Source organism: Escherichia sp. MOD1-EC7011, from assembly GCF_002965005.1.
GTDB classification, from domain to species: Bacteria; Pseudomonadota; Gammaproteobacteria; order Enterobacterales; family Enterobacteriaceae; genus Escherichia; species Escherichia ruysiae.
Map to the genome: position 1 here is coordinate 1 of NZ_PTRD01000025.1, position 57,671 is coordinate 57,671.

At 49.9% G+C, this 57,671-nt stretch carries 48 protein-coding genes and 3 pseudogenes (1 of these 51 running past the window's edge); 34 read left to right on the forward strand and 17 right to left on the reverse strand.

Going from position 1 to position 57,671, the window contains the following annotated elements; genetic code table 11:
- Positions 1 to 37 precede the first annotated feature (37 nt).
- Both A7098_RS13065 and A7098_RS13070 read left to right on the forward strand, forming a co-directional pair.
- A complete protein-coding gene (locus A7098_RS13065; protein WP_016245272.1) occupies positions 38 to 331 on the forward strand; it encodes a hypothetical protein in 294 nt (97 codons plus the stop codon).
- Positions 332 to 350: 19 nt separating this feature from the next.
- Positions 351 to 470 (forward strand): annotated as a pseudogene (locus tag A7098_RS13070) (tail fiber assembly protein); the annotation flags it as partial.
- A gap of 212 nt (positions 471 to 682) precedes the next feature.
- On the opposite strand, the gene sitD reads toward A7098_RS13070, so the two are convergent.
- From sitD to nifJ, 7 genes are all read right to left on the reverse strand, one after another.
- Positions 683 to 1,537: an iron/manganese ABC transporter permease subunit SitD gene (sitD, locus tag A7098_RS13080; protein ID WP_105280917.1), complete on the reverse strand. Its 855-nt coding sequence runs from the start codon at positions 1,535 to 1,537 to the stop codon at positions 683 to 685.
- Positions 1,534 to 2,391: an iron/manganese ABC transporter permease subunit SitC gene (gene sitC / locus A7098_RS13085; protein WP_001101728.1), complete on the reverse strand. Its 858-nt coding sequence runs from the start codon at positions 2,389 to 2,391 to the stop codon at positions 1,534 to 1,536. The genes sitD and sitC overlap by 4 nt, the downstream gene beginning before the upstream one ends.
- Positions 2,388 to 3,215, reverse strand: coding sequence for an iron/manganese ABC transporter ATP-binding protein SitB (sitB, locus tag A7098_RS13090; RefSeq protein ID WP_000983720.1), 828 nt, complete (start codon positions 3,213 to 3,215; stop codon positions 2,388 to 2,390). The genes sitC and sitB overlap by 4 nt, the downstream gene beginning before the upstream one ends.
- Positions 3,215 to 4,129 (reverse strand): iron/manganese ABC transporter substrate-binding protein SitA, encoded by a 915-nt coding sequence (gene sitA, locus A7098_RS13095; protein ID WP_000286867.1) that lies wholly within the window; start codon positions 4,127 to 4,129, stop codon positions 3,215 to 3,217. The genes sitB and sitA overlap by 1 nt, the downstream gene beginning before the upstream one ends.
- A 587-nt stretch (positions 4,130 to 4,716) precedes the next feature.
- Positions 4,717 to 5,151 carry a universal stress protein UspF gene (gene uspF / locus A7098_RS13100; RefSeq protein ID WP_001082294.1) on the reverse strand — a complete coding sequence of 145 codons (435 nt, stop codon included), beginning with the start codon at positions 5,149 to 5,151 and terminating at the stop codon, positions 4,717 to 4,719.
- A 140-nt stretch (positions 5,152 to 5,291) separates the two neighbouring features.
- Positions 5,292 to 6,425: a porin OmpN gene (gene ompN, locus A7098_RS13105; RefSeq protein WP_000836968.1), complete on the reverse strand. Its 1,134-nt coding sequence runs from the start codon at positions 6,423 to 6,425 to the stop codon at positions 5,292 to 5,294.
- A 366-nt stretch (positions 6,426 to 6,791) separates the two neighbouring features.
- Positions 6,792 to 10,316, reverse strand: a complete 3,525-nt coding sequence (nifJ, locus tag A7098_RS13110; RefSeq protein ID WP_105280918.1) for a pyruvate:ferredoxin (flavodoxin) oxidoreductase — start codon at positions 10,314 to 10,316, stop codon at positions 6,792 to 6,794.
- Positions 10,317 to 10,589: 273 nt separating this feature from the next.
- On the opposite strand from nifJ, the gene A7098_RS13115 reads away from it, so the two are divergent.
- Positions 10,590 to 10,856, forward strand: a complete 267-nt coding sequence (locus tag A7098_RS13115; RefSeq protein ID WP_001203005.1) for a DUF333 domain-containing protein — start codon at positions 10,590 to 10,592, stop codon at positions 10,854 to 10,856.
- Here the strand turns inward: A7098_RS13115 and hslJ are convergent.
- Both hslJ and ldhA read right to left on the reverse strand, forming a co-directional pair.
- Complete coding sequence (gene hslJ, locus A7098_RS13120; protein ID WP_010348254.1) at positions 10,853 to 11,275, reverse strand: heat shock protein HslJ; 423 nt, start codon at positions 11,273 to 11,275, stop codon at positions 10,853 to 10,855. The two genes, A7098_RS13115 and hslJ, sit on opposite strands and share 4 nt — an antisense overlap.
- Before the next feature lie 156 nt (positions 11,276 to 11,431).
- Positions 11,432 to 12,421 carry a D-lactate dehydrogenase gene (ldhA, locus tag A7098_RS13125; protein ID WP_000762235.1) on the reverse strand — a complete coding sequence of 330 codons (990 nt, stop codon included), beginning with the start codon at positions 12,419 to 12,421 and terminating at the stop codon, positions 11,432 to 11,434.
- A 207-nt stretch (positions 12,422 to 12,628) separates the two neighbouring features.
- Here ldhA and A7098_RS13130 point away from each other — a divergent pair, with 207 nt between their 5' ends.
- The 4 genes from A7098_RS13130 (at position 12,629) to A7098_RS23960 (ending at position 22,300) form a co-directional block, all read left to right on the forward strand.
- A complete protein-coding gene (locus tag A7098_RS13130) occupies positions 12,629 to 15,268 on the forward strand; it encodes a YdbH family protein (RefSeq protein WP_105280919.1) in 2,640 nt (879 codons plus the stop codon).
- Positions 15,265 to 15,450, forward strand: coding sequence for a YnbE family lipoprotein (locus A7098_RS13135; protein WP_000706311.1), 186 nt, complete (start codon positions 15,265 to 15,267; stop codon positions 15,448 to 15,450). The genes A7098_RS13130 and A7098_RS13135 overlap by 4 nt, the downstream gene beginning before the upstream one ends.
- A 7-nt stretch (positions 15,451 to 15,457) precedes the next feature.
- Positions 15,458 to 15,781, forward strand: a complete 324-nt coding sequence (locus A7098_RS13140) for a YdbL family protein (protein ID WP_123056758.1) — start codon at positions 15,458 to 15,460, stop codon at positions 15,779 to 15,781.
- Positions 15,782 to 16,186: 405 nt separating this feature from the next.
- Entirely contained in the window at positions 16,187 to 22,300 is a 6,114-nt protein-coding gene (locus tag A7098_RS23960) for an autotransporter domain-containing protein (RefSeq protein WP_198599195.1), read from the forward strand.
- A 139-nt stretch (positions 22,301 to 22,439) separates the two neighbouring features.
- Here the strand turns inward: A7098_RS23960 and azoR are convergent, their stop codons facing one another.
- Positions 22,440 to 23,045 carry an FMN-dependent NADH-azoreductase gene (gene azoR / locus A7098_RS13150; protein WP_032225131.1) on the reverse strand — a complete coding sequence of 202 codons (606 nt, stop codon included), beginning with the start codon at positions 23,043 to 23,045 and terminating at the stop codon, positions 22,440 to 22,442.
- 200 nt (positions 23,046 to 23,245) lie between these two features.
- Here azoR and hrpA point away from each other — a divergent pair, with 200 nt between their 5' ends.
- The 5 genes and pseudogenes from hrpA to A7098_RS13175 all read left to right on the forward strand — a co-directional run.
- Positions 23,246 to 27,148 (forward strand): ATP-dependent RNA helicase HrpA, encoded by a 3,903-nt coding sequence (gene hrpA / locus A7098_RS13155; RefSeq protein ID WP_105280921.1) that lies wholly within the window; start codon positions 23,246 to 23,248, stop codon positions 27,146 to 27,148.
- A 271-nt stretch (positions 27,149 to 27,419) separates the two neighbouring features.
- On the forward strand, positions 27,420 to 28,220 hold the full coding sequence (ydcF, locus tag A7098_RS13160) for a DUF218 domain-containing protein YdcF (RefSeq protein WP_105280922.1): 801 nt from the start codon (positions 27,420 to 27,422) through the stop codon (positions 28,218 to 28,220).
- 527 nt (positions 28,221 to 28,747) lie between these two features.
- Positions 28,748 to 30,436 carry a DUF2235 domain-containing protein gene (locus A7098_RS13165; RefSeq protein WP_105280923.1) on the forward strand — a complete coding sequence of 563 codons (1,689 nt, stop codon included), beginning with the start codon at positions 28,748 to 28,750 and terminating at the stop codon, positions 30,434 to 30,436.
- Between the two features lie 10 nt (positions 30,437 to 30,446).
- On the forward strand, positions 30,447 to 31,148 hold the full coding sequence (locus A7098_RS13170) for a DUF2931 family protein (protein ID WP_105280924.1): 702 nt from the start codon (positions 30,447 to 30,449) through the stop codon (positions 31,146 to 31,148).
- A gap of 87 nt (positions 31,149 to 31,235) precedes the next feature.
- Positions 31,236 to 31,458, forward strand: a pseudogene (locus A7098_RS13175) (aldehyde dehydrogenase family protein); the annotation flags it as partial.
- A gap of 95 nt (positions 31,459 to 31,553) precedes the next feature.
- On the opposite strand, the gene gap reads toward A7098_RS13175, so the two are convergent.
- Complete coding sequence (gene gap / locus A7098_RS13180; RefSeq protein ID WP_000048677.1) at positions 31,554 to 32,555, reverse strand: type I glyceraldehyde-3-phosphate dehydrogenase; 1,002 nt, start codon at positions 32,553 to 32,555, stop codon at positions 31,554 to 31,556.
- 188 nt (positions 32,556 to 32,743) lie between these two features.
- Here gap and cybB point away from each other — a divergent pair, with 188 nt between their 5' ends.
- Both cybB and A7098_RS13190 read left to right on the forward strand, forming a co-directional pair.
- Complete coding sequence (cybB, locus tag A7098_RS13185) at positions 32,744 to 33,274, forward strand: cytochrome b561 (protein WP_010347364.1); 531 nt, start codon at positions 32,744 to 32,746, stop codon at positions 33,272 to 33,274.
- Positions 33,275 to 33,547: 273 nt separating this feature from the next.
- A complete protein-coding gene (locus tag A7098_RS13190) occupies positions 33,548 to 33,721 on the forward strand; it encodes a hypothetical protein (RefSeq protein WP_000717309.1) in 174 nt (57 codons plus the stop codon).
- 66 nt (positions 33,722 to 33,787) lie between these two features.
- Here A7098_RS13190 and A7098_RS13195 read toward each other — a convergent pair.
- Positions 33,788 to 33,901 (reverse strand): annotated as a pseudogene (locus A7098_RS13195) (Hok/Gef family protein); the annotation flags it as partial.
- Positions 33,902 to 34,301: 400 nt separating this feature from the next.
- On the opposite strand from A7098_RS13195, the gene A7098_RS13200 reads away from it, so the two are divergent.
- A complete protein-coding gene (locus A7098_RS13200) occupies positions 34,302 to 35,798 on the forward strand; it encodes a methyl-accepting chemotaxis protein (protein ID WP_105280925.1) in 1,497 nt (498 codons plus the stop codon).
- Between the two features lie 37 nt (positions 35,799 to 35,835).
- Here the strand turns inward: A7098_RS13200 and A7098_RS13205 are convergent, their stop codons facing one another.
- Complete coding sequence (locus A7098_RS13205; protein ID WP_000414570.1) at positions 35,836 to 36,759, reverse strand: LysR substrate-binding domain-containing protein; 924 nt, start codon at positions 36,757 to 36,759, stop codon at positions 35,836 to 35,838.
- 216 nt (positions 36,760 to 36,975) lie between these two features.
- On the opposite strand from A7098_RS13205, the gene A7098_RS13210 reads away from it, so the two are divergent.
- The 4 genes from A7098_RS13210 (at position 36,976) to rimL (ending at position 41,166) form a co-directional block, all read left to right on the forward strand.
- Positions 36,976 to 38,319 carry a VOC family protein gene (locus A7098_RS13210; protein ID WP_000013827.1) on the forward strand — a complete coding sequence of 448 codons (1,344 nt, stop codon included), beginning with the start codon at positions 36,976 to 36,978 and terminating at the stop codon, positions 38,317 to 38,319.
- Positions 38,320 to 38,543: 224 nt separating this feature from the next.
- Complete coding sequence (gene opgD, locus A7098_RS13220) at positions 38,544 to 40,199, forward strand: glucan biosynthesis protein OpgD (protein WP_000375980.1); 1,656 nt, start codon at positions 38,544 to 38,546, stop codon at positions 40,197 to 40,199.
- 141 nt (positions 40,200 to 40,340) lie between these two features.
- Positions 40,341 to 40,565, forward strand: a complete 225-nt coding sequence (locus tag A7098_RS13225) for a YdcH family protein (protein WP_010351400.1) — start codon at positions 40,341 to 40,343, stop codon at positions 40,563 to 40,565.
- A 61-nt stretch (positions 40,566 to 40,626) separates the two neighbouring features.
- Positions 40,627 to 41,166 (forward strand): 50S ribosomal protein L7/L12-serine acetyltransferase, encoded by a 540-nt coding sequence (rimL, locus tag A7098_RS13230; RefSeq protein WP_000140870.1) that lies wholly within the window; start codon positions 40,627 to 40,629, stop codon positions 41,164 to 41,166.
- Here rimL and ydcK read toward each other — a convergent pair.
- Complete coding sequence (ydcK, locus tag A7098_RS13235) at positions 41,158 to 42,138, reverse strand: YdcK family protein (protein WP_105280926.1); 981 nt, start codon at positions 42,136 to 42,138, stop codon at positions 41,158 to 41,160. The two genes, rimL and ydcK, sit on opposite strands and share 9 nt — an antisense overlap.
- A gap of 123 nt (positions 42,139 to 42,261) precedes the next feature.
- Here ydcK and tehA point away from each other — a divergent pair, with 123 nt between their 5' ends.
- The 3 genes from tehA to A7098_RS13250 all read left to right on the forward strand — a co-directional run bounded on the left by tehA (position 42,262) and on the right by A7098_RS13250 (position 44,796).
- Positions 42,262 to 43,254, forward strand: coding sequence for a dicarboxylate transporter/tellurite-resistance protein TehA (gene tehA, locus A7098_RS13240; protein WP_105280927.1), 993 nt, complete (start codon positions 42,262 to 42,264; stop codon positions 43,252 to 43,254).
- On the forward strand, positions 43,251 to 43,844 hold the full coding sequence (gene tehB, locus A7098_RS13245; protein WP_000586748.1) for a tellurite resistance methyltransferase TehB: 594 nt from the start codon (positions 43,251 to 43,253) through the stop codon (positions 43,842 to 43,844). The genes tehA and tehB overlap by 4 nt, the downstream gene beginning before the upstream one ends.
- 283 nt (positions 43,845 to 44,127) lie before the next feature.
- On the forward strand, positions 44,128 to 44,796 hold the full coding sequence (locus tag A7098_RS13250; protein WP_001261028.1) for a DUF3313 domain-containing protein: 669 nt from the start codon (positions 44,128 to 44,130) through the stop codon (positions 44,794 to 44,796).
- 34 nt (positions 44,797 to 44,830) lie between these two features.
- Here the strand turns inward: A7098_RS13250 and ydcO are convergent, their stop codons facing one another.
- Entirely contained in the window at positions 44,831 to 46,042 is a 1,212-nt protein-coding gene (ydcO, locus tag A7098_RS13255) for a BenE family transporter YdcO (protein WP_105280945.1), read from the reverse strand.
- Between the two features lie 52 nt (positions 46,043 to 46,094).
- Between ydcO and A7098_RS13260 the strand changes: the two genes are divergently transcribed.
- Together A7098_RS13260 and rlhA are read left to right on the forward strand one after the other, a co-directional pair.
- A complete protein-coding gene (locus A7098_RS13260) occupies positions 46,095 to 46,631 on the forward strand; it encodes a helix-turn-helix domain-containing protein (RefSeq protein WP_032225153.1) in 537 nt (178 codons plus the stop codon).
- Positions 46,632 to 46,703: 72 nt separating this feature from the next.
- Positions 46,704 to 48,665, forward strand: a complete 1,962-nt coding sequence (gene rlhA / locus A7098_RS13265; RefSeq protein ID WP_105280928.1) for a 23S rRNA 5-hydroxycytidine C2501 synthase — start codon at positions 46,704 to 46,706, stop codon at positions 48,663 to 48,665.
- Between the two features lie 91 nt (positions 48,666 to 48,756).
- Here rlhA and A7098_RS13270 read toward each other — a convergent pair whose 3' ends face one another.
- Positions 48,757 to 48,987, reverse strand: a complete 231-nt coding sequence (locus A7098_RS13270; protein WP_000494236.1) for a DUF2554 family protein — start codon at positions 48,985 to 48,987, stop codon at positions 48,757 to 48,759.
- Positions 48,988 to 49,208: 221 nt separating this feature from the next.
- Between A7098_RS13270 and hicA the strand changes: the two genes are divergently transcribed.
- The 8 genes from hicA (at position 49,209) to patD (ending at position 56,924) form a co-directional block, all read left to right on the forward strand.
- Positions 49,209 to 49,385 carry a type II toxin-antitoxin system mRNA interferase toxin HicA gene (gene hicA, locus A7098_RS13275; RefSeq protein ID WP_032225156.1) on the forward strand — a complete coding sequence of 59 codons (177 nt, stop codon included), beginning with the start codon at positions 49,209 to 49,211 and terminating at the stop codon, positions 49,383 to 49,385.
- Positions 49,386 to 49,429: 44 nt separating this feature from the next.
- Positions 49,430 to 49,846: a type II toxin-antitoxin system antitoxin HicB gene (hicB, locus tag A7098_RS13280; RefSeq protein ID WP_077699156.1), complete on the forward strand. Its 417-nt coding sequence runs from the start codon at positions 49,430 to 49,432 to the stop codon at positions 49,844 to 49,846.
- A gap of 78 nt (positions 49,847 to 49,924) precedes the next feature.
- Positions 49,925 to 51,334 carry a PLP-dependent aminotransferase family protein gene (locus A7098_RS13285; RefSeq protein WP_000760661.1) on the forward strand — a complete coding sequence of 470 codons (1,410 nt, stop codon included), beginning with the start codon at positions 49,925 to 49,927 and terminating at the stop codon, positions 51,332 to 51,334.
- A 241-nt stretch (positions 51,335 to 51,575) separates the two neighbouring features.
- On the forward strand, positions 51,576 to 52,721 hold the full coding sequence (ydcS, locus tag A7098_RS13290; protein WP_000047453.1) for a putative ABC transporter substrate-binding protein YdcS: 1,146 nt from the start codon (positions 51,576 to 51,578) through the stop codon (positions 52,719 to 52,721).
- 17 nt (positions 52,722 to 52,738) lie between these two features.
- Positions 52,739 to 53,752: an ABC transporter ATP-binding protein gene (locus A7098_RS13295; protein WP_000220384.1), complete on the forward strand. Its 1,014-nt coding sequence runs from the start codon at positions 52,739 to 52,741 to the stop codon at positions 53,750 to 53,752.
- Positions 53,753 to 54,694, forward strand: coding sequence for an ABC transporter permease (locus tag A7098_RS13300; protein ID WP_105280929.1), 942 nt, complete (start codon positions 53,753 to 53,755; stop codon positions 54,692 to 54,694).
- The gene (locus A7098_RS13305) at positions 54,684 to 55,478 is read left to right on the forward strand and encodes an ABC transporter permease (protein ID WP_105280930.1); all 795 of its coding nucleotides are present in this window, start codon (positions 54,684 to 54,686) and stop codon (positions 55,476 to 55,478) included. The genes A7098_RS13300 and A7098_RS13305 overlap by 11 nt, the downstream gene beginning before the upstream one ends.
- Positions 55,479 to 55,499: 21 nt before the next feature.
- Positions 55,500 to 56,924, forward strand: a complete 1,425-nt coding sequence (patD, locus tag A7098_RS13310) for an aminobutyraldehyde dehydrogenase (protein ID WP_105280931.1) — start codon at positions 55,500 to 55,502, stop codon at positions 56,922 to 56,924.
- 98 nt (positions 56,925 to 57,022) lie between these two features.
- Here the strand turns inward: patD and yncL are convergent, their stop codons facing one another.
- Positions 57,023 to 57,118, reverse strand: a complete 96-nt coding sequence (gene yncL, locus A7098_RS13315) for a stress response membrane protein YncL (protein WP_071598995.1) — start codon at positions 57,116 to 57,118, stop codon at positions 57,023 to 57,025.
- 193 nt (positions 57,119 to 57,311) lie between these two features.
- Here yncL and A7098_RS13325 point away from each other — a divergent pair, with 193 nt between their 5' ends.
- Positions 57,312 to 57,485 carry a GhoT/OrtT family toxin gene (locus A7098_RS13325; RefSeq protein ID WP_123056759.1) on the forward strand — a complete coding sequence of 58 codons (174 nt, stop codon included), beginning with the start codon at positions 57,312 to 57,314 and terminating at the stop codon, positions 57,483 to 57,485.
- Between the two features lie 85 nt (positions 57,486 to 57,570).
- On the forward strand, positions 57,571 to 57,671 hold the 5' portion of the coding sequence (gene ydcY, locus A7098_RS13330; protein ID WP_000018633.1) for a DUF2526 family protein YdcY. The gene runs 133 nt beyond the window's last position; the window shows 101 of its 234 coding nt (coding positions 1-101); the start codon lies at positions 57,571 to 57,573; its stop codon lies off the right edge, out of view.

Here is a 57,671-nt window from a genome sequence, read left to right on the forward strand (position 1 = left end):
TCCGTTTCCCGAAGCGATATCGGATAAAGGAGGAGTAATGGATATAACACCTTTCCTTCATGCACTTTGTGCTGTGGCTGCGCAGGTACTGATTGGCCTTTTTACCGGAAACTGGGTTTACGGTGCGATAGCTGGTTGTACGTTCTTCATTGCGCGGGAACACACCCAGGCAGAATATCGCTGGATTGAAATGTTCGGGCATGGCAAGCGTATGAATATGCCGTGGTGGGGCGGTTTTGATCCGCGTGCGTGGGATGTGGCAAGCCTGATGGATTTTGCTGTGCCGGTGGTGGCGTGTCTGCTGGTCTGGCTGTTGGTTAATCGTGGGTGAAAAAAGGTGAGCTGTATATGCAACGGAGGAAGAAACCTCGTTGCGGGAAGCCTTGAAGAAGTATCGGGTGTTGCTGAACCGTGTTGATACATCAACTGCACCTGATATTGAGTGGCCTACGAACCCTGTCAGGGAGTAATCATTGGGATTATGCCGCAGAAACGTTGTATGCAATAACGTTCTGCGGTTGGCTGATGCACTTTCGAGAGTGCATGTATTGAATTATTTCCAGCTATTATCGATTTTACGTATTTTTTGCATGAGAGAATTTGTACCTCCTCCCAACAACGACCTTCCATGACTTTCCGGACTTCTGTGGGCCAGCGGACGATGCTGCCCTCGGATGTTGTGCTAATTGGGTGATGACAAATCCTGTGTATGGGTGTTTCCCTTTGTGCGTGCGTTGATGCTGGTAACGGTGAACGTCATGATGAACACAACCGCGAATAAGACGACAATCGTCGGAGCTGGTGCACTGTCGATAAAAAAGGACAACCAGACACCAGTCATTGACACTATTACCGATATGCCAATCGCCAGTAGGAGCGCAATATGAAAGCGTTGTGTCAGGAGTACCGCAATGGCGCCAGGCGCAATGAGCAGAGAAATGGAGAGAATGATACCTACCGCTTTCAGCGTCGCCACAATGGTCAGAGAGACCATGCACAGCAGCCCATAATGCAGACATCTCGTATGCAAACCGCTTTGCGCCTGTTGATAATCAAAGCTGAACAGCAAAAAATCCCGCCATTTTACGCTAATAACAAGTGTAACCAGCCCGGCAATAATCACCGTCTGGATTATATCGCCGATGGTTACCCCGAGCATGTCGCCGAAAAGAATATGGTCAAGATGTACGTCTGGTTTGACTGCAATATACAAGATCAGACCTGCGGCAAACATGCCAGAAAAAACAATCCCCATCACTGTATCTTGCTTGATTCGGCTGTTGTCTTTCAGGTATCCCGTCGCCACCGCGCAGAATACTCCGGCGACGAATGCCCCTGTAGCCAGAGGTAACCCCAGAATCCAGGCAAGCACGATGCCAGGAAAAACCGCATGACTCATCGCGTCACCCATCAGTGCCCAACCTTTCAGGACCAGAAAGACCGACAGCAGCGCACAGGGTATGGAAACTACCAGTGAAATCAGCAGTGCGTGACTCATAAAGGTGAACTGCAGTGGCTCCAGTAATAATGCCATCATGAGCGATCCTCCAGCGCTTTATGCGCACGCCGACGATTTGCCAAAAGCCCATGGGTGGGCGCAAATACAAATGCTAAAAGAAACAGCAGTGTCTGCGCCACCACGATGATTCCACCTGTCGCGCCGTCCAGAAAGTAACTGACCCACGCGCCGAGGAAACTGGTTACACTGCCAATAGTTACAGCAATTATGAGCAGGCGGGGAAAACGATCGGTTAACAACCATGCTGTTGCACCGGGAGTCACCACCAGACAGATCACCAGAAAGGCACCAACCGTTTGCAGCGCCGCAACGGTCGAAACCGACAGCAGGGTGAAGAAGAGGATTTTTAATCTGCCCGGATGCAATCCAATAGCACGAGCGTGATTCTCGTCGAAAAAGGTCACCATAAGATCTTTCCATTTGAAAAAAAGCACGATGATCGAGAGAATGCCAATGATAGTGAGTTGCAGGATATCCGCCGGATCGATTGCCAGAATATTGCCCAGGACGATGGTCTGAATGTTCACGGATGTCGGGTTCAATGACACCATAAACAGCCCCAGGCCAAAAAAGGAGGAGAAGATCAGGCCGATGATGGCATCTTCTTTTAAGCGAGTGCGTTGGTTAAGAAACAGCATGCTGCCCGCTGCCAGTCCGCCGGAAAAGAAGGCTCCCAGAGAAAACGGAAGCCCCAGCATATATGCCCCCGCAACACCCGGGACAATAGAGTGCGACAGCGCATCGCCAATCAGCGACCAGCCTTTTAGCATCAGATAGCATGACAGGAAAGCGCAGAGACCGCCGACCATCGCCGAGACCCACATCGCATTGAGCATATATTCATAGCTGAAGGGTTCCAGTAGCACGTTCATCTTGCTTCCCCCTGCACCGCTGACGGTCGATGTGCCACAAAAGGGTGTTCATCGTCAGTAATAATGCTTTCTTCCGAGCCGTTAAGTGTGACATGGCGCAGTACGCCGCTAAAAGCCAGCTCCAGGTTCTCGGCTGTAAAAGTGGTGTCTGTCGGCCCGCTTGCCAGGACGGTGCCTTTGACCATGACCGTATAATCGCAAAATGTCGTGACTGAGCCGAGATTGTGCGTTGAGACAAGCATCGTCTTGCCTTCCGCGCGTAACTCCCTCAACAGGCTGATGATTTTCGCTTCGGTTTTCACATCAACGCCGGTAAAAGGTTCATCCAGCAGGATCACATCACCCTGCTGTGCAATCGCTCTCGCCAGAAAGACGCGTTTCTTTTGTCCACCGGAAAGCTCGCCGATTTGTCGATGGCGAAAATCCACCATATCGACACGTTCCAGCGCATCGGTGACAATCTGACGATCCCTCTTTTTGGCTATACGCAACATACCCATGTGCCCATAGCGGCCCATCATCACCACATCTTCCACTAGTACAGGAAATGACCAGTCAACCTCTTCTGACTGAGGGACGTAGGCAACCAGGTTTTTCTGTAGCGCCTGTCGCGTGGGAATACCCAGAACAGATATCTTTCCGCTGGTCAGACGCACAAATCCCATAATCGCTTTAAACAACGTCGATTTTCCGGAACCGTTTACCCCAACCAGAGCGGCAATAGATCCACTTGGTACTGTGAAGGATGCATCGCGCAGTGCTGTGTGCCCGTTACGCCAGGTGACAGTAACATCATTAACGACAATGCCCGCAGATTGCATCATTATTTCTCCCTTTTCCCGGCTTTAATTCCCTGTACCAGCGTACTGGTAGTAACCTTCAGAAGGTCGATATACGTAGGTACCGGGCCGTTTTCTGTGCTCAGGGAATCGACATAGAGTACACCGCCGTAGTGCGCGCCGGTTTCACGCGCAACCTGACGCGCTGGTTTATCGGAAATCGTACTCTCGCTAAAGACTGCCGGGATATGATTTTTCTTCACCATATCAACAACCTTACGTACCTGCTGCGGCGTGCCTTGTTGATCGGCATTAATCGGCCACAGATAAAGCTCTTTTAGCCCCAAATCGCGTGCGAGATAAGAAAAAGCCCCTTCACTGGTGACCATCCATCGCTGATTCTCAGGGAGTTCAGCAATCTGCTTACGCAGGGGGGCAAGGGTTTGGGTAATCTTGGCTTTATAAGTATCGGCATTACGTTGGTAGGTTTGTGCATTTGCCGGATCGTATTTTATCAACGCATCACGAATATTATCGACGTAAATCAGAGCATTATCTGGCGACATCCAGGCATGGGGGTTAGGTTTGCCCTCATAGGGGCCTTCAGTGATCCCTACTGGCGTCACACCCGAAGAGACAATTACTTCTGGAACCCCATTAAGATGCTGGTAAAAGCGTTGGAACCACAATTCCAGATTCATACCATTGGCGAGAATCAGTTGTGCCCCCTGCGCACGTTTAATATCGCCAGGGGTAGGCTGATACTCATGAATTTCTGCACCGGGCTTGGTTATGGATGAGACTTCTGCAGCATCTCCAGCCACGTTTTTGGCCATATCTGCGATGATGGTAAATGTTGTAATGACCTTGAATTTTTCAGTTGCACTCGCCTGAAATGCGATCGAGCAGGTGAGGGCGAGGCACCCCAAGAGCATGGTTACTTTTTTTATTGAGTACATAATTTAGTACCTATAGTGAGCAAAATTAGAACAAACATAGCAACGGCTATGTTTTATAGCACAACCTATACAAAATGAAAATGATTATCATTAGCAGCTTTGGGGCCCAAAACAGGGATTAGGTTGTTTCCTGCTGGCGACGCGTTATTGAGGAAAAAAGTAAGGCAGCTAGTAGGCTTTGAAATGACTTGATGAGGAAAATTGTTGATGGCAAAAATGGGGCAAAGCGCTGCAAAAGGGGCAAAAAAGGGGCAAAAAAAGAGTGGGTTATCGTAGCTTATTGTTGTCGCTGATGATATTTAACACATTGAAAAATAAGTAAAATACTTATGAGTCAGAGAGTTGTGATTTTTGCCCTTACTTGTTCAGGTTGTATTGTTCTTTCTTACTAATTTCTTGATTTTGCGACATTTAAAAGCGACTCAATTCGTTATATGGCATCAGAAGAGTATGCGTCATGCCGGAATGTCCAGCATAAGAAATCTGATATAAAAACTGTGGCGTGTATGGTACGGATTAGAGGGGAAAATGTCAGCACATTTGCGAAATGAATCAAAAAGCCCGCAGCGACGTGCGGGCGTTAGTTTTTAGCGCACGACCAGCACGGAGCACTCTGCATGACGCACGACGGCGGCGGCGTTAGAGCCGAGCAGGTAGGTGGTGATATCCGGTCGATGGGAGGCAATGATGATCATATGAGCAGGGATCTTTTTCGCCATTTCCAGAATGCGGTCTTTTGGCGAACCTTCTTCAACATGAACATGCACTCTGTCAGTCGGCAGTTTGAATTTTTTAATTATCTCTTCCAGTTGCGATTTAGCTTCCGCTTTCAGGTCATCCATTGCCGGCAATTCTGCGGAATACGCTAAACCCAGAGAGGCATAGTAGGGCAGCGAAGGTATTACCGTCAGGAAATGAACCTCTGCATCATCAATCTTTGCCTCGGCTTCAACGTGACTAATCACGCGTTGAGTTAATTCTGAATCGGAAATATCGATAGGGACAAGAATCGTTCTGTTCATAAAACCTCCTGTTTTAGTATCCGCATAAAGTGTAACGCCAGATGAGGTCTTTTGTATAATGACGGAGTTCACATTTTTAATTTAGATTAAGCAGGATTCAATAAGTAGAAAAAGCCCGCCAGAGAGGCGGGCAGGCAGGATTAGAACTGATAAACCAGACCTAAAGCGACAATATCATCGGTAGAGATACCGTTGGCAGCGTAGAAGCTGTCATCTTCATCCAACAAGTTAATTTTATAATCAACATAGGTAGACATATTTTTGTTGAAATAATATGTCGCGCCAACGTCGGCGTATTTGACCAGATCTTTATCGTCAACACCGGCCGGATTATCAGCACCACCGGCAGCATTCAGGTCACGCCCTTTAGACATCAGGAAAGACACTGCCGGACGCAGACCAAAGTCAAACTGATATTGGGCAGTGACTTCAAAGTTCTGGGTCTTGTTCGCAACGGCGTAATCGCTGTTGCCAAATGGTGTCATATTACGCGTTTCGGAATACATGGTTGCCAGATAAATGTTGTTAGCATCATATTTTAATCCGGCAGTCCAGGCATCGGCTTTATCGCCACCTGCCGCAGTATGGTTGACCTGATCATTGGTGCGGTCTGAGGAGGTGTATGCCGCGCCCGCGCTAAAGCCCATACCTAAATCGTAGGTTGTGGAAAGCCCCCAGCCGTCGCCGTTTTCATGACGAACATCACGTCCGTTGTTGGTGCCTTCCTGACCGTTGTTTGCACCTTCGTTATTACCCTGATACTGCACTGCGAAGTTCAGACCATTAACCAGGTCGAAGAAATCAGTATTACGATATGTCGCTACGCCATTAGCACGACCGGTCATAAAGTTGTCTGCATTGGTGTAGGAGTCACCGCCAAATTCTGGCAGCATATCGGTCCAGCCCTCTACGTCGTACATTACACCGTAATTACGTCCGTAATCGAAAGAACCGTAATTTGCAAACTTCAATCCGGCGAATGCCAGACGAGTCCAGGACTGGTTTTTTGAGGATTCAGTATTGTTTGCCTGAATATTGTATTCCCACTGACCATAGCCAGTGAGTTGATCGTTAATTTGTGTTTCGCCTTTAAATCCAAGACGTGCATAGCTCTGATCGCCATCTTTTGCAGAACTATCAGAAAAATAATGCAGGCCATCAACTTTGCCATAAAGATCTAATTTATTGCCGTCTTTATTATAAATTTCTGCTGCATGTACAGCACCTGCGGCGAGCAGGGCAGGGATTAAGAGTGCCAGTATTTTGCTTTTCATTGAAAAAATCCTTTAGTTATTTTATTTGCCTTTTTCTCCCCGTTTGGGAAGTGAAAACATCCTAAAGGAAAAGTTCCATTAGCCGATAAATGTCATTTGTTACGCCTTAAGTAAAACCTTAATCAAATAATTCCTGAGAAATGATGATTGGTTTGGTGAATGATTTGATGGTTATACATACAAAATAAAAATTATACTTTTAAAAAATGATGCGTTATTCTGCGTGGGTTATATGCCTTTATTGTCACAGATATTATTTGTTGTTGGGTCATTGCTATAGTTATTTCTTTCCCAACAAATAAAAAGACAAGCCCGAACTTTCATTCGGGCTTTTTTTTCGTTCTGGATAATCCTTATCCGACGACGCTACTCGGTGCCACTTTTATCCGTTTTTCCTGCCATTTGCGCGAGGAAGTCATAGCGTTTTTGCAGATCGGCTGCGGCATCTTTCCATAACTGTTCCGCCACTTCTGGCTGTTGCGAATTCAGACGGCGGAAACGTTGCTCATGGAGCAATGTCTCTTCCAGAGCCTCTGATGGCGGACGTGAATCCAGCGCCAGTGGCAGTTTGCCTTCATCAGCACGACGTGGATCAAAGCGATACAGCGGCCAGAAGCCGGTTGCGGTGAGTTGGCGCATCTGGTCGTGACTCAATGCCAGGTCATAACCGTGCTCTTCACATGGACTGTAAGCAATGATCAGCGACGGCCCAGGATAGGCTTCCGCTTCCTGAATTGCTTTTACCGTCTGGTTCATCTGCGCGCCGAGAGAAATCTGCGCCACATAAACATGACCGTACATCATCATACTGACGCCGAGGTCTTTACGCGCTTTGCGTTTACCGTGTTCGCCAAACTTAGTCACCGCGCCGAGCGGCGTGGCTTTTGACGCCTGACCACCGGTATTGGAATAGCATTGCGTGTCCAGCACCAGAATGTTGACGTTTTCCGTCAGGCTTAATACATGATCCAGACCTCCGAAGCCGATATCGTAAGCCCAGCCATCGCCACCTATCAGCCAGATTGATTTTTCCACCAGCGCATCAGCGTCGCGTAGTAGTTCATGAGCTTCACTCACATCTTTGAGATGCTGGCGCAGCGTGGCAACCTGTTCGCGACGAACGTCTGGCGTGGCATCTGATTTCAACGCTGCCAGTAACTCCGCAGGAATTTTATCAGCAAACTGATCCAGCAGACGCAACACGCGGACACGATGCTGATCGACCGTCAGGCGGAAGCCCAGGCCAAATTCGGCGTTATCTTCAAACAGTGAGTTCGCCCATGCTGGGCCTCGACCGTTGGCATCAGTGGTATACGGTGTGGACGGCAGATTACCGCCGTAAATTGACGAACAGCCCGTGGCGTTAGCGATTAACATCCGGTCGCCATAGAGTTGAGTCAGCAATTTGATATATGGCGTTTCGCCACAACCGGAACAAGCACCAGAATATTCAAACAGCGGTGTGATTAACTGCGAAGTCCGAATATCAATACGTTCCAGTTTGCTGCGGTCAATTTCCGGCAGGTTGAGGAAGAAGTCGTAATTGATTTTCTCTTCTTCCACATGTTCCAGACGCGACATCATATTGATGGCTTTGATCTCTGGATTCTGGCGGTCTTTCGCCGGGCAAACTTCAACACACAAATTACAGCCGGTGCAATCTTCCGGTGCGACCTGCAACACATATTTCTGCCCGCGCATATCGCGCGATTTTACATCCAGTGAATGCAGGCTGGCAGGGGCGTTTTCCATTGCTTCGGGCGGCACCACTTTTGCGCGAATAGCTGAATGTGGGCAAGCGGCGACGCAATGGTTACATTGGGTACAGAGTTCCTCTTTCCAGATAGGGATCTCTTCGGCGATATTGCGTTTTTCCCAGCGCGTGGTGCCCATCGGCCAGGTGCCGTCTGGCGGCAGCGCCGAAACGGGGAGGGCATCACCAAGCCCGGCGAGCATCGCAGCGGTTACGGTTTTCACGAAATCAGGGGCGGCATCGGAAACCACTGGCGGTCGATTGGCGCTGTGCGGATTTACCGGTTGCAACGGAACTTCTTCTACGGATTCACGCGCCAGCGCCAGAGCCTGCCAGTTGCGCTCCACCAGATCCTGACCTTTGCTACTGTAACTTTTGGCAATCGCCCCCTGCAACTCGGCCAGGGCGCTGTCGCCAGGCAGAATTTGCGTCAGGTGGAAAAACGCCATCTGCATTACGGTGTTAATACGAGCCGCCAGTCCACATTCACGCGCGATTTTCGCTGCGTTAATGACATAAAAGCGTGCTTTTTTCTGATTCAGTACTGCCTGCACTTCTTGCGGCAACCGCGACCAGACGTCATCGGCACTGTACGGGGTGTTAAGCAGGAAAATGCCGCCGGGTTTCAGACGTTCTGCCATCTGATATTTGTCGATAAACTGCAACTGGTGGCAGCCAACAAAATCAGCCTGGGGAATCAGATATGCAGAACGAATTGGATGTTCGCTCACGCGCAGGTGAGAAACTGTCAGACCACCGGCTTTTTTGGAGTCGTAAACAAAATAACCCTGTGCATACCACGGCGTGGAGTTACCAATAATCTTGATATTATTTTTGGTCGCGGAAACGCTGCCATCACTGCCCAGACCATAAAACAGGGCTTCCAGCTTCGCGGAGTTTGGCAGGGTATTTTCTGGCAATGGTAGCGACAGATTGGTTACATCATCGTAAATACCGACGGTAAAACGGGGTTTTGGTTTGGCTGTGTTAAGTTCGGCAAATACTGCCAGCACGCAATCCGGGCCAAACTCTTTGGACGATAAGCCATAGCGCCCGCCAATGATGCGTGGCAGTGTTTCACGCTCGCCATTATTAAAGGCTTCCGCCAGCGCGGTCATTACGTCCAGATACAGTGGTTCTGCCTGGGCGCCCGGTTCTTTGGTGCGATCCAGCACCGCGACAGTTCGCACAGAGTCTGGCAATGTTTGCAGTAAATGTTTGGCGGAGAACGGGCGGTATAGTCGAACTTTCAGCACCCCGACTTTTTCGCCACGGGTAAGTAACTCATCAACCACTTCTTCACAAGTACCGATGGCAGATCCCATCAGGATAATCACCCGTTCTGCTTGTGGATGCCCGTAGTATTCAAAAGGCTGATACTGACGACCCGTAGCGGCGGCGAAATCATTCATCGCCTGTTCAACATGGTCGTAAACTGCGTTGTACCACGGGTTAGTAGCTTCACGAGACTGGAAGTAAGTATCAGGATTGGCGGATGTACCGCGAATCACCGGATGTTCCGGGTTCAGCGCGCGGGCGCGGTGGGCATCAATTTCTGCCTGCGGCATCAGTTCAAGAATCGTGTCGTCAGCCAGTGGAACAATTTTGTTGATCTCGTGGGACGTGCGGAAACCATCAAAAAAATGAATAAACGGCACACGGCTTTTTAGTGTCGCGATATGCGAAATGAGGGCGAAGTCCTGCGCTTCCTGAACGTTTGCTGCACACAACATGGCGCAACCGGTTTGGCGCACGGCCATCACATCTGAATGATCGCCAAAAATAGAGAGTGCATGAGTAGCGACGGTACGCGCTGCTACATGCAGTACAAACGGCGTCAGTTCGCCCGCCAGTTTGTACAACGTCGGAATCATCAGCAGTAAACCCTGCGATGATGTAAACGATGTCGAGAGAGCACCCGTTTGCAACGCGCCGTGCACGGTCGCGATAGCACCAGCTTCTGACTGCATTTCAACCACACGAGGCGTATCTCCCCACACGTTTTTCAAGCCGTTTCCGGCCCAGGCATCGGCCTGTTCCGCCATCGTGGAACTTGGGGTAATAGGGTAGATGGCGATAACTTCACTGGTGCGAAATGCCACCGAAGCTACCGCGCCATTACCGTCAATTGTGATCATACGACACCCTTACATTGCGCAAATGAGGGGCACACGAAAAAGCTGCGCGCCCAGTAGTTATCTCTCAATTTTAGCAAATGGCCTTCTGTTGCATTTTCGCTTTTGTGTCCCTCATATCTGCGTAATGAATGTTTTGATCAAACAGTGGACAAAAAAATAGCGATAAAAAAGTAACAATGCGTTGCTACACACATAGTTGTTCTCGACGTAGTCGTCTGTGCTGCCTATTATTTACGGCGGTGTCGTTTGGTTTAAAGATTAGAGGAAGTAAAGATGCGAGCAGTGTTGTGGGTCGGGTGTGCCGCTTTATTGTTATCGGCGTGTAGTAGTGAACCAGTTCAGCAGGCAACTGCGGCGCATGTGGCGCCTGGTTTAAAAGCGTCCATGTCCAGTAGCGGTGAAGCGAATTGCGCGATGATTGGTGGTTCGCTATCCGTTGCCCGTCAACTTGACGGAACGGCTATTGGCATGTGTGCATTACCCAACGGCAAACGCTGTAGCGAACAGTCACTTGCCGCCGGAAGCTGTGGCAGCTATTAATTCATTAAATCCGCCAGCTTATAGGTTAATGTCTGTTTCGCGGTGGCCAGCGTTAACTGGTTCGCAGTCAGATCGACTTGCGCACCTTCTTTCAGCATTTCGCTGATGGTGTGATCGAGTTCATTAAGCTGAGGAGTGGCACACATCATGCGGGTCATTGCCAGCCCTTTAACTTTCAGTTCACCGCCAGAAAGTTTACCCTCGCCGCTAAAGCGGTTGCACATTTTGCCGGAAATCATCATCTTTTCACCAAAGCTGATTTCTGGCGGGTTTTTATCGCTGGTAACAGGTTGACCGTTGACACTTTCCAGCACAAAGCGGTGATGCTGTAATTGTTCTGGCGTCACAGCAATTTTGTCATTACTTACACATCCCGCCATCAGCAGGCTTAACGCAACAAGCGCGGCTACTTTCTTCATTTTGGTTCTCAACTTAAGGTATAAATCAGGTGCTGACTGCCGAATGCAACGCGACGCGTCTTATCCGTCCTGCAAAACATATTTTAAGAATAGAGGATGAAAGATCTTTGGGGATTATCTGAATAAGCTCCCCTGACTTGCAGGGGAGCAGCAAGATTAAACCAGTTCGTTCGGGCAGGGTTCGCCTTTTTCCAGATTGCTTAAGTTTTGCAGCGTGGTCTGGGAAATACTGGTCAGAGCTTCTGCCGTCAGGAATGCCTGGTGTCCGGTAAACAGCACGTTATGGCAGGCAGACAGACGACGGAATACGTCATCCTGGATCACGTCGTTGGATTTATCTTCAAAGAACAGATCGCGTTCGTTTTCATACACGTCCATCCCCAGCGAGCCAATTTTCTGGTTTTTCAGAGCTTCAATTGCCGCCTGAGAATCAATCAATGCGCCACGACTGGTGTTGACGATCATTACGCCGTTTTTCATCTGTTCAAACGCTGCCTCATTCAGCAGGTGGTAGTTCTCCGGCGTCAGTGGGCAGTGCAGGGAGATAACGTCTGATTCAGAGAACAGGGTCGGCAGATCAACATACTCCACACCAAGTTCCAGCGCCGCCGCACTTGGGTACGGATCGAACGCAAGCAGACGCATACCAAAACCTTTCAGAATGCGCAGCATAGCCACACCGATCTTACCGGTGCCGATAACGCCCGCTGTTTTGCCATACATGGTAAAGCCAGTCAGACCTTCCAGAGAAAAGTTGGCGTCACGGGTACGCTGATACGCGCGGTGAATACGGCGGTTCAGCGTCATCATCATACCGATAGCGTGTTCAGCGACGGCTTCCGGATCGTAGGCTGGAACACGGACTACTTTCAGCCCAAGTTCTTTTGCCGCATCAAGATCGACGTTATTGAAACCGGCACAGCGCAGGGCGATATATTTAACGCCGTGCTTTTTCAGCTCTTCCAGCACCGGGCGGCTGCCGTCATCATTTACGAAAATACATACCGCTTCGCAGCCATTGGCGGTTTTGGCGGTTTTTTCCGTCAGCAGAAAGTCAAAAAATTCCAGCTCAAAGCCAAAGGACTCGTTCACCTGTTGCAGGTACTTCTTGTCGTACTGTTTTGTGCTATAAACGGCGAGTTTCATAAGACTTTCTCCAGTGATGTTGAATCACATTTAAGCTACTAAAAATATTTTACAAAATTTCAAATATAATTGAAAGTCATGACCATATTGAAAAATTCATCAACAACTATGCTTAGTGTAGGCGCAACCTTCAACTGAACGGTTAAACATGCCACAATACCCGTATTGAATGCTTAATTTTTCGCTAAATCAGGATATTAACTACCCATGTTGGGTAAATATAAAGCTGTTCTCGCGCTGCTATTACTGATTATTCTTGTGCCGTTGACGTTGCTAATGACGCTCGGATTGTGGGTTCCCACGCTGGCGGGCATCTGGCTACCGCTCGGGACACGTATTGCATTAGATGAAAGCCCACGCATTACGCGTAAAGGTTTAATCATTCCCGATCTCCGTTATCTGGTGGGAGATTGTCAGCTTGCGCATATCACCAACGCCAGCCTTTCACATCCCAGCCGCTGGTTATTGAACGTTGGCACGGTAGAACTTGATTCTGCTTGCCTGGCGAAATTGCCGCAGACAGAGCAATCTCCAGCCGCCCCGAAAACCCTCGCGCAGTGGCAGGCCATGTTGCCTAACACCTGGATCAATATCGATAAACTGATTTTTTCTCCCTGGCAGGAATGGCAGGGAAAACTCTCTCTCGCATTAACCTCTGATATCCAGCAACTGCGTTATCAGGGCGAAAAAGTTAAATTTCAAGGCCTGCTTAAAGGGCAACAATTTACAGTCAGCGAACTGGATGTTGCCGCGTTTGAAAATCAGCCGCCGGTAAAACTGGTGGGGGAATTTACTCTGCCGCTAGTGCCGGATGGGCTTCCTGTAAGTGGTCATGCTACCGCGACGTTGAATTTGCCGCAGGAACCGTCGCTGGTGGATGCTGAACTCGAGTGGCAGGAAAATAGCGGGCAATTGATTGTGATGGCACGAGATACCGGCGATCCGTTGCTCGATTTACCGTGGGAAATTACCCGTCAGCAATTGACTGTCAGTGATGGTCGCTGGAGCTGGCCATATGAAGGTTTTCCCCTTAGTGGGCGATTGGGTGTCAAAGTCGATAACTGGCAGGCCGGGCTTGAGAACGCATGGGTTAGTGGTCGACTGAGTGTGCTGACCCAGGGGCAAGCAGGTAAGGGCAATGCGGTGCTTAATTTTGGCCCAGGAAAATTAAGCATGGATAACAGCCAGATGCCACTGCAACTGACCGGTGAAGCGAAACAGGCGGATCTTATTTTATATGCTCGCTTACCGGCGCAGCTAAGCGGAAGTCTGGCTGACCCAACGCTGGCCTTTGAACCTGGCGCGTTATTACGTTCAAAGGGAAGAGTCATCGATTCACTGGACATCGATGAAATTCGCTGGCCTTTAGCGGGAGTAAAAGTCACCCAACGTGGTATTGACGGGCGTTTACAGGCCATTTTGCAGGCACATGAAAATGAACTGGGCGACTTTGTGCTGCATATGGATGGTCAGGCGAATGATTTTCTCCCTGATGCAGGACGCTGGCAGTGGCGTTACTGGGGAAAAGGCAGTTTTACCCCGATGAATGCCACCTGGGATGTCGCAGGAAAAGGTGAGTGGCATGACAGCACGATTACGCTTACCGATCTTTCGACCGGTTTCGACCAGTTGCAATATGGCACGATGACGGTAGAAAAGCCGCGCTTAATTCTTGAGAAACCTGTTGTCTGGGTACGCGACACGCAGAATCCGTCTTTTAGTGGTGCGCTTTCGCTGGATGCAGGGCAAACGCTTTTCACGGGGGGCAGCGTGTTACCGCCATCAACCTTAAAATTTAGTGTTGAAGGGCGCGAACCAACTTATTTCCTCTTCAAAGGCGATTTACATGCTGGCGAGATTGGTCCGGTACGGGTAAATGGTCGCTGGGACGGTATTCGTCTGCGCGGTAACGCCTGGTGGCCTAAACAATCACTCACTGTATTTCAGCCGCTGGTGCCACCTGACTGGAAGATGAACCTACGCGATGGCGAGCTGTATGCTCAGGTAGCCTTTTCCGCTGCGCCTGATCAAGGCTTCCGTGCGGGTGGTCATGGCGTATTAAAAGGTGGCAGTGCCTGGATGCCAGACAACCAGGTCAACGGCGTCGACTTTGTACTACCGTTCCGTTTTGGCGACGGTGCGTGGCACCTGGGGACGCGGCGACCTGTATCATTACGTATTGCTGAAGTGGTTAACCTTGTGACAGCAAAAAATATCACAGCCGATCTTCAAGGGCGTTATCCGTGGACCGAAGACGAACCCTTGCTACTGACCAATGTGAGTGTTGATGTTTTAGGCGGTAACGTGCTGATGAAACAATTACGTATGCCGCAGCACGATCAGGCGCTATTGCGCCTGAATAATCTCTCATCCAGCGAACTGGTTAGCGCCGTCAATCCGAAACAATTCGCCATGTCCGGGGCATTTAGTGGTGCACTGCCGTTATGGCTAAACAATGAAAAATGGATAGTGAAAGACGGTTGGCTGGCAAATAGCGGGCCAATGACCTTACGTCTGGATAAAGACACTGCGGATGCAGTAGCAAAAGACAGTATGACCGCTGGAACCGCCATCAACTGGTTGCGCTATATGGAAATTAATCGATCATCGACAAAAATTAATTTAGATAATCTCGGTGTGTTAACCATGCAGGCAACGATTAGCGGTAATAGTCGGGTTGATGGCAAAACAGGCACTGTGAATCTTAATTACAGTCACGAAGAGAATATTTTTACGTTATGGCGCAGTTTACGCTTTGGCGATAATCTCCAGGCGTGGCTGGAACAGAATGCCCGTATCCCGGAAAATGACTGCCCGTCAGGAAAAGAATGTGAGGAAAAACAATGAAAATAGTGATAGCCGCGCTCGCGTCCTCTTTTATGTTGGTTGGTTGCACTCCGCGCATAGAGGTGGCTGCGCCGAAGGAGCCAATCACCATTAATATGAACGTTAAAATTGAGCATGAGATCATCATCAAAGCGGACAAAGATGTTGAAGACCTGCTTAAAACTCGTAGCGATCTTTTTTGAGGTCATGATGAAAAGAACATTACTCATAATAGTGTGGATTATTGGCCTGATGAGTAGCAGTGCGATGGCATTAACTCTGAATGAAGCCAGAAGTCAGGGGCGGGTCGGTGAAACGCTTAATGGTTACCTGGTGGTGCTGGAAACGGATGCTGAAACACAGGCATTGGTAAGAGATATTAATGAAGCTCGTAATCGTAGTTACCAGCAACTGGCAAAACAGAATAATGTATCCACAGATGAGATAGCGAAACTGGCAGGGCAAAAACTTGTCGCGCGTGCGAAGCCGGGTGAATATGTACAGGGGATTAATGGTATATGGTTGCGAAAATAAATTATATTTCACAACAACATGTTTATTACATATGTTTATATGATTCTTTGTGTTTTTAGCCAGGCAAGTCTTATTAACTGATCTGCTTATATATTCTCTTATTATCTCGTCTGTTAATTACAATTCATCATTTGTGTGGATGTGAGCCAATAATTTATTCATGATGTAAATGGATTATTAATGTCTTTTTCTCGCCTGTTTTTAATTATTGTTTGAAATGACTTGCTCGCAGAATATAATTTAATAAATGCTCTGATGTGGTTTTTAAACTGCTTCGCCTTAATATTCACCATACAAATAACATAACTATTATTTAATGAATGTTTCGTTGCAGGCATTTAGTGCTTTCTGTTTTTACGTTTTGCGTAGTTTGTTACGCGGGAACTATTTTTTAAGGAGTTATATATGCAAAGGAAAAAATTGTTGTCGGTATGTGTTGCGATGGCGTTAAGTAGCCAGACATGGGCTGCGGATACCACTACAACCGAGTCAGCAGACGAAACACGGAAATCCAGCAAAATATCATGTCCGGCAAATATTCAAATATTAAATAAAGAACAGCTTGAACATTTACCTGCAGAATGTAGAGATCTTAAAGACAGTGCCGTTTTACCCTGGGCCGCCGCTGGGCTGGCGGCGGTAGTAACTGGTGTCGCGGTCTATGCCCTACACGATGATAATAATCATCACGACGATCCGTCTCCGGTGCCGGACGATGGCGGTAATACGCCAGTACCACCGGATGATGGCGGAGACACACCAGTACCACCAGACGATGGCGGAGATACACCAGTACCGCCGGACGATGGTGACGACACACCAATACCGCCGGACGATGGCGGAGACACACCAGTACCGCCAGACGATGGCGGAGACACACCAGTACCGCCGGACGATGGCGGAGACACACCAGTACCGCCGGACGATGGCGGAGACACGCCAGTACCGCCGGACGATGGCGGAGACACGCCAGTACCGCCGGACGATGGCGGAGACACGCCAGTACCGCCGGATGACAAACCGGATCCGATCAAATACAACAACAACGTTACCTGGGATCAAGCTGAAAAAACGGTGCAGATCCGTAACGCTACCTTTACCTACACCGAGAATGCGGATGGCAGCTATACCCTGACGGCAAAAGATGGTCGCCAGACAATCGTTAAGCAGTGGAAAGTAAATGAAGACAGCAACACGGCAGTCTTCGAAGGCGTTAACAAAGTGGGCGGAATCATCTGGAGCTACGACGGCGAAGGCAAAATCCACATCACCAAAGAAGCCGGCGTGGTGGTTGATGGAACAACAGGCAACGATATCAAAGTGAGTGACGCCATTATTACCGACCTGGGCGGCAACACTGCGCTGAATAGCGGTACGGTAATGACCGTGGAAGGCGATAATATTGTTCTGAACAATGACGGGAAAACCACTGCGATTGGCGAAGGTTCCGTGGTGGGTATCCTGACTGGTGATGACATCACCATCAATAACAATGGCGAAACCGAAGTGGATGGCGGTACAGCCGTTATTGTTAACGGCAACAACTCGACGATTAATACCCAGGGCGACGCCATATTTACCAACGGCGGTACAGGTAGTCTGATTAACGGTGACGATGCCGCTATCGATAATAAAGGGAATATGACCGTCGATGGTGAAAACTCGGCGGCGACCAAAATTGTTGGTAATGACGCGCTTATCAGGCAGGAAGGCGATCTTTACGTCAGTGGCGCTGCACACGGTATTGACGTTACGGGGAATGGCACCATTGTCAGTAACAAAGGCAATATTACCGTGGTGGATGATAAATCCATCGGCGTATTGCTGGATGGCAGTGACGCCACGTTCATGAACATTGGTGATATTACTGTTGGTGATAAGGGGCACGAAGGTAATCCATTCGGTGTACTGATCGATGGCGATAATGCAACCTTTGTCAACGTGGGGGATATCACCACTAACAATAGCGGTACAGGGATTAAAGTTTCCGGTAACGAAGGCAGTGTTTCACTTTCAGGCAAGATGTCTGTTAACGACGCCACTACGGGTCTGGAAGTAAACGGCAACGATAACAGCATCACGCTGACAACGTATGAGCTGAGCATTACGGGCGAAAATGCGACGGGCGTAAATTTATCTGGCAACGGCAACAATCTTGAAATTTCCGGTGATATGTCCGTTGATGGGCTGAGCGCGGTGGGAACCAGGGTGACTGGTGATGATGCTCGCGTTCTTCAAAACGGCGACCTGTTTGTTAGCGGCGCGGCGCACGGCATTGATGTCAGTGGCGATCGCGCGAAAATCAGCAACACAGGCAAAATCACTGTAGTGGACAAGAATTCGAACGGCATCATGATAGACGGCGATGACGTACAGTTTACCAATGTTGGTGAAATCGATATCTCAAAAAATGGTACGGGTGTAGCTATTACGGGTGATCGCGAGCAGGTCGAGTTGCGGGGGGATATTAACGTTATCCAGGAAAAAGACGAGTCCGGATTATTTCAGGGCGCGACGGGTATTGAAATGGTGGGTAACAACAGCAGTATCACCCTGGAAGGGAATATCAACCTGATATCGGATATGGGGGCTGATATGACCATTGTACCGACTGCGCTGGATGGGGTGAATATTAGCGGTGAAAATAACACCGTTGATTTGAACGGCAGTATAAATTTCTCACTCAATGACGGTATGACCACGCTAGAAGCCAATATGCGGGGGATCAACGTCACCGGAACAGGCAATACGGTTAACCTTCAGGGCGGTATCAACGTTTCTGGAATAAGCGCAGAGCAGATTGTGACGGGTGTTAACGTTTCTGGCGCGAATGCTGTTAGCGTCAGTGGTCACTCCAATGTGGATGCCAGTACGTTACGTGGTCAGGTAACACTTGTTGCCGCTTCAGGTGGCGCAGCGGTCACGCTCAACAGTGATTCCGTTATTGACGTTATCGGTAATCTTATAAATATCCAATATTTTTTCCCCTACGCCGTTCTTATGGCAGATAATGCCGGAACGCATATTGATAACTATGGAACCATTAATGCGACTACTTCGCAGGAATTAATGCAGGCTCGCGGAGGCGCATCTGTCACTAATTTTGGCACCATAACGGCGTTGCCGGGAGAAAATCAGGCCAGCGACTCAAAAGTTGCGATGATTCACTCTAGCGGAGAGGGATCAAATGCGACAAATGCGGCTGGTGGTACGATTAGCGTAGTTTCTGTCACTACACCACAAGGAAGTTATGGCGAAGCGATTTATCCCCTTCCCTGGTATAGTGGAGTATCCTTTGTCTTAATGGCGGATAATTATGGGCAGGTCACTAATGAAGCTAACGCGCTGATTAATTTGCATGGCGCAGGAACCTATGGCGTTTCTTCAGCAAAAGGCACGGCTATCAATGCCGGAGAAATTAACGTCGATAGTTTTATCCCGACTCTGGATGAAAATGGCGATATAGCCAGCGAAGCTTATTGGCAGACGAATTCCCCGTATCTGATGGGCGGCGGTATGCTGGTGGGGTCGACCGATGCTGGTTGGGCTGATGCCACCGGGTTGAATACAGGCACTATCAACGTCAACAATGAAGGTTTTGGTATGCTGGCGCTGAACGGCGGTACAGCGGTAAACCAGGGTACTATCAATCTGACGGCGGATGAATACGTCACAAAAGAGCAAAATAACCAGTTATTTGCGATGGGCGCGATTGGCAGTGGCGTGGCGATTAACGACAAAACCGGCGTGATTAATATTAATACCGATGTCGGCCAGGCTTTTTATACCGATGGTTCAGGCACCATTATTAATTACGGTACCATTTGCACGCTGGGCGTTTGTGAAAATTCCAGTGAGTATAACCCGACCGATCCGGCAGTTAGCCTGGTCTACACCGGGGGAGACACGCTCAGCACCGAAGGGCAGTCAACGAATTTCGCTCAGTCTGTGGTGATTACTAACACCACGTCAGGCAGCGCCATCAACTCCGGTACGATTTCTGGCCCAGTGGTGACGGTGCTGAACGGTGAACTGGAAAATACCGCAACAGGAAATATCAACAACCAGATTAAACTGAACGAAGGCGGAGAGGTCGATAACGCGGGTACACTTAGCAATATCGATGTTGATGGCGGCACGCTGAATAACGATGGCACGGTTTCGGGCCAGGTAACAATGTATGCTGGCAAAAATACTTCGCAGGTGAACAACTCTGGCACGGTTAATAAACTGGTGCAGAAAGCGGGCGTCTTTAACAACAGCGGCACCGTCACCAGTCGCATCGACCAGCAGAACGGCATCTTCAATAACCAAAAAGACGGCATTGTAAAACATGGTTCTAAATTAACCAATAATGCAGTGGTGAATAACGACGGCACCTGGATTCTGGGCAACAGCAGCGAAGGCAGTAATGCCGGGATGCTGGAAATCGATAACAATGCCGTTTTTAACAACCACGGCGAATTTATTCTCGATAACAACAAAAACGCCGTTCACATCAACCAGTCTGGCACGCTCTACAACACCGGGCATATGTCACTGACGAACTCCTCCCACAACGGCGCAGTCAATATTTGGGGGGGGAACGGGCGCTTTATTAACAATGGTAAAGTGGATTCAACCGCCAAATCAGTCGTTGTCAGCGCCAGTAACGCCGCAGCTACGGACGCGTTCTTCTGGAACATGAGTGAAGGCGAGATTAATTTCGATCATGATAACGCCAGCGCCGTGAAATTCACGCACACCAACTATGTCGCGCAGAATGACGGCACCATGAACATCAGCGGCAATAATACCGTGGCGATGGAAGGGAATAATAACGCGCAACTGGTCAATAAGGGCATTATTAATCTGGGAACGGAAGGCACGACCGATACCGGCCTGATTGGTATGCAACTGGATGCCAATGCCACGGCGGACGCAGTTATTGAGAACAATGGCACCATTAATATCTATGCCAATGATTCTTATGCGTTCAGTGTGCTGGGGACGAATGGCCACGTAGTCAACAACGGTACGGTAGTGATCGCCGATGGCGTAACCGGGTCAGGCCTGATCAAACAGGGCGACAGCGTGAACGTGGAAGGTATTAACGGTAACAACGGTAACTCCACCGAAGTCCATTACGGCGATTACACGTTGCCGGATGTGCCGAACACCACGGTGACATCGTTTGTTGATAACACAACGGGCGAAGAGAGCGGCACCAACAGCCTCAACGGCTACGTTGTGGGAACCAACGCTGATGGCAGCGCCGGTAAGCTGAAAGTAAACAATGCCAGCATGAGCGGCGTGGAAATCAACACCGGCTTCGCCGCAGGCACAGCAGACACTACAGTCACCTTCGATAACGTGGTGCAGGGCAGTAACCTGACGGATGCTGATGCCATCACCTCCACCTCTGTGGTGTGGAATGCGCAGGGTAGCACCGATGCCAGTGGTAACGTTGACGTCACCATGAACAAAAACGCTTATACCGATGTGGCTACCGATGCCTCGGTGAATGATGTTGCGCAGGCGCTGGACGCGGGTTACACCAATAACGAGCTATACACCAGTCTGAACGTAGGCACCACGGCGGATCTTAACAGTGCGCTTAAGCAAATCAGCGGCAGTCAGGCGACCACCGTATTCCGTGAAGCACGGGTGTTAAGCAACCGCTTCAGTATGCTGGCGGATGCCGCACCGAAGGTGGGCAACGGTCTGGCGTTCAACGTGGTGGCAAAAGGCGATCCGCGCGCGGAACTGGGCAACGACACGCAATATGACATGTTGGCGCTGCGTAAAACTCTCGACCTGAGTGAAAGCCAGAGCCTGAGCCTGGAGTATGGGATCGCCCGTCTGGATGGTAACGGTTCTGACTCGGCAGGGGACAACGGCGTAACCGGCGGCTACAGCCAGTTCTTTGGACTGAAGCACCAGATGGCGTTCGAAAACGGGATGAGCTGGAATAACGCCCTGCGTTATGATGTTCATAACCTCGACAGCAGCCGTGCCGTAGCCTACGGCGACGTCAGTAAAACAGCCGATACCAACGTGAAACAGCAGTACCTGGAGTTCCGCAGCGAAGGGGCGAAAACCTTTGAACCACGCGAAGGGTTGAAAATAACGCCGTATGCCGGAGTGAAACTGCGCCACACGCTGGAAGGCGGTTATCAGGAACGCAACGCCGGTGACTTTAACCTGAATATGAACAGCGGCAGCGAAACGGCGGTGGACGGCATCGTTGGCCTGAAACTAGACTACGCAGGTAAAGACGGCTGGAGCGCGAACGCGACGCTGGAAGGTGGCCCAAACCTGAGTTATGCGAAGAGCCAGCGTACAGCAAGTCTTGCCGGAGCTGGCAGCCAGTACTTTAATGTTGACGACGGGCAGAAGGGCGGCGGTATCAATAGCCTGGCAAGCGTTGGCGTGAAGTACAGCAGCAAAGAAAGTTCGCTGCATCTGGACGCTTACCACTGGAAAGAGGACGGCATCAGCGATAAAGGCGTGATGCTGAACTTTAAGAAAACGTTCTGATTTTTAATCTGCGACACAAAAACCGCAACGCTGATACAGGTTGCGGTTTTTTTATTGTTATCCCTAAACAGCCTCCTCAAGAGGTCGTTCAGGGATAACAATAAAAAGCCTCCCACAGTTGCAGGAGGCCTCTTAAAACTTATGCTGTAACAACTTCGTCAATTGCTGCTTTGGCGTCTGCCTGCGCTTTCGCCGCCATTTCCGGACCGTAGGCAATACCTTCCGCAAAGACGAATTTCACATCGGTAATACCGATAAAGCCCAGGAATGTAGACAGATACGGCGTCACCAGATCCGTCGGCCCATCTTTATGGATACCGCCACGGCTGGTAATCACGATGGCTTTTTTACCGGTTACCAGACCTTCCGGACCGTTCTCGGTGTAGCGGAAAGTAACGCCTGCACGCGCAACCAGGTCAAAATAGTTTTTCAGTTGAGTCGAGATGTTGAAGTTGTACATCGGTGCCGCAATTACGATAACGTCATGGGCTTTCAGCTCGGCAATCAGCTCATCGGAAAGAGCCAGAGCTTCCTGCTGACGCGGGGTCAGCGGCGCATCGCTCGGACGCAGAGCGCCAACCAGTTCGCCATCCAGCACCGGTATCGGATTTGCAGCCAGATCACGCACGGTGATTTCATCAGCAGTGTGCTTTTCGCGCCATTGTTCAACAAAATAATCGGACAACAAATTAGACTGAGAGTACCCTGCCAGGATGCTGGATTTAAGAACTAATACCTTGCTCATGGTGTTTCCTTATAGATGTTTGAATGGGCGATGCCCCGTTGCTTGTTGACACTTTATTCACAATCCTGCCACAGAGATAGCGCAATAAATCGAAGTCTATGTTCGAATTTATTGAACAACGCATAAAAAACCGCGATGTGGTACTCTATATCTATCATTTAAAAGAAAATTAACCAGGCAGACTACTGCCCTCTAACGTTATGACAGAACAACAAAAATTGACCTTTAATGCCTTGCAGCAGCGGCTGGATTCGCTAATGCTGCGTGACAGAATGCGCTTTTCCCGCCGTCTGCATGGTGTGAAGAAGGTTAAAAATCCTGATGCACAACAGGCTATTTTCCAGGAAATGGCAAAAGAGATTGACCTGGCAGCAGGGAAAGTCCTGCTGCGTGAAGCGGCGCGTCCGGAGATTACTTATCCGGAAAATTTACCGGTTAGTCAGAAAAAACAGGACATTCTCGAAGCGATTCGCGATCACCAGGTCGTCATTGTCGCCGGTGAAACGGGTTCCGGTAAAACCACCCAGTTACCGAAAATCTGTATGGAGCTGGGGCGCGGGATTAAAGGGCTGATCGGCCATACCCAGCCGCGTCGCCTGGCGGCACGAACGGTAGCGAACCGTATTGCTGAAGAGTTGCAGACCGAGCCCGGTGGTTGTATCGGTTATAAGGTTCGTTTTAGCGATCACGTAAGCGACAATACGATGGTCAAACTGATGACTGACGGTATCTTGCTGGCGGAAATCCAGCAGGATCGCCTGCTGATGCAGTATGACACTATCATCATCGACGAAGCGCACGAGCGTAGCCTGAACATTGATTTTCTGCTCGGTTATCTGAAAGAGTTGCTGCCGCGTCGTCCAGATCTGAAAGTGATCATCACCTCGGCGACCATCGATCCTGAACGTTTCTCTCGCCACTTTAATAATGCGCCGATCATCGAAGTCTCCGGTCGCACTTATCCGGTGGAAGTGCGCTATCGCCCGATTGTTGAAGAAGCGGATGACACCGAACGAGACCAGTTGCAGGCCATTTTCGATGCCGTAGAAGAGCTAAGCCAGGAAAGCCCTGGTGATATCCTGATCTTTATGAGCGGCGAGCGGGAAATTCGCGATACCGCCGATGCGCTGAACAAGCTGAATCTGCGTCATACCGAAATCTTGCCGCTTTACGCACGACTATCTAACAGCGAACAAAACCGCGTCTTCCAGTCGCACAGCGGACGGCGCATTGTGCTGGCGACCAACGTCGCGGAAACGTCGCTGACCGTACCGGGTATTAAATACGTTATCGACCCCGGTACGGCGCGTATCAGCCGCTATAGCTATCGCACGAAAGTGCAGCGTTTGCCGATTGAGCCGATTTCGCAGGCTTCTGCTAATCAGCGTAAAGGTCGCTGCGGACGTGTGTCAGAAGGGATCTGTATTCGTCTCTATTCCGAAGACGATTTTCTCTCGCGCCCGGAGTTTACCGACCCGGAAATTCTGCGTACCAACCTGGCCTCGGTTATTTTGCAGATGACCGCGCTGGGGCTGGGCGATATCGCCGCGTTCCCGTTTGTCGAAGCACCGGATAAACGCAATATCCAGGATGGCGTGCGTCTGCTCGAAGAGCTGGGCGCGATCACCACTGATGAACAGGCCAGCGCCTATAAACTGACGCCGCTCGGTCGTCAGCTCTCGCAGTTGCCTGTCGACCCACGTCTGGCGCGTATGGTGCTGGAAGCGCAAAAACATGGCTGCGTGCGTGAGGCGATGATTATCACGTCCGCGCTCTCCATTCAGGATCCGCGTGAGCGACCAATGGACAAACAGCAGGCATCGGATGAGAAACATCGTCGTTTCCACGATAAAGAGTCCGACTTCCTCGCGTTTGTAAATCTGTGGAATTATCTTGGCGAGCAGCAAAAGGCGCTTTCTTCTAACGCCTTCCGTCGCCTGTGTCGTACCGATTATCTCAACTATCTGCGGGTGCGCGAATGGCAGGATATCTACACCCAGTTGCGCCAGGTAGTAAAAGAACTTGGCATTCCGGTTAACAGCGAACCGGCGGAGTATCGCGAAATTCATATCGCCTTACTGACCGGTTTGCTTTCGCATATCGGCATGAAAGATGCCGATAAACAGGAATATACCGGCGCACGTAACGCGCGTTTCTCCATCTTCCCCGGTTCTGGTTTATTCAAAAAGCCACCGAAATGGGTAATGGTGGCGGAACTGGTAGAAACCAGCCGTCTGTGGGGGCGTATTGCGGCACGCATCGATCCAGAATGGGTGGAACCCGTCGCTCAGCATTTGATTAAACGCACCTACAGCGAACCACACTGGGAACGGGCGCAGGGCGCGGTGATGGCAACGGAAAAAGTCACTGTTTATGGTTTGCCGATTGTTGCCGCGCGCAAGGTCAACTACAGCCAGATTGATCCGGCATTATGTCGTGAACTCTTTATTCGCCACGCGCTGGTGGAAGGTGACTGGCAGACGCGGCACGTATTCTTCGGCGAAAACCTGAAACTGCGGGCGGAAGTAGAAGAGCTGGAACACAAATCACGTCGGCGCGATATTCTGGTGGACGACGAAACGTTGTTTGAGTTTTACGACCAGCGCATCAGCCACGATGTGATCTCCGCACGTCACTTCGACAGCTGGTGGAAAAAAGTCAGCCGCGAAACGCCTGATTTGCTGAACTTTGAAAAGAGCATGTTGATCAAAGAAGGTGCGGAAAAAATCAGCAAGCTGGATTATCCAAACTTCTGGCATCAGGGCAATCTCAAGCTGCGTTTAAGTTATCAGTTTGAGCCGGGGGCGGATGCGGACGGCGTGACGGTACATATTCCGCTGCCGTTACTTAACCAGGTGGAAGAGAGCGGTTTTGAGTGGCAGATCCCCGGTCTGCGCCGCGAACTGGTGATTGCTCTGATTAAATCGTTGCCGAAACCGGTACGGCGTAATTTTGTACCCGCGCCAAACTACGCCGAAGCGTTCTTAGGCCGCGTCACGCCACTGGAGCTGCCGTTGCTCGACAGCCTTGAGCGCGAGCTGCGGCGGATGACCGGCGTTACCGTTGACCGCGAGGACTGGCACTGGGATCAGGTGCCCGATCACCTGAAAATCACCTTCCGCGTGGTGGATGACAAAAACAAGAAGCTAAAAGAAGGGCGCTCGCTACAAGATCTGAAAGACGCGCTGAAAGGCAAAGTGCAGGAAACGCTGTCTGCGGTGGCGGATGACGGTATCGAGCAGAGCGGACTGCATATCTGGAGCTTTGGGCAACTGCCGGAAAGCTACGAGCAGAAGCGCGGCAACTACAAAGTGAAGGCGTGGCCAGCGTTGGTGGATGAACGCGACAGCGTAGCGATCAAACTGTTTGATAATCCGCTGGAACAGAAGCAAGCGATGTGGAACGGTCTTCGCCGTTTGCTACTGCTGAATATTCCATCGCCGATCAAGTACTTGCATGAAAAGTTACCAAACAAAGCCAAGTTAGGGCTGTACTTTAACCCGTATGGCAAAGTGCTGGATCTGATCGACGACTGTATCTCCTGCGGTGTGGATAAATTGATCGATGCCAACGGTGGCCCTGTCTGGACGGAAGAAGGCTTTGCTGCGCTGCATGAAAAAGTGCGTGCCGAACTGAACGATACGGTGGTGGATATTGCGAAGCAGGTCGAGCAAATCCTCACAGCGGTGTTCAATATCAATAAACGCCTGAAAGGGCGCGTTGATATGACGATGGCGCTGGGACTTTCAGATATCAAAGCGCAGATGGGCGGGCTGGTATATCGCGGTTTTGTCACCGGTAACGGTTTCAAACGTCTGGGTGACACGCTGCGTTATTTGCAGGCGATTGAAAAACGACTGGAAAAACTGGCGGTTGACCCGCATCGTGACCGTGCTCAGATGCTGAAAGTCGAAAACGTCCAGCAGGCGTGGCAGCAGTGGATCAACAAACTGCCGCCAGCACGTCGTGAGGATGAAGACGTGAAAGAGATTCGCTGGATGATAGAGGAGTTGCGCGTCAGTTACTTCGCTCAACAACTTGGTACGCTTTATCCTATTTCTGACAAGCGTATTTTGCAGGCGATGGAGCAGATTAGCGGATAACGCTGCAATCTGGTTGATAAATCTAAAACCCGGTAAGCATTTAGCGCCGGGTTTTATATTAATTCTAAAAACGGTAAGGGCAAAATTCAGGAGTTCAGAAAAATACAATTCTCTGCTGCAAGATGAATAATGTTTATCTACAGCTTTTCTGTAAAACATATACCATGTTTGCGCAGAGGCGGTTAACGAAATACGACTTCCTCCTTTCAGAGTGCTCCGCTTCTCACTATTATCTCACGCAGTATTCTTAAGGGAACGATAAGGAGGAACCATGAACATTACCCCGTTTCCGACGCTTTCGCCGGCAACCATAGATGCCATAAACGTTATCGGTCGATGGCTGGCGCAGGATGATTTCTCCGGTGCTGCTCCGTATCAGGCTGATTGCGTGATCCTTGCAGGTAATGCGGTTATCCCTACTATCGACGCCGCTTGCAAGATTGCCCGAGATCAGCAAATTCCTTTACTGATCAGCGGTGGTATCGGTCACTCGACAACGTTTTTATACAGTGCCATCGCACAACATCCGCATTACAACACTATCCGCACCACTGGCAGAGCAGAAGCTACCATCCTGGCGGATATCGCTCATCAGTTCTGGCATATTCCGCATGAAAAAATCTGGATTGAAGACCAGTCAACAAACTGCGGTGAAAACGCACGCTTTAGCATCGCGCTATTGAATCAGGCCGTAGAACGAGTTCATACGGCTATCGTTGTTCAAGACCCCACCATGCAGCGGCGCACGATGGCGACGTTCCGCCGTATGACCGGGGACAACCCCGATGCACCACGCTGGTTAAGTTATCCGGGATTTATACCACAATTAGTGAATGACGCAGACAGTGTTGCATTTGCTAATCCACTGGAAGGATTATGGCCAGTTGAGCGTTATCTATCACTACTCACTGGCGAGCTGCCGCGTTTACGCGATGATAGCGATGGCTATGGGCCACGCGGGCGCGATTTTATCGTTCACGTTGACTTTCCCGCTGAAGTCACCCAGGCCTGGCAGACGCTGAAACACGACGCTGTGCTTATTGAAGCGATGGAAAGTCGTTCACTACGTTAAAAATTGCCCGTTTGTGAAATACCGTTGGCAAACGGGCATGACTCTTTACTTTTACTTCTGCCTTTTATTCCTTTCACACTTGTTTTTATGAAGCCCTTCACAGAATCGTTTTTCCACGATGCCGTCATCTACGATGATTGATGTTTACACAGGAACAGACTTTTTTGACCGGGACGAGTCGCGTTTGCTTACTGACGAGCTTTCCCTGCTAGCTGGAATGACCAATACAGGGCCATTATCCTGAATACACCTTCAGTTGTTGTGAATGCTATTGCTCAGCAGATCGGATGCACTCCGGTATCTCTTCCGCTTCAGGGACGGCAGGCTCCGCACCTTGTATCCTCCCGTTAAATCCGGGCGACAGAGCATATCAGTGGCTCCGTTGCTGTCAGTGAACAACCAGGAATTCATACATTTGAATATGGCAACTGCATCTTGTGCAGAAGATAGAGCGTTGATTTTATTTAAGAACTGAAGGGGGGAGTATGATGTGCCTGATTTAACCTTTCAGACAAAATGGATTTTTTATGGCAGCAGGCGAGAATACTGAGCCGGGTAATACCGGCTATCACCGGTATGAAACTACCGGGGAGAACACGCACTACACCGATGTTTTATGCAGTGGAAAAGTCATCCGGTGCCGGCGGGTGCCGGTCAGAGGGATCACGCTGACGGTGGGGGTGTTCTTTGATGGTACTGGGAATAACCGGGCAAACGCAGACGATCTGCGGCTGGCGTATGCCCACTGCGCCGGTTTGGTCGGTGAGGAACGAGCCAGGGCGTGCGCGAAGTATGAAGAACACGCCAGAGAGGGGGCAGGCAACGCCAGCTGGCAGGGCGGCATCACCAATATTTCCCGGCTCAATGACCTTTACAAATCTGATACTGCCCTTGGTGAAGATGAGATGGAGGCGCAGGTGAAAGCCTACGTCAGCGGCATCGGGACGGCAGATGGGAAAAGCGACTCGTTGCTGGGGATGGGGCTGGGCAGCAGCCTTATCCGGCAGTTTGAGGGAGTGGTAACTAAGACCGATGAAGCTCTTGAGGAAATAGCTTCTGCACTGAATATATTTAGCAGTCGTAACCGCGATAAAGTGGCGATCGCGAAGGTGCAGTTTGATGTGTTCGGGTTCAGTCGCGGTGCGGCAGCGGCACGGCACTTTGCCAACCGGGTTATGAACCAGGATACGGCGATAGTAGCTGCAATAGAGAACGGGCTGGATATGTCCAGATACCATGGAAAACCTGCGGGAGAGGTGCGCTTTCTGGGGCTGTTTGACACAGTGGCAGCCATCGGGAGTCTGCTGAATTTCTATGATATTAACGGACGCAGTAATCCTGGTGTCAACCTTGAGCTGCGTCCTTCTGTGGCGCAGAAGGTGTTTCAGATAAGCGCAATGCACGAGTGCCGTTATAACTTCAGTCTGAACAGCATCGTGGGGATGTGGCCGGAGCTGGCACTGCCGGGGGCGCATTCGGACATTGGCGGGGGCTACAACGCGGGCGAGGATGAGATTTCCCTGCTGACGATGCCGGACTTTGACGTGATACCGGAGAGCGCGGACGAGACGCAGACTGCGGTATACCGTCAGGCGGAGAAGATGCGTGAGGCGCTGTTTTCACTGCCGGCGCTGAAGTACCTGATGCCACACGGTAAGGTGGAGACAAAAATGATTTCGTGGCCGCTGGTTAACCTTGACAAGGCTCGGGCTTTTATTTTTGAGAAGAAAGCCGGCGCGGCGGTGTTTATGACGCGCAGGGCGGTGCCGAACGACTGGGAAAAGGTGTGTATGCGGGTGATGCTCGATGCGGCACAGGACGCCGGGGTTATGTTTGAACCGATACTCAGCAGTAACAAAGAGCTGGCGCTGCCATCAGAATTGCTTCCCTTGTGTGACAAAGCAACAGCCCAGGGGCGTGCGATCCGGCGCGGCGCAGAGCCGGAGGGCTTCACGGCGGAGGAGATGCGAACCATCGGGCGTTATCTGCACTGTTCGGCGAACTGGAACATCGATTCGGACCTGAGCCTGTGGGTGAGTCCGTCCTCGGGAGAGGTTTTTCTGCGAAACCACTATGCGCCGACTGACGACCGCTCGTTCGTGTGGCCGATGGCTCCGGGCAAAGGGTGGGTGCGGACGGTGTGGAGGATGGATGACCAGCAGCAGTGGGAAGACCGGGCGCGGGCGAACGTGGACGTGCTGGACGGACTGTTCTGAGGAGGAAGGGATGAGACGATTACCGTTGATGGTGGCCGTGCTGGGGGGCATTCTGCTTTCAGGCTGCCATGACCGCCGGGCAGGCGTGAAGACGCTGCTGGGAGACGGCGTGGAGCAGTGGGGAAAGAAGCTGCCTTACGATAACTGGAATTTTAGTTTTATATACCCGAAAAATCTGCCTGCACGGGTGACGATGGTGTACCTGGAGGACGGGGATATTCGGGAAAGTATCTTCCGTCGGTTAGATCCTATAGACATCAGTGATCTGAGTGTCGGGCGCTGGCATGATTTGATAGGGGGGTATGGCGGGTATTTTAACCGGGGAAAAGCACTGCCGGTACGAATGACGGTGTGCTGGGACTCGGTTATCGACAAGAAAGCGTATGAAACGGAGATCTGGTTCAGCCGGGAGACGTGGCAGCAGATGGCTACGGCATATCCTGATCCGTATCATCCAGGTAAACCTTACTACCGGAAGCGAATGGCTGTTGGTCTTGCTCCAGGCGGTACTGTACGGGTCTGGCTTGAGGATAACGGGAACCCATCCGTACTCCAGCAACCAGCCAGACAGTTTACCCTGACGGGGGATGATATGCTGATATGCAAAAACGTTCCCAACCAGATTGATTTCAGTTACATCAAGGCTAACGGTTACGCCCCCTTTATCCGCGATTTTATCAAGGGAAAGCACTATCCATATGGTAACTGGTAGGGCATAACGATTAGAAAACTCAAAAGGATCTTCTTGAGATCCTTTTGAGCATCAATCTGATTGTTTTAACGGGTTAAACTTCAATACCGCGAACGCGCCAGAGAAATCAGTACGCTGATTGTCGAGTAAGGGGGCAAGAGCCAGCAATTGGCTGAAATCGAAGTGGGCGTGGCGTTATGAGGGAAAAATTATTCAAAGCGATCATATTATTCTGTTTAAACGTGCTCTTGGCGTGACCACCGGTATTCTGCCGTGGAACTTCCCGTTCTTCCTTATTGCCCACAAAATGTCGCCTGCTCTAGTGACCGGTAAACATGGCTTGCATGAATACCTTCAAACCCAGGTAGTCTATTTACAGTCATAATGTGTAAAACAGGCGGAGGCATTTTTCTCCGCCTGTATCTGTCAGAGTTTGGCGAATTTTTCGAGAGTGCGAATAAGCTGGGTAACAAACCCATATTCGTTATCGTACCAGGCGACTGTTTTCACCAGTTGTAAATCGCCCACGGCGGTAATCTCCGTTTGCGTGGCATCAAACACCGAACCGAAATGGCTACCAATGATATCGGAAGAGACTATTTCTTCATCGGTATAACCAAATGACTCGTTATTGTTTGTCGCTTTTTTAAGCGCGTTGTTTACCTCTTCGGCAGTGACTTTTTTCCCGAGAATAGACACCAGTTCGGTGACCGAACCTGTTTTCACGGGTACACGCTGCGCATGGCCTTTCAGTTTGCCGCTCAGTTCCGGGATCACCAGGCCAATGGCTTTTGCCGCGCCAGTGGTGTGGGGAATGATATTTTCTGCCGCCGCACGTGAAGCGCGTAGATCTTTACCACGCGGACCATCCACCAGTGACTGGGTGCCGGTATAGGCATGAATAGTCGTCATCGTGCCGACTTCTATTCCGAAACTGTCGTGCAAGGCTTTGGCCATCGGCGCAAGACAGTTGGTGGTGCATGACGCCACGGAAACAATGGTGTCGTTGCCATCCAGAGTGTCGTCATTGACGTTATAAACGATAGTTTTCATCTCACCGGCAGGGGCGGAAATCAGTACCTTCCTGGCGCCAGCATCCAGATGCGCCTGTGATTTTTCTGCAGAGGTATAAAAGCCTGTACATTCGACAATGATTTCTGCGCCTTTCGCTTTCCACGGAATATTTTTCGCCTCTTTTTCGGCGTAAACCGCAATGCTTTTCCCATCGACGATAAGTGAGTCTTCTGTGAAATCAACGCTCCAGGGGAACGGGCCGTAGTTTGAATCGTGTTTCAGCAGATAGGCGAGAATTTTCGGTGATGTGAGATCATTAATAGCGACAACGTCTATGTTGCTTTTGACCTCAAGTAATCGACGCAACACCAGTCGACCGATACGACCAAAACCGTTAATGCCAACTTTACTCATGGTTTTCTCCTGTAAGGAACTCTTGGGTGAAAATTGATCCTTTCCAGGCTTAGACCAGGATGGCGGGATGAGCAATCTACATTCGTGCAGCGAAACGTAACGTACTGAAAAAGGGCGAACAATATTTAATGAAATTTTAAGAAAAGCTGGTTATGTTAACGGAAAATTGTTTTAAAGCGGGAAATGTTATGGAAAAGAAATATTCAAGGTTACAAATTGGCATTCACTGGCTGGTCTTTTTGCTGGTTATTGCAGCGTATTGCGCAATGGAGTTTCGTGGCTTTTTCCCGCGAGCCGATCGGCCGCTCATCAACATGATCCATGTTTCCTGCGGCATTTCGATTCTCGTACTAATGGTGCTTCGTCTTGTGCTAAGACTGAAATACCCAACCCCGCCAATTGTGCCTAAACCGAAACCGATGATGACGGGGCTTGCGCATCTTGGGCATCTGGTCATTTACCTGCTGTTTATCGCGTTGCCACTGATTGGTATCGTGATGATGTATAACCGTGGCAATCCCTGGTTTGCGTTCGGTGTAACGATGCCTTACACATCAGAGCCAAATTTCGATCTGGTGGATATTTTAAAGTCGTGGCATGAAACGCTGGCAAATTTGGGATATTTCGTTATCGGGCTACATGCTGCTGCTGCATTGGCACACCACTATTTCTGGAAGGACAACACGCTTCTGCGCATGATGCCGCGTAAGCGTTCCTGACGACAATAAAAGAAAGCGCCTGTACTAAACCAGACCCGTGGTACAGGCGAAGAATACGGGTCTACATCGGAAGCATCTATTATATTTATTTGTATGACAAATAAAACCATAATTAGCCTTTATGTGTTTATCTGGATTATATTTAACCAATTTATCTTTCAGTTAAGATTGAAATCCAATTTCCTCAATTTTTGATCTCTCTAAGTGAAATCAAATCCACCAAGCGTATAACTTTTATACCGAACATAAAATTTGGTAAACAATGGAGGTTATATGAAAAAAATTGCACTTATCTTGTTTGTGGGAATGCTTGTTTCGTTTTATGCCGATGCCGGGCGCAAGCCGTGTTCTGGTTCGAAAGGTGGGATATCCCACTGTACTGCTGGTGGCAAATTTGTTTGTAACGATGGATCTATCAGCGCATCGAAAAAGACATGTACTAACTGAAAGGAAAAAAGGGGTGCCATGAGAAAATGAACCTGCCAGCCAGATGCGCGGGGAAAACTCCCCGCGCTTATTACCGTCCCGGAACCGCAGTTCGTAGAGCGTTTGTCGGGTCAGAAGTGTGAATGCCAGTATTGTGAAACAAATAATGAGCAGACACACCACCAGAGGGTTGCGCTTCATAGCCTTTCTCCTTGCCGGATGGCGGGTAAGAGGCTAACATCTGAATTGTTGGGTTCATTCGTCGGCCTCGGTTGATAGAAATATCGGTCGGGGCCTTCGTCTTTCTGATTCCCGGTTAGCCTGAAAACAGAAAGTCTCAGGCACCCGCGATCATCCTATGCAGTTTCTCTTAGCAGGGAAATAATCACTTTACGGAATTGCGTAACGCTTTCCAGAATTTCACGCAATACACCTCACAAAGCATTCTTATTCGCCAGTTTATTCATTGCGGCGCCCGATGATCTCTTAACGCATAACATGTTGTAAAAATGTGAAGTGAAAACGTTTTTGGTCGTAAGTAATTACCACCGATTGCCGATGATTCTCTCTCGGGAGTAAATCTGGAAGAGAGACAACGGCCATGCATACAACACCCTCACACCGCTTAGGTTTTTTACATCACATCAGGTTAGTTCCGTTATTTGCCTTTATTCTGGGCGGCATATTACTTCTTTTTGCCCTGAGTTCAGCTCTGGCTGGGTATTTTCTCTGGCAGGCTGACCGCGATCAGCGTGACGCTACTGCGGAGATCCAGACTCGCACCGGTCTGGCAAATAGCTCTGATTATCTGCGTTCAGCCCGGATCAATATGATTCAGGCCGGGGCGGCGAGCCGTATCGCAGAAATGGAAGAGATGAAGCGAAATATCGCACAAGCGGAATTGCAGATTAAACAATCGCAGCAAGGTTATCGTACTTACCAGAATCGCCAGGTGAAAACGGCTGCAGATGAAGCTCTGAACGCTGAATTAAATCAACGTTTTCAGGCTTATATAACTGGCCTCCAGCCTATGCTGAAATATGCCAAAAATGGCATGTTTGAAGCGATTATTAATCATGAAAGTGAGCATATCCGAACGCTGGATAATACTTATACCCATATATTAAACAAAGCCGTTGAAATACGTAGCGCCAGAGCGAACCACCTGGCGGAGCAGGCGCATCAGCGCACTCGACTGGGTGTGATGTTTATGATAGGTGCGTTTATGCTTGCCCTGGTCATGACGCTGATGACCTTCATTGTTTTGCGTCGGATTGTGATTCGACCTCTGCAACATGCCGCGCACCGTATTGAACAAATCGCCAGTGGCGATCTGACAATGAACGACGAACCGACGGGGCGCAGTGAAATTGGACGTTTGAGCCGCCATCTACAGAAAATGCAGCATTCGCTGGTGATGACCGTCGGGACGGTACGCCAGGGGGCGGAGGAGATTTATCGCGGCACCAGCGAAATTTCCGCTGGCAATGCTGACCTTTCTTCACGCACTGAAGAACAGGCGGCGGCGATTGAACAAACCGCTGCCAGCATGGAGCAACTCACCGCGACGGTGAAACAGAATGCGGATAATGCACACCACGCGAGCCGTCTGGCACAAGAGGCTTCCGTTAAAGCCAGCGATGGCGGGAAGACAGTTTCCGGCGTGGTGAAAACGATGGGCGATATCTCCAGTAGCTCGAAAAAAATTTCCGAAATCACCGCCGTGATCAACAGTATTGCTTTCCAGACAAATATTCTGGCGCTCAATGCCGCCGTTGAAGCCGCGCGAGCTGGTGAGCAAGGTCGCGGATTTGCGGTTGTTGCCAGCGAAGTGCGTACATTTGCCAGTCGCAGCGCCCAGGCAGCGAAAGAAATTGAAGGCTTAATCAGCGAATCAGTTGAGTTGATTGGACAAGGGGCTGATGAAGTGGCAACAGCAGGTAAAACGATGAGTGCCATTGTGGATGCAGCGGCGGTGTCGCTTGAAGAGCAGGCGACACGATTAACTGAGGCTGTGGATGTATTCCGCCTGAAGAAACAATCGTTACCTGTGGATCAACGAGGGGCAGGCAACTCGGTTAGTTTGGCAACGGCGTGATAATGTCAAAGAAGGGATCGCAAGATCCCTTCACCTTTCAGAATGGCATTGATTTCCGAATTGCGTTAATCATTAGCTGACAGCCGGAAGAGAGCGTTGCATCTACGCGGGTCAGTATTCCAATCGGTTCGCCTGCGCCATGTCCAGGAACAGGCAGCGCCACCAGCGAGGCATGACGCAGGTCGTCTTTTACTGCGCCAGAAGGGACAAACCACACATAGTCATATTCAACCGTAAGCTGACGCGAAAGCGATGCTGAAAGCGTTTCAATACAACCCGAAGGAATTTTGCAGCCCTGGCTTTGTACTAACGCATCTGAATGTTGGCGGGGCGCAGTGCCTTCCGGCGATACGACAACCGGCCATTCCAGTACCCGGCTTAGCGTCACGTTTTCCTGAAGAAGCGGGTGATTAGGCCGGACAACCAGTTTCAGCGATTCGAGAAACAGCAATTCGTAATTAAGCCCGGTCATCAGTTCAGGATCTGACATCCGGCCAACACCGATATCAATTTCTCCCGTTTTTAAGCCTGCCAGAATCATGGTGTTACTCATGGTGGCAACTTGCAGAGTGGTCTCTTTTTGTTGCTGATGAAACTGACCAATAACGGAAGGCAAGATCCCCAGTGCAGCAGTGGGTAACGCACCAACCCTTACAACATCATTGTTAAGCCCTTCTTTACGATTAAGCGCCTGACCTGCGGTGTTGATGGCGTCAAGCACTCTGACTGCATGGGTTAAAAATTGCTCGCCAGGTAAGGTGAGCTGCGCGCCCTGACGTCCACGGTCAAATAAGCGGGTGCCTGTCAATTGTTCAAGTTCATTCAATGTCTTAGAGAGCGCAGGTTGACTCAAATTAAGGGTTTCAGCCGCGCGCCCCAAAGTTCCTTGTTGTGCGACAGCTACGAAAGTATGAAGGTGGCGCAAACGGATGCGCTGACTAAACAGACTATTTTTTTCCATAAGCGATGTTAAAAACGAAGCGGTGCCGCTGACAAGTGAAGTTGTTTGATTATGATAACTTGATTGCAAAATATTATTAACATATAAAGCAATTTTGTTACGTTTTCAGGCGTGGTTTTACTGATTTCGTGGGGAGATCACAGTTTGTAAATTCTTCCCACCAGAGTAAATGTGGTTACCTACACTCCAGATTACTGACCACTGGAGGCAGAGATTATGGCGAACAGCATCACGGCGGATGAGATTCGGGAACAGTTTTCGCAGGCTATGTCAGCCATGTATCAGCAAGAAGTTCCACAGTACGGTACACTGCTGGAACTGGTGGCTGACGTCAATCTGTCTGTGCTGGAAAACAATCCCCAATTGCATGAAAAAATGGTAAATGCGGACGAACTGGCGCGACTTAACGTTGAACGTCATGGGGCGATTCGCGTCGGCACCGCACAAGAGCTTGCCACTCTACGGCGGATATTTGCCATTATGGGGATGTATCCGGTCAGTTATTACGATCTCTCGCAGGCGGGCGTGCCGGTACATTCCACAGCATTTCGTCCTATCGATGATGCCTCGCTGGCGCGTAATCCTTTCCGGGTTTTTACCTCATTACTTCGCCTTGAGCTCATCGAAAACGAAACCTTGCGCCAGAAGGCGGCGGAGATTTTACATCAGCGCGATATCTTTACCCCGCGTTGTCGGCAACTGTTAGATGTATATGATCGGGAGGGCGGCTTTAGCAAAGCTCAGGCGCGGGAGTTTGTGCAGGAAGTCCTGGAGACGTTTCGCTGGCATCAGTCAGCAACAGTAGATGAAGAAACCTATCGCGCGTTGCACAACGAACATCGACTGATTGCTGATGTGGTCTGTTTTCCTGGCTGCCATATTAACCACCTGACGCCACGCACGCTCGACATTGACCGGGTGCAGTCGATGATGCCCGAATGCGGTATTGAACCCAAAATTCTGATCGAAGGGCCGCCGCGCCGCGAGGTGCCGATTTTACTGCGCCAGACCAGTTTTAAGGCGCTGGAAGAGACAGTGTTGTTTGCAGGGCAAAAGCAGGGAACACATACCGCACGCTTTGGTGAGATAGAGCAACGTGGTGTGGCATTAACGCCGAAAGGACGGCAACTGTATGATGAGCTTCTGCGTAACGCCGGAATCGGACAGGATAATCTCACTCACCAACTGCATTTGCAGGAAACCTTCAGCGCCTTCCCGGACAGTGAATTTCTGATGCGCCAGCAGGGATTGGCATGGTTTCGCTATCGCCTGACGCCATCGGGTGAGGCGCATCGTCAGGCGATCCATCCCGGAGACGATCCACAACCTTTGATCGAACGTGGTTGGGTAGTGGCGCAACCTATTACCTATGAGGATTTCCTGCCGGTTAGTGCTGCGGGGATCTTCCAGTCGAATCTGGGTAATGAAACGCAAATGCGCAGTCACGGTAATGCCAGCCGGGAGGCTTTTGAACTGGCGCTGGGGTGTCCGGTATTTGATGAGTTTCAGTTGTACCAGGAAGCGGAAGAACGCAGTAAACGCCGCTGTGGTTTGCTTTAAATTCTGTCCAACCGACTTTGCAAAAATTTGCCTGATTTTACAAACGAATCAGGCTCATCCCATCGACAGAAAAAAATTGCCGATTTATGCATATTCTCTGAGTTCAACAATTGGATTATTAATAAATATTGTCTAGAGTGAGCGGTCATTAATAAGCATTTTCTTGCCGCTGAATACGACCAGCGCGGGACCATTCACTACACCAGAAGGACTCACTTTCAGGTATGGATCGTAGACGATTTATTAAAGGTTCAATGGCTATGGCCGCCGTGTGCGGGACTAGCGGCATTGCTTCTCTTTTTTCTCAGGCTGCGTTCGCAGCAGAATCTGATATTGCCGACGGGCAAACCCAGCGTTTTGACTTCTCTATTTTACAGTCAATGGCGCACGACTTAGCGCAAACAGCGTGGCGTGGTGCGCCGCGTCCGTTACCCGATACGCTGGCGACGATGACGCCGCAGGCTTATAACAGCATTCAGTATGACGCCGAAAAATCACTCTGGCATAACGTTGAGAATCGCCAGCTGGACGCTCAGTTCTTCCATATGGGGATGGGATTCCGTCGCCGAGTTCGCATGTTCTCTGTTGATCCAGCAACACATCTGGCGCGCGAAATACACTTCCGTCCGGAGTTGTTCAAATACAACGATGCGGGTGTTGATACCAAACAATTAGAAGGGCAAAGCGATCTCGGTTTTGCGGGATTCCGTGTATTTAAAGCACCGGAGCTGGCGCGCCGCGACGTGGTTTCTTTCCTCGGTGCCAGTTATTTCCGTGCCGTTGATGACACTTATCAATATGGTTTGTCGGCGCGTGGTCTGGCGATCGACACTTACACCGACAGCAAAGAAGAGTTCCCCGACTTTACCGCCTTCTGGTTCGATACGGTAAAACCTGGCGCGACCACTTTTACCGTTTATGCGTTGCTCGATAGCGCCAGCATTACTGGTGCTTACAAGTTCACCATCCACTGTGAGAAGAACCAGGTGATTATGGATGTCGAAAATCACCTGTATGCGCGTAAAGACATTAAACAACTGGGCATCGCGCCGATGACCAGTATGTTCAGTTGCGGGACTAACGAACGTCGTATGTGCGACACCATTCATCCGCAAATCCATGATTCCGACCGTCTTTCCATGTGGCGGGGCAATGGCGAGTGGATCTGCCGTCCGCTGAATAATCCGCAGAAATTGCAGTTCAATGCCTATACCGATAACAATCCAAAAGGGTTTGGCTTGTTGCAGCTGGATCGTGATTTCTCCCATTATCAGGACATTATGGGCTGGTATAACAAACGCCCAAGTCTGTGGGTGGAACCGCGTAACAAGTGGGGTAAGGGCACTATCGGTTTGATGGAGATCCCGACGACGGGAGAAACGCTGGATAATATTGTCTGTTTCTGGCAACCAGAGAAAGCAATCAAAGCGGGCGACGAACTGGCGTTTCAGTATCGTCTTTACTGGAGTGCACAGCCTCCCGTTCATTGTCCATTAGCACGAGTTATGGCGACGCGTACCGGCATGGGAGGCTTCCCGGAAGGCTGGGCGCCAGGTGAACATTATCCGGAAAAATGGGCTCGTCGTTTTGCCGTCGATTTTGTCGGTGGTGATCTGAAAGCGGCTGCGCCGAAAGGGATTGAGCCTGTTATCACACTTTCCAGTGGTGAAGCGAAACAAATAGAAATTCTCTACATTGAGCCGATTGATGGTTACCGTATTCAGTTTGACTGGTATCCGACTTCGGACTCAACTGATCCGGTCGATATGCGTATGTATTTGCGCTGCCAGGGCGATGCCATCAGTGAAACATGGCTGTATCAGTATTTCCCTCCAGCACCGGATAAGCGCCAGTATGTTGACGATCGCGTGATGAACTAATCTTCATTTTTTAGGCACCTTCTTCCGGGAGGGTGCCGTCTGGTTAAACACGATCCCGCTCGCATTTTTCCTCAAGTTAAATGGGTAATCTGATGTTGTATATTCCATATACACGTTGTCAGCCACTAACAGGGAGTGCGTATGTTTCCAGAATATCGAGATTTAATATCCCGTCTGAAAAACGAAAATCCTCGCTTTATGTCCTTGTTTGATAAACATAATAAACTTGATCATGAAATTGCCAGAAAGGAAGGCTCTGACGGTCGAGGATACAATGCGGAAGTCGCTCGCATGAAAAAACAGAAATTACAAATGAAGGATGAGATGCTTAAAATCCTGCAACAGGAGAGCGTCAAAGAGGTGTAAACTTTCCTAAGCCGCCTGCCAGGCGGCTTTTTAACGACTGCAAAGAGTAACAGGAGATAAGATGACTGAAACGATAAAAGTAAGCGACTCACTTGAATTACATGCCGTTGCAGAAAGTCACGTCACACCTCTTTATCAGTTAACCTGCAAAAATAAAAACTGGTTACAGCAGTCGCTAAACTGGCCGCAGTTTGTTCACAGCGAAGAGGACACGCGAAAAACGGTGCAGGGTAATATGATGTTGCATCAACGCGGTTACGCCAAAATGTTCATGATCTTCAAAGAAAATGAACTCGTCGGCGTTATCTCTTTTAATCGAATTGAACCGCTAAATAAAACCGCCGAAATCGGCTACTGGCTGGACGAATCCCATCAGGGACAGGGGATCATTTCTCAGGCGCTACAGGCATTGATTCACCATTACGCCCAGTCTGGTGAACTTAGACGCTTTGTGATCAAATGTCGGGTGGATAACCCGCAAAGCAACCAGGTTGCCTTGCGCAATGGTTTTAGCCTGGAAGGTTGCCTGAAACAGGCTGAGTTCCTGAATGATGTCTATGATGATGTGAATTTATACGCGCGCATTATTGATTCACAATAACCCAGCCAGCGGCGTTCGCGTAATACGTTCCTCACTGTTAATGACTTTTGGACCACGGACATGAATGGTGTCGCCACCAAAGGCTTCAACGACGGCGTGGTCGGTTATCTCCACATGGTTTTCAATCATTACCGCACCTGTAATACGGCTCTTTCCTTGTATTATAACGTGATCGTCAAGCAGAACCGGACCGCCATGTACAACGGCATTTCCGCCAATCAGGACATGATGTTTTAACACGCAATTGCCTTCTACAATGGCATATTCCGCCACCTGAGAGCTGTAATGAATTGTTGGAATCGCATCTTCTTCAGTTCCGGCAATCACACGTGCGTGACCGTAGACTTTCGCACAGTCGCACAGCCAGACGTTGTTTTCTTCATTACCTTCAATACGCGCAAAATCAAAAACTTCGGCACGATGCTCAATAAAAGCATGGCGGACGACGGCATCGCCATAAATTTGCGCCTGATGGACAACGCGTGAGGCGCTGACGCTGGCGCGGTCATAAATTTGTAGCAGAAGATGGTGGTCGGGCGTTAAGCCTTGTGTGGCGACGATCATTGAATGTTGATCGATACAGACCTGACCAAAAATTCTGCACTGACCGCAAACTATTGAATCACGAATGGTGACACTGTCACTTACATGGACGCCCTGGCTGATTTCACTGTTATCGATCCAGGTGTTATCCGTCGTGCAAACCTCTCCCCATAGCACGCTGGCGCCGGTAATACGCGTATTACCGGAAATCACCGTTCCGCCGAACGCAAGAGCATTCTGGTCGTAAATCCAGCAATTACCTTCCTGCGCCAGCACAGTTTCGCTATCGATCCAACCACCAGCCGTCCCTGCTATCACATCATTAAAATCGGCTATGGCAATAATCTGCCGTAATAGCACACTTTTTTTGAAGCCATCTTCCTGATAACTAAAGGCTCGTTGCTCTTCACTTAGACGATATTTGCGCATAGTGTTTTCCCGCAGGTGACTTACTATAACCGTAGCAAATTCTGCGACTCTGGCTATGTTTGAGAAATTTCCATAAAATGCATTTCAAATATACTTTATAAATTAAACAAAATGAGTAACAAGATGCAGAGCGATAAAGTGCTCAATTTACCGGCAGGTTATTTTGGCATTGTGTTGGGGACGATAGGGATGGGATTTGCCTGGCGCTATGCCAGCCAGGTTTGGCAGGTTAGTCACTGGTTGGGGGATGGGCTGGTGATTCTGGCGATGATCATCTGGGGATTATTGACCACCGCATTCATTACCCGACTGATGCGCTTTCCGCAAAGCGTGCTGGCGGAAGTTCGCCATCCGGTGATGAGCAGTTTTGTGAGTTTGTTTCCGGCAACGACGATGCTGGTGGCGATTGGTTTTGTCCCGTGGTTTCGCACGCTGGCGGTGTGTCTGTTCAGCGTTGGGGTAGTGATTCAACTGGTTTACGCCGCCTGGCAAACTGCCGGATTATGGCGCGGTTCTCACCCAGAAGAAGCGACGACACCAGGGCTTTATTTGCCTACTGTTGCCAATAACTTTATCAGCGCGATGGCCTGCGGTGCGCTGGGTTATACCGATGCCGGACTGGTATTTTTAGGCGCTGGCGTCTTCTCCTGGTTAAGCCTTGAACCGGTGATCCTTCAACGACTGCGCAGCTCGGGAGAATTACCCACGGCGCTGCGGACATCGCTTGGCATTCAACTCGCTCCGGCTCTGGTGGCCTGTAGTGCCTGGTTAAGCGTCAACGGCGGCGAGGGGGACACGCTGGCGAAAATGCTCTTTGGCTATGGGCTGCTGCAATTACTGTTTATGCTGCGCCTAATGCCGTGGTATCTCTCACAGCCGTTTAATGCCTCATTCTGGAGTTTTTCGTTCGGTGTTTCCGCGCTGGCTACCACCGGTTTGCATCTGGGAAGCGGTAGCGATAATGGTTTTTTCCATACGCTGGCGGTGCCGTTGTTTATCTTTACCAATTTTATTATTGCATTACTGCTCATCCGTACTTTCGCGCTTCTGATGCAGGGAAAATTGTTAATCAGAACTGAGCGCGCCGTTTTAATGAAATCCGAGGACAAAGAATGATCATTCGTGACGAAAACTACTTTACTAACAAATACGAATTAACCCGTACACACTCCGAAGTTCTGGAAGCGGTGAAAATCGTTAAACCGGGGAAAACGCTGGACTTGGGCTGTGGCAATGGTCGTAACAGTCTTTACCTTGCAGCCAATGGTTATGATGTTGACGCATGGGATAAAAATGCCATGAGTATTGCCAACGTTGAGCGCATTAAAGCCATTGAAAATCTGGAAAATTTACGTACTCAGGTTGTCGATCTGAATAGCCTCACGTTTGATGGACAGTACGATTTTATTCTTTCTACTGTGGTGCTGATGTTCCTGGAGGCGAAAACCATCCCAGGGCTGATTGGCAATATGCAACGTTGCACTAAACCTGGCGGTTACAACCTGATTGTGGCTGCGATGGATACTACTGATTTTCCATGTACCGTCGGCTTTCCGTTTGCCTTCAAAGAGGGAGAGCTACGTCGTTATTATGAAGGCTGGGATTTATTGAAATACAATGAAGATGTCGGTGAATTACACCGCACCGATGCCAACGGTAATCGTATTAAACTGCGTTTCGCTACTATGCTGGCACGTAAAAAATGACCTGAAAAGGATCAACGTAAGAAGTTTGCCTGTTGATCTATTCGGTAAGCATATTTTTTAGCAGGATGATGTGAAATAAGTCACAGCGGATGTGCTTTTTTATCGCCTCAAGTCTCTGAAAATAAATCAATGATGATTGACTCAGCTCCTTTTTCAGCATTGACTATATTGTCGAAAAAGGGGTCGATAAATTTATTTCTGCCAACACTTTTTTTGCCACAACACGAAGCGGTGCTTTTTGCTATAACTTAAAAAGTAATATAATCATCTCAGGAAACTATTCATGCGTACCACATCAATTGCGAAAGTTGCAGCTTTATGCGGCTTGTTGGCTCTGTCCGGCTGTGCCTCTAAAATCACCCAGCCGGATAAATACTCTGGCTTTTTAAAGAATTACTCAGATCTTCAAGAAACAACATCGGCAACAGGTAAACCCGTTTTACGCTGGGTTTCCCCTGATTTCGACCAAAGTAAATATGACAGTATTGTCTGGAATCCAATCACTTATTATCCGGTGCCGAAACCTTCTACTCAGGTAGGGCAGAAAGTATTGGATAGAATTTTGAGTTATACCAATACCGAAATGAAAGAAGCGATTGCGCAGCGCAAACCACTGGTTACCACTGCTGGCCCGCGTAGTCTGATTTTCCGTGGTGCTATTACTGGTGTTGATACTAGCAAAGAAGGACTGCAATTCTATGAAGTGGTTCCTGTTGCATTAGTGGTAGCGGGAACACAAATGGCAACCGGTCACCGTACCATGGATACCCGCCTGTACTTTGAAGGTGAACTGATTGATGCGGCTACCAATAAACCTGTTATCAAAGTCGTTCGTCAGGGCGAAGGTAAAGACCTGAATAACGAAAGTACGCCAATGGCTTTCGAAAATATTAAGCAAGTTATTGATGACATGGCGACCGATGCCACCATGTTTGACGTTAACAAAAAGTAATGCCAGTTGCGCCATCGTAAGATGGCGCTTCTTATTATCGGTTTCTGTCAGCAATTAAATTCAACACCACGTAACAGACGCCGCCGGCAATTAATCCCCAAAACGCCGAACCAATCCCAACCAATGTCAGCCCGCTCGCTGTTACCAGAAATGCCACCACAGCAGCGTCGCGCTCATGCTCATTATGTAGCGCCTGATACAAACTACCGCCAATGGTGCTTAACAGCGCCAGACCAGCCAGCATCTGGATCCAGCTAACCGGTAGGGCTGCCATCATTCCGGTAATGGCGCTACCAAACAGACCCGCAAGCAAATAAAAGACGCCCGCAACGGCGGCAGCCAACCAACGCCTATCTTTGTCCGGATGCGCTTCCGGGCTTTGGCAAATAGCGGCAGTAATTGCCGCAATACCGACGGAATAAACCCCGAAAGGGGAAAAAATCAGCGCCAGCAAGCCAGTGAATACAATCAGTGGCGAAACCGGAGCCGAATACCCGGCCGCTTTCATTGCCGCAATACCCGGTGCGTTTTGCGATGCCATCGTCACCAGAAAAAGGGGGAGTGCAACGCTCAAACTGTGAGCAAACGAAAATTCAGGGGTAATATAAATGGGGAGAACGGGGTTAAAGACAACATCCGTTGTGACAACGTCACCTTGCGCGATAACGATCACGATCCCAATAATCATCGCGGCAATTACCGCATAGCGCGGTGCAACGGCCTTGGTTGCCAGCCATACCAGCAACATACTGCCACACAACGTAAACTGACCATCCAGACTGGCAAACGCCTGTAAACCAAAGCGTAATAAAATCCCGGCAAGCATTGCCGCCGCAAGCGAGTGCGGAATAATACGCATCAGACGAGCAAAGAGTCCCGTTATGCCGCAGAGGACAATTAATACGTTGGTGACTATAAAAACGCCGATGGCTTCGTTAAGTGTTAGCCCCTGTAAACCAGTGACCAACAGCGCCGCGCCAGGCGTTGACCATGCGGTGAGAACAGGCACGCGATACCATAATGTCAGCGCCAGCGTACTGACTCCCATTGCCAGTCCCAGCGCCGTCATCCAGCCGGAGATTTGTGCAGTGGTTGCTCCGGCGACAATCGCCGCTTGCCAGATTATTGCTGCTGAACTGGCGTAGCCAATCAATACCGCCAGAAACCCCGCCAGTAGCGTGGGGGGAGGAATAGAAAACAAACGCATAGTCACCTCGTGCGTTATAGCGTACAGGCACCGTAGCATTTGTCCGTTATAACGCACAAGTGATAAACTCCTGTTTTGCCGGAGGAGTCGCATGGAAAATCTCGCTCGCTTTTTATCCACTACGCTTAAACATCTTCGTCAGCAGCGAGGCTGGAGTCTTTCGCGACTGGCAGACGCCACGGGCGTTTCTAAAGCCATGTTAGGGCAGATTGAGCGCAATGAGTCCAGCCCGACGGTCGCGACACTCTGGAAAATTGCCACCGGGATGAACGTGCCATTTTCGACATTTATTTCGCCGCCGCAGACCATTACGCCATCAGTTTATGATCCACAACAGCAGGCAATGGTGATCACTTCGCTGTTTCCTTATGATCCGCAACTCTGCTTTGAACACTTCTCGATTCAGATGGCACCCGGTGCAATAAGCGAATCGACGCCGCACGAAAAAGGGGTAATTGAGCATGTTGTCGTCATTGATGGACAGCTTGATCTGTGCGCTGATGGTGAATGGCGTAGTCTTAATTGTGGAGAAGGTGTTCGTTTTGCTGCCGACGTCAGGCATGTCTACCGTAATTGTGGGGAGCAAACCGTACATTTTCATTCCCTCATCCATTACCCGCGTAGTTAAGCGGGAAAACTATTTCGCAACGTCGCGCTTGTGGCTAAAATAGCCGCCATTTTTCAGCTACTGGATAAGAAAGTGACCGTATCTTCTCATCGTCTTGAACTGTTAAGCCCGGCACGCGATGCCGCCATTGCCCGCGAAGCTATTTTGCACGGTGCCGATGCTGTTTATATCGGCGGACCTGGTTTTGGTGCCCGTCATAATGCCAGTAATAGCCTGAAAGATATTGCCGAGCTGGTGCCATTTGCCCATCGTTATGGTGCAAAAATTTTCGTCACGCTTAACACCATTTTGCATGACGATGAACTGGAACCGGCGCAGCGACTGATTACCGACCTCTACCAGACCGGCGTCGATGCGCTGATCGTTCAGGATATGGGGATTCTGGAACTTGATATTCCGCCGATTGAACTGCACGCCAGTACGCAGTGTGATATTCGCACTGTAGAGAAAGCGAAGTTTCTTTCGGACGTCGGTTTTACGCAGATTGTGCTGGCGCGAGAGCTGAATCTTGAGCAGATCCGTGCGATTCATCAGGCCACGGACGCGACCATTGAGTTCTTTATTCATGGTGCACTGTGCGTGGCATATTCCGGTCAGTGCTACATTTCCCATGCGCAAACAGGGCGTAGCGCCAACCGTGGCGATTGCTCGCAGGCGTGCCGTTTGCCATATACATTGAAAGACGATCAGGGGCGGGTGGTTTCCTATGAAAAACACCTGCTGTCGATGAAAGATAACGATCAGACTGCCAACCTGGGCGCTTTGATTGATGCAGGCGTGCGTTCCTTCAAGATTGAAGGGCGTTACAAAGATATGAGCTACGTGAAGAATATCACCGCCCATTATCGCCAGATGCTGGATGCCATTATTGAAGAACGTAGCGATTTGGCGCGAGCTTCATCCGGTCGTACTGAGCACTTCTTCGTACCGTCGACGGAAAAAACCTTCCATCGTGGCAGCACCGACTACTTTGTTAACGCGCGTAAAGGCGATATTGGCGCATTCGATTCACCGAAATTTATCGGCCTGCCGGTGGGTGAAGTATTGAAAGTGTCGAAAGATCATCTTGATGTTGAGGTTACCGAACCGCTGGCTAACGGCGATGGACTGAACGTAATGATTAAGCGTGAAGTCGTCGGCTTTCGTGCCAACACGGTAGAGAAAACTGGGGAAAATCAGTACCGCGTCTGGCCAAATGAGATGCCAGTGGAGCTGCACAAAATTCGCCCGCACCATCCACTTAATCGCAACCTCGACCATAACTGGCAGCAGGCGTTGACCAAAACCTCCAGCGAACGTCGGGTGGCGGTAGACATTGAACTGGGCGGCTGGCAGGAACAACTGATTCTGACTCTGACCAGCGAAGAGGGCGTCAGTATCACTCATACGCTGGACGGGCAGTTCGACGAAGCCAATAACGCCGAAAAAGCAATGAACAATCTGAAGGATGGTCTGGCAAAACTGGGGCAAACCCTCTATTACGCCCGCGATGTGCAAATTAATTTGCCGGGGGCGCTGTTTGTACCAAACAGTCTGTTAAACCAGTTCCGCCGTGAAGCTGCCGACATGCTGGATGCTGCACGTCTTGCCAGTTACCAGCGGGGCACCCGTAAACCGGTTGCTGATCCTGCGCCGGTTTATCCGCAAACGCATCTGAGTTTCCTCGCGAACGTATACAACCAGAAAGCGCGTGAATTTTATCATCGCTATGGTGTGCAGCTGATTGACGCGGCGTATGAGGCACATGAAGAGAAGGGCGAAGTCCCGGTGATGATCACCAAGCATTGTCTGCGCTTTGCCTTTAATCTGTGCCCGAAACAGGCGAAAGGCAATATCAAAAGCTGGAAGGCGACGCCAATGCAACTGGTTAACGGCGATGAAGTATTAACGCTAAAGTTTGATTGCCGCCCATGCGAGATGCACGTCATTGGCAAAATCAAAAATCACATACTGAAAATGCCGTTACCGGGAAGCGTAGTGGCATCCGTAAGTCCGGATGAGCTGCTGAAAACATTGCCGAAGCGAAAAGGGTAAAACGCCAGTTTTCTGGTTACTCACAACTCATTGAATCTGCATGATATTGCCTGCCGGGTAAGGCGTCACGCCGCATCCGGCAACAAACGACTCAACGCTGTCCCGCTTCTGGTTTGCGTGACTTTTGCCAGTAAAAATGCTCGCGCAAACCTTCTGCCGATTCTTCCGCAACGGCGCGCAATTCATCACTGTCCGCTTCATGACGCAGTTGATGATCCACATTTTTTACCCACAAAAATTCATGTCCTTTGTGTCCTGCCATCAACTGTCCAGAGAACAGCGCACACGTTAATAAGACAACCGCTAACGCCTTCGTAAACATCCCGACACCTTTTTCTTACCTTTTGCCGCTATGATGCCGATAGTTTCTTGAGGTTATTATTCAGTTTTGCAAATTAGCGCAAAGAAATTCTGGAATCAGCCTTCCTTATTTGGCATCGCATTCTGCCGTTGCGGCGATTAAGTGCTATTTTCGAGCAAATTACACACGGAGGTAAACAATAATGTTTACCTTGTTGATATACTCAGCGGCAGGGAGGCGATGTGAAACAAAGCGAGTTCAGACGTTGGCTCGACTCTCAGGGCGTCGATGTAGCGAATGGCAGCAACCATTTAAAACTCAGGTTTCACGGGAGGCGCAGTGTCATGCCGCGTCACCCCAGCGAAGAGATTAAAGAACCATTGCGTAAAGCAATTCTGAAACAACTCGGTTTGAGTTAATCGCCAATTAAAAGGTTAATGACATGCGAGAGACAGTCGAAATTATGCGTTATCCCGTCACTCTTACACCCGCGCCGGAAAGCGGTTATGTGGTTTCTTTTGTGGATATTCCTGAAGCGTTGACTCAGGGAGAAACAGTCGCTGAAGCGATGGAGGCAGCAAAAGATGCCTTAATCACCGCATTTGATTTTTATTTTGAAGACAACGAGCTTATCCCGTTACCTTCGCCATTAAATAGTCACGATCACTTTATTGAAGTGCCTTTGAGCGTTGCCTCTAAAGTATTGCTGTTAAATGCTTTTTTGCAGTCAGACATTACTCAGCAAGAGCTGGCGAAGCGAATTGGTAAACCTAAGCAGGAGATTACCCGCTTATTTGACTTGCACCATGCGACAAAAATCGACGCTGTCCAGCTTGCGGCTAAGGCGCTTGGCAAAGAGTTATCGCTGGTGATGGTTTAATTACAGTTAACGAAAAGTTGTCATTTTTAACAACTGATATAGACTGCCGGATCATCTGCACATAAAAACGATCCGATAATGAAAAAATACCAGCAACTGGCAGAACAATTACGCGAGCAGATTGCGTCGGGCATCTGGCAACCCGGCGATCGTTTGCCTTCGTTGCGTGAACAGGTGGCGCTTTCTGGTATGAGCTTTATGACCGTCAGCCATGCCTACCAGTTACTCGAAAGTCAGGGGCATATTATCGCGCGACCGCAGTCGGGTTATTACGTTGCACCACAGGCATTAAAAATGCCGAAAGCCCCAGTCGTTCCAGTCACACGTGATGAAACAGTCGATATCAATACTTATATTTTTGACATGTTGCAGGCCAGCCGCGATCCTTCAGTGGTGCCGTTTGCATCTGCTTTTCCCGATCCGCGCTTGTTTCCGCTTCAACAACTCAATCGTTCCCTGGCCCAGGTAAGCAAAACCGCAACGGCGATGAGCGTGATTGAAAACTTACCTCCAGGGAATGCTGAGCTTCGTCAGGCTATTGCTCGTCGCTATGCCTTACAGGGCATCACAATTTCGCCCGATGAAATCGTCATCACCGCCGGGGCGTTAGAGGCATTAAACCTCAGTTTGCAAGCGGTAACCGAGCCGGGTGATTGGGTGATAGTAGAGAATCCTTGTTTCTACGGCGCGTTGCAGGCGCTGGAGCGGTTACGGCTGAAGGCGTTATCGGTGGCGACGGATGTTAACGAAGGGATCGACCTTCAGGCGCTTGAACTGGCGTTACAAGAGTATCCGGTGAAAGCGTGCTGGTTAATGACCAACAGCCAGAACCCGCTCGGTTTTACCTTAACGCCACAGAAAAAAGCGCGGCTGGTAGAACTCCTTAGTCAGTACAACGTGATGCTGATTGAAGATGACGTCTACAGCGAACTTTACTTCGGACGGGAAAAACCGCTGCCCGCAAAAGCGTGGGATCGCCACGATGGCGTGCTGCATTGTTCATCATTCTCCAAATGCCTGGTGCCAGGTTTTCGCATCGGTTGGGTCGCCGCAGGAAAACATGCGCGTAAAATCCAACGATTGCAGTTGATGAGTACACTTTCCACCAGTTCACCGATGCAGCTTGCCCTGGTGGATTACCTTTCTACACGCCGCTACGATGCGCATCTGCGTCGTCTACGTCGTCAGCTTGCGGAACGCAAACAACGCGCCTGGCAGGCGCTGCTGCGTTACCTGCCTGCGGAGGTGAAAATACACCATAACGACAGTGGTTATTTTCTCTGGCTGGAACTTCCCGAACCGTTAGATGCAGGCGAATTAAGTCTGACGGCACTGGCGCATCACATCAGTATTGCGCCGGGTAAAATGTTTTCTACTGGCGAACGCTGGTCGCGTTTTTTCCGTTTTAATACCGCGTGGCAATGGGGAGAGCGCGAAGAACAGGCAGTAAAAGAATTAGGCAAACTTATTCAAGAACATCTGAAGTAACTTTCAATTTAATTCCTCTCAGGTTGGGTAATATGAATTTCGAATAGAAGCCATATTTCGTAACCCCTTGTCTATACTCCAGAAGATAGCTTCACAGACGGCATAATGCGCGGTAGCTCACAACCTGATTAAATTTTCTCAGGGGCGAAGGTGTGCCTGCAAGCCGCCGTCTATGGTTAAACAAGGAGATATTTTTACGGCACGGCGGCTGAACAATTAATTACGACAGGAGTAAGACCTTATGAGCAAGACATTTGCCCGCAGCAGCCTGTGTGCGCTCACCATGACTATAATGACCGCTCACGCCGCCGAACCGCCTACCAATTTAGATAAACCGGAAGGGCGACTGGATATTATTGCCTGGCCGGGATATATCGAACGCGGACAAACTGATAAACAATACGACTGGGTAACGCAATTCGAAAAAGAGACAGGTTGCGCGGTAAATGTGAAAACCGCCGCGACTTCCGATGAAATGGTCAGTCTGATGACCAAAGGGGGTTACGATCTGGTCACGGCGTCCGGCGATGCCTCGCTGCGTTTGATTATGGGTAAACGCGTGCAGCCGATTAATACCGCGCTAATTCCTAACTGGAAAACACTCGATCCGCGTGTAGTAAAAGGCGACTGGTTTAACGTTGGCGGTAAAGTATATGGTACGCCGTATCAGTGGGGGCCTAACCTGTTGATGTACAACGCCAAAACCTTCCCGACACCGCCGGATAGCTGGCAAGTGGTTTTTGTTGAGCAGAATCTGCCGGACGGCAAGAGTAATAAAGGTCGGGTACAGGCCTATGATGGCCCCATTTATATTGCCGATGCCGCGTTGTTCGTCAAAGCTACGCAGCCGCAGTTGGGCATCAGCGATCCGTACCAACTTACCGAAGAACAGTACCAGGCGGTGCTGAAAGTGCTGCGCGATCAACATAGTTTGATACATCGCTACTGGCATGACACCACCGTGCAAATGAGCGATTTCAAAAACGAGGGTGTGGTTGCTTCTAGTGCCTGGCCGTATCAGGCCAACGCGTTGAAAGCCGAAGGCCAACCAATCGCCACAGTATTCCCGAAAGAGGGGGTTACCGGCTGGGCTGATACCACCATGCTGCATAGCGAAGCGAAACATCCGGTTTGCGCCTACAAATGGATGAACTGGTCATTAACGCCAAAAGTGCAGGGTGATGTGGCAGCCTGGTTTGGCTCATTGCCGGTAGTGCCGGAAGGATGTAAAGCCAGTCCGTTATTAGGCGAAAAAGGCTGTGAGACCAACGGTTTTAACTATTTCGATAAAATTGCTTTCTGGAAAACGCCTATAGCAGAGGGGGGCAAGTTTGTTCCCTACAGTCGCTGGACGCAGGATTACATTGCCATTATGGGCGGTCGCTAACTTCGCTGAGGTGTTTTATGACGTACGCAGTGGAGTTTGACAACGTCTCGCGGTTGTACGGTGACGTGCGCGCGGTAGATGGCGTCAGTATTGCGATAAAAGATGGTGAGTTCTTTTCAATGCTGGGGCCATCCGGCTCCGGCAAAACCACCTGCCTGCGCCTGATTGCCGGATTTGAACAACTTTCAGGCGGGGCGATCGCTATCTTTGGTAAACCCGCCAGCAATCTGCCACCGTGGGAGCGGGATGTTAATACCGTTTTCCAGGACTATGCGCTGTTTCCCCATATGTCGATTCTCGATAACGTGGCCTACGGGTTAATGGTCAAAGGTGTGGAGAAAAAAAAGCGTTACATCATGGCGCAAGAGGCGCTGGAAAAAGTGGCGCTGGGTTTTGTTCAGCAACGTAAGCCGTCACAACTTTCTGGTGGTCAGCGCCAGCGGGTTGCTATCGCCAGAGCATTAGTAAATGAACCGCGCGTATTATTGCTGGATGAACCACTCGGCGCGCTGGATCTCAAGTTGCGTGAGCAGATGCAACTTGAGCTGAAAAAGCTGCAACAATCTCTCGGCATCACGTTTATCTTCGTCACCCACGATCAGGGGGAAGCATTATCAATGTCCGACCGTGTGGCGGTGTTCAACAACGGTCGCATTGAGCAGGTCGATTCACCACGTGATCTCTACATGCGCCCGCGCACGCCGTTTGTTGCCGGATTCGTCGGTACATCCAACGTTTTTGATGCGCTGATGGCAGAGAAACTTTGCGGAATGATGGGTAGCTTCGCATTGCGCCCGGAACATATTCGCCTCAATACACCTGGCGAAGTGCAGGCTAATGGCACGATCCAGGCGGTGCAGTATCAGGGCGCGGCGACCCGTTTTGAACTGACACTGAGCGGCGGTGAAAAACTGCTGGTAAGTCAGGCCAATATGACGGGGGAAGAACTCCCCGCTACGCTTACTCCAGGACAACAGGTGATGGTTTCCTGGGCGCGCGATGTGATGGTGCCGCTGGTTGAGGAGAGGTGAATGGCGATGAACGTATTGCAATCACCTTCACGTCCGGGTCTGGGCAAGGTGTCAGGTTTCTTCTGGCGGAATCCGGGGCTGGGGCTGTTTTTGCTGCTGCTTGGCCCGTTGATGTGGTTTGGCATCGTCTATTTCGGTTCGCTGCTGACGCTGTTATGGCAGGGCTTTTATACTTTTGATGATTTCACCATGTCGGTAACACCGGAACTGACACTGGCGAATATCCGCGCGCTGTTTAATCCGGCCAATTACGACATCATTCTGCGCACGTTAACCATGGCAGTTGCTGTGACCATCGCCAGTGCTTTTTTGGCCTTTCCGATGGCGTGGTATATGGCGCGCTATACCAGCGGTAAGATGAAAGCGTTTTTTTACATTGCAGTAATGTTGCCGATGTGGGCGAGCTATATCGTCAAAGCCTATGCCTGGACGTTATTGCTGGCGAAAGATGGCGTGGCGCAGTGGTTTTTACAGCATTTGGGGTTGGAACCGTTATTAACTGCGTTTCTCACGCTACCGGCGGTGGGCGGTAATACACTGTCAACTTCCGGACTGGGACGCTTTCTGGTGTTTCTCTACATCTGGCTGCCGTTCATGATTCTGCCGGTGCAGGCGGCGCTGGAGCGTTTGCCCTCGTCACTTTTGCAAGCCTCAGCGGATTTAGGCGCACGTCCACGGCAAACCTTCCGTTATGTGGTGTTACCGCTGGCGATCCCTGGCATTGCAGCCGGCTCTATTTTTACCTTCTCGCTAACGCTGGGCGATTTTATTGTCCCGCAGCTGGTTGGCCCGCCGGGGTATTTTATCGGCAACATGGTTTACTCGCAGCAAGGCGCGATTGGCAATATGCCGATCGCGGCGGCATTCACCCTGGTGCCGATTGTTCTCATCGCACTGTATCTGGCGTTCGTGAAACGTCTGGGAGCGTTCGATGCACTCTGAGCGCGCACCGTTTTTCCTCAAACTGGCGGCCTGGGGCGGCGTGGTTTTCCTCCATTTTCCCATCCTGATTATCGCGGCCTATGCTTTTAACACTGAAGATGCGGCGTTTAGTTTTCCACCGCAAGGTCTGACGCTGCACTGGTTTAGCGTGGCAGCACAGCGTAGTGACATTCTTGATTCCATGACACTGTCACTTAAAGTGGCGGCGCTGGCGACATTAATTGCGCTGGTATTAGGGACGCTGGCCGCCGCCGCGCTCTGGAGACGAGACTTTTTCGGCAAAAACGCCATTTCGCTGTTATTGCTGCTGCCCATTGCGCTGCCGGGCATTGTCACAGGCCTGGCGTTATTAACCGCGTTTAAAACTATCAATCTGGAGCCGGGGTTTTTCACCATCGTAGTCGGTCATGCGACTTTTTGTGTAGTGGTGGTGTTTAACAATGTCATCGCCCGTTTTCGCCGTACCTCATGGAGTCTGGTTGAGGCGTCAATGGATCTTGGGGCCAATGGCTGGCAAACCTTCCGCTACGTGGTGTTACCGAATCTCAGTTCGGCGCTACTGGCAGAAGGAATGCTGGCGTTTGCCTTGTCGTTCGATGAAATCATCGTTACGACCTTTACGGCAGGTCATGAACGAACGTTACCGTTGTGGTTGCTCAATCAGCTTGGGCGACCACGTGATGTACCGGTAACCAACGTGGTGGCACTGCTGGTTATGTTGGTAACAACCTTGCCGATCCTGGGAGCCTGGTGGCTAACCCGCGAAGGCGACAATGGTCAATAACCACTGATACAGGAATATGCTATGCAACATAAGTTACTGATTAACGGAGAACTGGTTAGCGGCGAAGGGGAAAAACAGCCTGTCTATAATCCGGCAACGGGGGAAGTATTACTGGAGATTGCCGAGGCCTCCGCAGAGCAGGTCGATGCTGCTGTGCGCGCGGCAGATGCAGCATTTGCTGAATGGGGGCAAACCACGCCGAAAGCGCGTGCGGAATGCCTGCTGAAACTGGCGGATGTTATCGAAGAAAATGGTCAGGTTTTTGCCGAACTGGAGTCTCGTAACTGTGGCAAACCGCAGCATAGTGCGTTCAATGATGAAATTCCAGCGATTGTCGATGTTTTTCGCTTTTTCGCCGGAGCGGCGCGCTGTCTGAATGGTCTGGCGGCAGGTGAATATCTTGAAGGTCATACTTCGATGATCCGTCGGGATCCGTTGGGGGTTGTGGCTTCTATCGCGCCGTGGAATTACCCGCTGATGATGGCAGCGTGGAAACTGGCTCCGGCGCTGGCGGCAGGGAACTGCGTGGTGCTTAAACCATCAGAAATCACCCCGCTAACAGCGTTGAAGCTGGCAGAACTGGCGAAAGATATCTTCCCGGCAGGCGTGATTAACGTGTTGTTTGGCAGAGGCAAAACGGTGGGTGATCCGCTGACCGGACATCCAAAAGTGCGCATGGTGTCGCTGACGGGGTCTATCGCCACTGGTGAGCACATCATCAGTCATACGGCACCGTCCATCAAGCGCACTCATATGGAACTTGGCGGTAAAGCGCCAGTGATTGTCTTTAATGATGCTGACGTTGAAGCGGTTGTCGAAGGTGTCCGTACATTTGGCTATTACAATGCCGGGCAAGATTGTACTGCTGCCTGCCGTATCTACGCGCAAAAAGGCATTTACGACGTGCTGGTAGAAAAACTCGGTGCCGCAGTGGCAACGTTGAAATCAGGCGCGCCGGATGATGAATCCACAGAGCTTGGCCCGTTAAGTTCACTGGCGCATCTCGAACGCGTCAGCCGGGCGGTGGAAGAGGCGAAGGCGACGGGACACATTAAGGTGATCACCGGCGGTGAAAAGCGGCAGGGTAATGGTTATTATTATGCGCCTACACTGCTGGCTGGTGCGTTACAAGAAGATGCTATCGTCCAAAGAGAGGTATTTGGGCCGGTAGTCAGCGTGACGGTCTTCGACAACGAAGAGCAAGTAGTTAACTGGGCGAATGACAGCCAGTATGGCTTAGCTTCTTCAGTATGGACGAAAGATGTGGGTAGAGCGCACCGCGTCAGCGCACGTCTGCAATATGGCTGCACCTGGGTTAATACCCATTTCATGCTGGTGAGTGAAATGCCGCACGGCGGGCAGAAACTTTCAGGTTATGGCAAAGATATGTCACTTTATGGGCTGGAAGATTACACCGTAGTACGCCACGTAATGGTTAAACATTAAGGATAATGTTGTAAATCTGGAGAGTGTGAGAAGATCTAACGCACTGTCAGAGAGTTGATTTTTCTCTGACAGTGCGTACTGCGTGCAATTTTGCTACATCAGATAAACCATCCAAATCTCATAGAGATAAGAGTAAACAACCCAACAGCAGCAAAGAGATTTATCAGCACTACAGTTCTACTGGAAACGTTCATTTTTGCCACCTTTTGTCATAGCCCTTATGTGTATAGTACGGGTTAAGAAAATCCGCAATCATACTTATTCTGAAGATGGACAAGAACATGCGGTAGGTTATTGAATTTATCTCAAATGGACTGAAAACTTGATACACATCAAGAAATGACGCATATTTGCGCGCGTTTTATTCATCTGGCTGGACGCCCATACATGTCTCTTTATCAATATATGCTTGTTTTTTATGCTGCCATGGCAGTAATCGCCTTTCTCATTACCTGGTTTCTTTCCCACGATAAGAAGAGCATTCGCTTTCTGAGCGCCTTTCTGGTGGGGATTACATGGCCAATGAGTTTTCCGGTGGCGCTACTGTTTTCACTATTTTAAATCTTACACGCTGGCTTGACGGCACAACGCAGACTTATATCATTTGAGTGAATCGATAAATTTCACAAGTGGCTGAGGAGAAAGTATGTCGCATCTGGATGAAGTCATCGCGCGCGTGGATGCCGCGATTGAGGAGAGCGTCATTGCCCATATGAACGAGTTGTTAATCGCCCTGAGTGATGACGC

What these genes read in the sequence shown, in the direction of transcription:
- A7098_RS13065 (WP_016245272.1), top strand. Translation starts at nt 38, where the DNA reads ATGGATATAACACCTTTCCTTCATGCACTTTGTGCTGTGGCTGCGCAG.
- sitD (WP_105280917.1), bottom strand. Translation starts at nt 1,537, where the DNA reads ATGATGGCATTATTACTGGAGCCACTGCAGTTCACCTTTATGAGTCAC.
- sitC (WP_001101728.1), bottom strand. Translation starts at nt 2,391, where the DNA reads ATGAACGTGCTACTGGAACCCTTCAGCTATGAATATATGCTCAATGCG.
- sitB (WP_000983720.1), bottom strand. Translation starts at nt 3,215, where the DNA reads ATGATGCAATCTGCGGGCATTGTCGTTAATGATGTTACTGTCACCTGG.
- sitA (WP_000286867.1), bottom strand. Translation starts at nt 4,129, where the DNA reads ATGTACTCAATAAAAAAAGTAACCATGCTCTTGGGGTGCCTCGCCCTC.
- uspF (WP_001082294.1), bottom strand. Translation starts at nt 5,151, where the DNA reads ATGAACAGAACGATTCTTGTCCCTATCGATATTTCCGATTCAGAATTA.
- ompN (WP_000836968.1), bottom strand. Translation starts at nt 6,425, where the DNA reads ATGAAAAGCAAAATACTGGCACTCTTAATCCCTGCCCTGCTCGCCGCA.
- nifJ (WP_105280918.1), bottom strand. Translation starts at nt 10,316, where the DNA reads ATGATCACAATTGACGGTAATGGCGCGGTAGCTTCGGTGGCATTTCGC.
- A7098_RS13115 (WP_001203005.1), top strand. Translation starts at nt 10,590, where the DNA reads ATGCGAGCAGTGTTGTGGGTCGGGTGTGCCGCTTTATTGTTATCGGCG.
- hslJ (WP_010348254.1), bottom strand. Translation starts at nt 11,275, where the DNA reads ATGAAGAAAGTAGCCGCGCTTGTTGCGTTAAGCCTGCTGATGGCGGGA.
- ldhA (WP_000762235.1), bottom strand. Translation starts at nt 12,421, where the DNA reads ATGAAACTCGCCGTTTATAGCACAAAACAGTACGACAAGAAGTACCTG.
- A7098_RS13130 (WP_105280919.1), top strand. Translation starts at nt 12,629, where the DNA reads ATGTTGGGTAAATATAAAGCTGTTCTCGCGCTGCTATTACTGATTATT.
- A7098_RS13135 (WP_000706311.1), top strand. Translation starts at nt 15,265, where the DNA reads ATGAAAATAGTGATAGCCGCGCTCGCGTCCTCTTTTATGTTGGTTGGT.
- A7098_RS13140 (WP_123056758.1), top strand. Translation starts at nt 15,458, where the DNA reads ATGAAAAGAACATTACTCATAATAGTGTGGATTATTGGCCTGATGAGT.
- A7098_RS23960 (WP_198599195.1), top strand. Translation starts at nt 16,187, where the DNA reads ATGCAAAGGAAAAAATTGTTGTCGGTATGTGTTGCGATGGCGTTAAGT.
- azoR (WP_032225131.1), bottom strand. Translation starts at nt 23,045, where the DNA reads ATGAGCAAGGTATTAGTTCTTAAATCCAGCATCCTGGCAGGGTACTCT.
- hrpA (WP_105280921.1), top strand. Translation starts at nt 23,246, where the DNA reads ATGACAGAACAACAAAAATTGACCTTTAATGCCTTGCAGCAGCGGCTG.
- ydcF (WP_105280922.1), top strand. Translation starts at nt 27,420, where the DNA reads ATGAACATTACCCCGTTTCCGACGCTTTCGCCGGCAACCATAGATGCC.
- A7098_RS13165 (WP_105280923.1), top strand. Translation starts at nt 28,748, where the DNA reads ATGGCAGCAGGCGAGAATACTGAGCCGGGTAATACCGGCTATCACCGG.
- A7098_RS13170 (WP_105280924.1), top strand. Translation starts at nt 30,447, where the DNA reads ATGAGACGATTACCGTTGATGGTGGCCGTGCTGGGGGGCATTCTGCTT.
- gap (WP_000048677.1), bottom strand. Translation starts at nt 32,555, where the DNA reads ATGAGTAAAGTTGGCATTAACGGTTTTGGTCGTATCGGTCGACTGGTG.
- cybB (WP_010347364.1), top strand. Translation starts at nt 32,744, where the DNA reads ATGGAAAAGAAATATTCAAGGTTACAAATTGGCATTCACTGGCTGGTC.
- A7098_RS13190 (WP_000717309.1), top strand. Translation starts at nt 33,548, where the DNA reads ATGAAAAAAATTGCACTTATCTTGTTTGTGGGAATGCTTGTTTCGTTT.
- A7098_RS13200 (WP_105280925.1), top strand. Translation starts at nt 34,302, where the DNA reads ATGCATACAACACCCTCACACCGCTTAGGTTTTTTACATCACATCAGG.
- A7098_RS13205 (WP_000414570.1), bottom strand. Translation starts at nt 36,759, where the DNA reads ATGGAAAAAAATAGTCTGTTTAGTCAGCGCATCCGTTTGCGCCACCTT.
- A7098_RS13210 (WP_000013827.1), top strand. Translation starts at nt 36,976, where the DNA reads ATGGCGAACAGCATCACGGCGGATGAGATTCGGGAACAGTTTTCGCAG.
- opgD (WP_000375980.1), top strand. Translation starts at nt 38,544, where the DNA reads ATGGATCGTAGACGATTTATTAAAGGTTCAATGGCTATGGCCGCCGTG.
- A7098_RS13225 (WP_010351400.1), top strand. Translation starts at nt 40,341, where the DNA reads ATGTTTCCAGAATATCGAGATTTAATATCCCGTCTGAAAAACGAAAAT.
- rimL (WP_000140870.1), top strand. Translation starts at nt 40,627, where the DNA reads ATGACTGAAACGATAAAAGTAAGCGACTCACTTGAATTACATGCCGTT.
- ydcK (WP_105280926.1), bottom strand. Translation starts at nt 42,138, where the DNA reads ATGCGCAAATATCGTCTAAGTGAAGAGCAACGAGCCTTTAGTTATCAG.
- tehA (WP_105280927.1), top strand. Translation starts at nt 42,262, where the DNA reads ATGCAGAGCGATAAAGTGCTCAATTTACCGGCAGGTTATTTTGGCATT.
- tehB (WP_000586748.1), top strand. Translation starts at nt 43,251, where the DNA reads ATGATCATTCGTGACGAAAACTACTTTACTAACAAATACGAATTAACC.
- A7098_RS13250 (WP_001261028.1), top strand. Translation starts at nt 44,128, where the DNA reads ATGCGTACCACATCAATTGCGAAAGTTGCAGCTTTATGCGGCTTGTTG.
- ydcO (WP_105280945.1), bottom strand. Translation starts at nt 46,042, where the DNA reads ATGCTACGGTGCCTGTACGCTATAACGCACGAGGTGACTATGCGTTTG.
- A7098_RS13260 (WP_032225153.1), top strand. Translation starts at nt 46,095, where the DNA reads ATGGAAAATCTCGCTCGCTTTTTATCCACTACGCTTAAACATCTTCGT.
- A7098_RS13270 (WP_000494236.1), bottom strand. Translation starts at nt 48,987, where the DNA reads ATGTTTACGAAGGCGTTAGCGGTTGTCTTATTAACGTGTGCGCTGTTC.
- hicB (WP_077699156.1), top strand. Translation starts at nt 49,430, where the DNA reads ATGCGTTATCCCGTCACTCTTACACCCGCGCCGGAAAGCGGTTATGTG.
- A7098_RS13285 (WP_000760661.1), top strand. Translation starts at nt 49,925, where the DNA reads ATGAAAAAATACCAGCAACTGGCAGAACAATTACGCGAGCAGATTGCG.
- ydcS (WP_000047453.1), top strand. Translation starts at nt 51,576, where the DNA reads ATGAGCAAGACATTTGCCCGCAGCAGCCTGTGTGCGCTCACCATGACT.
- A7098_RS13295 (WP_000220384.1), top strand. Translation starts at nt 52,739, where the DNA reads ATGACGTACGCAGTGGAGTTTGACAACGTCTCGCGGTTGTACGGTGAC.
- A7098_RS13300 (WP_105280929.1), top strand. Translation starts at nt 53,753, where the DNA reads ATGGCGATGAACGTATTGCAATCACCTTCACGTCCGGGTCTGGGCAAG.
- A7098_RS13305 (WP_105280930.1), top strand. Translation starts at nt 54,684, where the DNA reads ATGCACTCTGAGCGCGCACCGTTTTTCCTCAAACTGGCGGCCTGGGGC.
- patD (WP_105280931.1), top strand. Translation starts at nt 55,500, where the DNA reads ATGCAACATAAGTTACTGATTAACGGAGAACTGGTTAGCGGCGAAGGG.
- yncL (WP_071598995.1), bottom strand. Translation starts at nt 57,118, where the DNA reads ATGAACGTTTCCAGTAGAACTGTAGTGCTGATAAATCTCTTTGCTGCT.
- A7098_RS13325 (WP_123056759.1), top strand. Translation starts at nt 57,312, where the DNA reads ATGTCTCTTTATCAATATATGCTTGTTTTTTATGCTGCCATGGCAGTA.